A 57,294-nucleotide genomic window follows, 5' to 3' on the forward strand; every position below is an offset into this window, starting at 1 on the left:
GCGGCACCGCCCTGGGCTTCAGAAACCTCACCCACTACATCACCAGAGCACTGCTCGACACCGGCGGATTCCGAACCCAACTACACGCATTTTTACGATGAGCCACTTTAGGTAAACCACGTGCCTTGAACGGCAGGAAAACGCCCGCGAGCGCTCACGGGGTCAGCGGTGCGGCATCACCCGCACCGCTATCCTTTGCTTAGGCCACATTAGGTGGACCCTTGGGGCCCCAGTCCACGTCGTCGTGCGCGTCCTCAGGTAACGGCCTAGTGCGACGGAATTTAACTTGAAATGCCTCCGCCCGGCACCAGCCGTACGTATGCGCGGGATCCCGATAGCGGTCTTGCCACAGCGCGTAGTAGCGGCCCTTCTGCCGTCGCATAACATCGAGCAGCTCCTCGTAGAGACCGGCCTCGGCCAAGCCAAATGCAAAGCGATCCCAGAGGCGCAACGCTCGAATGCCATCATCATAGGCGCTGCTGAACTTGGCAAAGGCGTGTGCGACGGTATAGGCCGACTCTGCATTGCGCCAGGCGGCGGCTGTCGCGTCCTCGGATGAGAACTCTCCGAACGAGCGAAGAGTGAACCAGTGCTGATTGAGCATTGAAACAACCTCAGCCAGCACCGGGTGCCCGTCAGGGGCTTGCTCTGCCACATATCTGGCCATCAATGGCAGCGCCTGCCAATCACCACTCCAGCGAGCGTCCTGCTGGCGCAACAGTTCAGCCCAGCCCATTGGGTTCCACGGATCGATTGCCTGCCACTTCTTGGCATGCGCAAGTCCACAGTCATCGTCAGTGATGCTGGCACCGTGACCAACGATGTATGCGAAAGGATCGCTGTGGTCGCTGAGTTCTGCGGCACGCTCCATCAGTTCGCGGCCGCCGACATTCCACTCGTAGAAGCCGAATCCGCCCTCGATGGTCACAGAGTCTGATGTGCCTTCTCCGCGTGCCTCGAAGCCGAACAGCACGGCCAAGTTCGACGCCAACATGAGACTTACTGCCGAATCATGCCGCAGCGCGCCCTCAAACAGTGCCTGCCTGCGGCCCCCACTATACTCTGGCAGAGCATTGCGGAGCGCATGCCACCATACGACGCGGTGTTCGCTATCTGGTTGCGCCGCGTAAAGTTCGTCGAGCTTGCCGAAATCGGCATTCTCCAAGGCCTGAATCGCGGGGTTGAAGACATGCCCCCACATCTCCTGCTCCGTGACCTCCCTCGGGGCAGGCTCAGCTGCGATCATCCGCTCGATTTCAGCCTGACGTGCGTGATAAGCCTCAGATTTTTGCTGCTGCGGCTTTTTCCGACGCCTAAAGAAGACCATTTCGTCTCAACTCTCATTTTATTCAATACGCTAAATTGATCGGCTCGTTACCTTCGCCAAGATCACCATAGGTGAGCCTTCAGCTCGATCCCACCATGGTCATCGAAAGTTCTCCGATTGTTCGGTCAAACGACATTGAATATCACTGAGGGCGTCAAACGCTGGACCACTCGGTCACCTGCAGTTCACTTCAATGCTTGGCCCCGCCAAGTTCCACTGTCTGTTATTAGCGAATCAGCCAATTTGAGTGGGTCATCGCGGTCTACGGCGTATGCACCGCGGAACTGATCACGCCAATAGATGCCACCCCAACAAGAGGATGTGCCCACGGCAGCGAATTTCGTATTGAAAAGATAGAATGAGATCAACCGAGTAATCCGCTATGTGCTCACAGTTTCAGCGCAGCCACGGGCCGCCAATGTCACTCGTGGCACCGGGCAGCCGCACTTCGCTGTAATCGGGGAACCGTTACACGGCTCCAGCACGGAGATTAATCATGTCTATCTCAGCTCCAAGGAGGACTCCCCATAGGAAGCGGGGACTTCTCATCTCTGCAGCAATTCTGACTGTGATGCTCATCGTCGGCGCATGGTACATATCCGGGGGATTTGGAAACACCGAGTCCAGCATTCTGAGGGACACGTTGGCGAATAACGGTTCGCTTGACCCGCAAGAAAACACCAACGAGTTGTGTTCCGATATCCTTTGCGTTGAAGGTTGGTCTACGTCAAGTGGGAACTTCCTCCGTTTTGATTCGCAGGGAGCCGCCGAGCAGCACGCCACCTACCTAGGAGATGAAGGCCGACGGTGGAAGAACATCGTCCTTGACATGAGTGGCAAGAACCTAAGCTTCGATCAGAAAGTCATCGACATCCTCTTTTCCCAGCATGACTGGTCATGATTGGCATCCATCCGTAAGTTCGGGTCAGCAAAGTTTCATGATTGCTAGCTAGGACGGTCTTCCTGTCTGAATGTTTGGAATGATTGATGCGGCTAGACTCAGGCACTTTCAGCAGTCTCACCGATGAGGCTTTTTGGGCAATGCTGCGGCCTAGCTGATAACTCTCAAGAAGATGTTTGTTCGCGCCACGAATTACTACTTCAGATGCGGCGCTAGATATATTCATTCCAGTGCCTAACTAAGTAGAATTTCGGACAAAGTTCGGGATGTCAGTGGGCGACCAAGGACACGCAACCACCATGCCTAAGGAGCCGAAATTTCCAAAAATAGGATTGCACCTATTGCCGTAGCGTTGTTACTGATGGCCGGGTGCTCGCAACCGGCTGCTACGGAACACGAGAGCCACAAACCTGAACCACTGCCTTCGGAGACTCTTCAGTCGGAAACGCCTCGAGCAAGCTTGACGCCAACACCAGACGCTCAACCCACGGAGAGTACAACCTCTGCAGATGTCGAGGAAAACAGTGGGAAGATTGATCTAACGAAACGTCTTGCCTATGTTTCACAGGAAAAATCTATTGGTGTAATTGAGGCTATGGAAGAACCAGCCGATATCGCCGCTCTTCGGGAACGCGTTCAAGACACAACTGAGATGAAGTTCTTACGGGTATCTGTTGACAATCGACGAGGCGGCGAAGCCGCAGAAATTGGAATCGTCACTGGTATTGACGAGAACGGCAAGAAATATACATTCGGCCCGCTGCAGAACTACATTTTAGAAGTGATGATGGATCCCAGTCTTTCTGACTACGAAGATGCGCAGGGAACCCTGCAGGAACAACTCAGTCAACTGGGCGACAAATACGAGAAAATTGTTTGGTATCCAGACAGCGCAGATGTAGTGCTCGTAACTACCGATCTCCCTCTTCCGGAATATTTCGAAAGCATGGAAATCAGCCCCCACTACCTGACGCTTGAAGAGGTCGTGCCCTTGGAAGATGTTGCGGATCAAGCTCCGTTGGATTTTGAGGTTCCTGAAGAGAATCGTCGATAGTCGTCTCGAGTGAAGAAGAAGGCGAAGGTGGGACCGGCGGCTCCACTATAGTGGGGCGGCAGGAAACTTTTCCTCTTCTATCAACTGCAATCAGAACAAATCCATGTAACGAAGATCACTATTCCGTCTCTGCCTTGTGATAGACATCTATATAACAACGCCGGGGTAACTCGCACATTATTTGCCGCATGTTGAAGAGATGGGGTCACTCAATGAGTCACGTTAAGGATCAGCTACAGCTCTTATCGCGAAAGCTCAAGCGCGCCAAGGAAAGCATAGCTACTGAGGAAGCAACAAAAACTGCTCTAATCATGCCATTCATCCAGGACGTGCTGGGATTCGATGTTTTCAACGTGGATGAAGTGATACCTGAATTCGTCGCTGATGTGGGGCTCAAAAAAGGCGAAAAAATTGACTTTGCCATCGTCAATGACGATAAAGTCGCCATCCTCATCGAATGTAAAAAGATCAGTGAACCACTCAGTCTAGAAAACGCTTCGCAGCTCTACAGATACTTTAATGTCACTGATGCTAGGATCGCGGTCCTAACCAACGGAAACGAATATCGTTTTTACACGGATTTGGACGAACCGAATCGGATGGATTCAAAGCCATTCCTCGAGCTACACATCGACGAGATTGATTCCTCGTTGGTTCCCGAAATCGAAAAACTGAGCAAGCCCCATTTTGATCTTGACTCGGTGCTCACGGCTGCCGAAGAGCTGAAGTACGTTTCTGCAGCCAAACGAATCTTTGCCCAAGAGTCAAAGGAAATCTCCTTCGAGATGGCCACCCTAGTTCTGAATAGAATTTACGTCGGTCGAATCACTCAGCGAGTTCGAGACGAATTGACTCCTCTCGTCTCAAAAGGCCTGAATCAATTCATTAGCGACCAAGTGAATAACCGTCTTAAGGCAGCTTTGGGTGACGAGAATTCAGACACCAATGAGACAGACCTAGCAGAACCGTCGTCTGTGGCATAAGAGCAAGTGGAGCTCATCGACGAAAGTGGTATCGAAACCACAGACGAAGAGGTCCAAGGTTTCATGATCATTCAAGCCATAGCTTCAAAGCTCACTGACCCGCTCCGTGTTCACATGAGGGATGCAAAATCCTACTGCGCCATACTTTTCGATGACAACAACCGAAAGGCAATTTGCCGTCTACGTTTCAACAATCTAGATCGTTTGAGATTGGGCGTCTTCGTTGATGGAGCAGAAATCGTTCACGATATCGACGCAGTCGAAGGCATCTATGCATTTGCTGATGAAATTGAAGCTCGGGTACAAGAACTTTTAGCTGAATAGCCGAGCTAACAAAACAAGTTCCCTAGAACGTTCAACTACAAAAAGCTCCCGAGGCAATCAATACATTTGATACGCCTCGGGAGCTTCTTGTTATTCGTGGAGATGGCGGGAATTGAACCCGCGTCCGATGTAGCTTTGTCAGGTCTTCTCCGGGTGCAGTTTGCTACCGGGTTTTCTTGGCTCTAGTCTTCTTGCAAACAATTGACTAACCCGAGCCCAGTCGGATAAAAGTCTCCGCCACCCCTCCGACAAGGGTGGACGAACAGTGGCTATCTAGCTGACGCCAGGAACCGGAGCGATAGCAACTCCGGGCTGACGGATTGGCGCTCGCTTAGTTAGGCAGCGAGGGCGAAATCAGTGCGTTTAGATTCGGCACTTATTGGTTTACAGAGGGCGTTTACGAGATAACTCTGCGTTCTCGACCCGCTTCTCCTCACGCGACTTACATCGTCGAAACCGATCATCCCCATGGGAACTATTGAGTTTTCAAATAGCTGTGTAAGAAGCTTAGCCCTGAACGCCGCGATTCTTCAAACGCATTTCGCGCTGGGCTTCACGGGCGTCCTGCTGCTCACGTAGTGTGTGCCGCTTGTCGTATTCCTTCTTACCTCGGGCGGTTGCGATCTCCAGCTTCACGCGACCGTCCTCGTTAAAGTACAACCGCAAAGGCACGATTGTTGTTCCCGCTTCTTGCATCTTTCTTTGGATTTTTGCGATTTCATCCCGATGCAGCAACAATTTACGTTTCCGGCGGGCTGTGTGGTTGGTCCAGGAACCGCTGAGGTATTCCGGGATGTACAGGTTTTCCGCCCAGACTTCCCCGCGCCGGTCGACGCTGCAGAAGCCTTCGGCTAGTGAGGCCCGGCCTTCTCGGAGCGATTTGACCTCGGTGCCGGTGAGCACCATGCCGGCCTCGTATTCATCGAGGATGAGGTAATCGTGGCGGGCTTTCTTGTTGGAAGCAATCAACCGCGCCTTAGTTTGCGGTTTGTTGGCGGCCTTGTTTTGGCGCACCTGTTTCATTTTTGCCATGACAATTTCCTCTACAGACTCGTAAAGAGTCCAGTGTAGACGATCAGGCGTTAGCGCCCGTTAGACAACGCCACGCGGGTTGACCGCGGTACCGTTGACGATCGTTTCAAAGTGTAGGTGACACCCGGTGGAGTTACCGGTGGAGCCCACGTAGCCGATCACTTGGCCCTTTCTGACCTTTTGACCGGGGCTGACCACATACCGGGTCATGTGGTGATACTTGGTGGCTAGAGCCTTGCCGTTGACCACGCCGTGGCTGATGACGACGCGGTTGCCCGAGGTCCACACGGCCCAGTCGGCGTACCAGACTTCACCGGCTGCTGCGGCCCGGATGGGGGTACCGCAGGCAGACCCGAAGTCGATCCCGGTGTGCACGTAGCCGCCGCGTCCACCGTAGTCGAAGGTGCCTGCCGGTGTTGGCCGCCAGCCGAACTCACTGGTGACCGGGCCTGAGACCGGCCAGGACAGCCCGCCGCCGTAGCTGGATGGTTCAGCTGCAGGGGCTGGCGGTGGCACGAAAGCCTTTTTCTTAGGGGCCGGCCGGTTGGCACGCTTGGCGGCCTCGGCTGCACGGCGCTGTTCAGCTTCCCACTTGGCGCGGGCTTCGGCCTCTTTGCGCTTGCGCTCCGCCTCGGCCTTACGGCGACGCTCTTCAGCTTCGCGACGCAACCGTTCCTGCCGTTCGGCAATCTTCTGGTTGACCTCGTTTTGCGCTTGCTGGTTGGCACGCAGCTGCTTCTGGATCTCCGGGCGCTTGGCCTTGAGTTCCTTGGTCAGCGCCTCGGTCTTCTCGATCAGACCTTCGACGCTTTCCTTGTGGTCCGCGGCAACCTTCTTGGCGGCTTCTTCCCGTTTCAGCGCCTCTTCGGCGTCATTGCGCAGCTTGGTGATGCGTTTTTCAACGGCGTCCAAGCGTGCTTCGGCATTGCGGTCAGCCGCGTTGCGCTGGGAGTCGGTGGACAGGCGCTGGTCCTGAACGCGGATAGCCTGGTTGGCCATACCCAAGGAGTCCGGCAGTGAAGACTCGCTTATGCCCAAGATGAAGGACAAGTCTTCGGAGACACCACCTCGTTTGTAGGCCTCCGAGGCGATCTGTCCGATCAGCTTCTGGGACTTGTCCATCTTTTTCTCGTTGGACTTGATCTCTGCGGTGATGTCCGACTTTTGCTGCTCGGCTGTGGCGAGGCGCTGGTTCAGGGAGTCAACCTCGTCGGAGGCTGCCTTCACCTTGGTTTCAGCCTCGGCCAGAGCCTTTTGCGCTCCGGGCAACTGTGCCTGGTAGTTTTCCAAACGCTGGACCTTGGAGGCGATGTCCGAGTCCAAACCTTCAAGGTTAGATTTGAGGTTGTTCTGGCGCTGCTCGAGCTGCTTTTTCTGTTCGTCCAGCTCATCGGCGTGGGAGATCGAAGCGATTCCACCGGCGATGAAGGTGAGCCCGAACGTGGCGCTCAGTAGGTAACCGAGGGCACGCTGGGTGGGCGTCCGCCGCTGCGCAGCGCTCATAAACGGGCTCTCCTTGTGAAGGTTAAACATTAAGGTACTTCCTTAAGGTTAACATCGATGACACCGCAGTCAGCAATATGGCGATACCAAACAGCAACGGAATGACCTGTAATGCCTCGGTCCCGCCGATAAATCCGGTCGACGGATATTGCTCAGCCAACCACCCGGAAAGCCCGTAATGGGCCAGCGCCCACGTGCTGACGGAGGCCAGCAGGGCACCCAGCAGCGCCGCGATGAGTCCTTCCAGCACGAACGGGGTTTGGATCATCGCCTTGCTTGCACCCACCAGGCGCATGATGACGACCTCGCGGTGTCTAGTGAAGGCCGAGAGCCTGATCGTGGTGGCGATCAGCAGTGTGGCTGCCACTAGCATGATCACCGCGATGCTGACCGCAACCAGCGAGGCCATGTTCATCAGGGAGAAAACTTGTTCCAGTAGTTCACGCTGGTCGGAGACGACTTCTACACCGTTCATCGAGCCGAACAACTCGTTGATCGCCTCATACTGTTCCGGGTCCTTCAGCGCGACGCGGAAGGAGGCCGGCAGCTGTTCGGCGGTTACGGAGTCGGAGATGGAGGAGTTAGCGAACTGTTCTTGGAAGAGCTCGAGGGCTTCTTCTTGGGATTCGTATTCGTAGCTTTTGACGTAGGGTTCGGCCTCGTCGGAGGTGAGCTTGTCTTCAATGGCTTGCCGGTCTGCCTCGGTCACGGCGCCGGCGGCACAGGTAGACGAGGGTGAGGTCTCGGTACACAGGAAGATGGCGACCTCGACCCGGTCGTACCAGTAGCCCTTCATCTGGTTGATCTGCAGCTGCAGCAACCCGGCCGCGCCCACAAACCCGAGGGAAATAAAGGTCACCAGGACCACGGAGACGACGATGGAGAGGTTCTGCCGGATGCCGGAGAAGGCTTCGCCTAACAGGAAGAAGAAACGCATTACTGTCCCTCCTCGATCCGTTCGGCTGGTGGCACGTTGCGGTCCGCGATGACGGGGATCATCCCGGTGGTGTATTCACCGCGGTGCTCGTCACGAATGATGGTGCCTTCATGCAGCTCGATGACGCGCCGGCGCATCTGGTCCACGACGTCGTGGTCGTGGGTGGCCATGACGACGGTGGTGCCGTTTTGGTTGATCCGGTCCAGAATCGACATGATGCCCACCGAGGTGGAGGGGTCAAGGTTACCGGTGGGCTCATCGGCGAGCAGGATGGATGGGCGGTTCACGACGGCGCGGGCGATTGCCACACGCTGTTGCTCACCACCGGAGAGTTCACCGGGGAGGCGTTTCTCTTTGCCCTGCAGTCCGACGGTCTCCAGCACCTCCGGGACCTGAGTCTTGATTAGCGCGCGGGACTTACCGAGGACCTGCATGGCGAAGGCCACGTTCTGGTAGACGGTTTTGTTCGGCAGTAGGCGGAAGTCCTGGAAAACCACGCCGATGGAGCGACGCAGTGCGGGCACCCGCCACGACGGGATTTTGGCCACGTTCTGGCCGACGACATGAACCTCACCGGAGGAGGCGCGTTCTTCGCGCATGACCAATCGGATGAAGGTGGATTTTCCTGAGCCGGACGCACCGACGAGGAAGGCGAACTCACCTCGGTCAATTTCGACGTTGAGGTGATCTAAGGCTGGTTTGCCCTTACGCCCGTAGATTTTAGTAACGTCTTGAAAACGAATCATGTCTCCGCTGCCCCGGTGCCAACCGTCCGGTGTCACGGCATAAGTGGGAAGTGGTAGACACCGGTACCACGACTATATGTCACAAATGTGTAACATCCGTGGAAGCGGGCCCCGTTGCGTCAAAAAAATCTGGCCGATGCCGTAGTGAACAGGATGCTAGGCGTTGTCGGCAGCCCGCCAGCGAATACCGGCCTCGACGAACCCGTCTAGGTCGCCATCGAGCACGGCCTTAGTGTTACCGGACTCGTAGTTGGTACGCAGGTCCTTGACCATTTGGTACGGGTTCAACACGTAGGAACGCATCTGATCCCCCCAGCTGGCCTTGATGTCACCGGCTAGGGCCTTCTTTTCGGCCTCTTCCTGCTCTTTCTTCAGCAGCAGCAGGCGGGACTGCAGCACGCGCAAGGCGGCGGCACGGTTTTGGATCTGCGATTTTTCGTTCTGCATCGAGACCACGATGCCGGTTGGGATGTGTGTCATGCGCACCGCGGAGTCCGTGGTGTTCACGGACTGGCCACCGGGTCCGGAGGAGCGGAACACGTCCACCTTGATCTCGTTCTCCGGGATCTCGATGTGGTCGGTCTCCTCGATCAACGGGACCACTTCGACTGCGGCGAAGGAGGTGTGGCGTCGACCCGCGTTATCAAACGGCGAGATGCGCACCAGGCGGTGGGTGCCTGCCTCGACCGACAAAGTGCCGTAGGCGTACGGCGCGTTGACCTCGAAGGTGACGGACTTCAGGCCGGCTTCTTCGGCGTAGTGAGTATCCAACACCTTGGTGGCGTAGCCGCGTGACTCGGCCCAGCGCAGGTACATGCGCATCAGCATTTCGGTGAAGTCAGCGGCCTCGACGCCGCCGGCTCCGGAGCGGATAGTGACGACGGCGTCACGCTCGTCGTAGTCGCCGGAAAGGAGCGTGAAGACTTCTAGGTCGTCCATGGTCTTGGCGATGGCCTCGAGCTCGGTCCCGACCTCGGACAACAGCTCCGGCGCACCCTCCTCTTCAGCGAGCTCGATCATGGCTTCAACATCATCAAGGCGAGCCTCAAGACTGGTGATGCGCTCCAGATCGGATTGCCGGTGCGAGAGCGCCGAGGTGATTTTTTGGGCCTGTTCCGGATCGTCCCACAGGTTTGGTTGGCCGGCTTGTTCGCTGAGTTCGGCAATGTCTGCCTTGATTTGGTCGACATCGCTAACGGCGGCGATGGAAGCGAGAGTTTTGCGCAGCTGGGCAATGTGGGCGGGAAATTCGTGTTCGGCCATGATGATTCAAGCCTACCCTAACGGGTGCGCGCACCTGCCCCGCGCGATCCCCTCCGCTTTGATTATCAACAGGCCTGTTGTAAGCTGATATCGAAAAGTAGTTCAATTTTGAACTATCTCTAGTGGTAAACGTGAGGAGAACTTCATGGTCAAGATTGCAGTTATTACCGGTTCCACCCGTCCGGGCCGCGTCAACCGTCAGGTTGCCGACTGGGTCCTAGCCCAGGCGCAGAAGCGCAACGATGCCGAGTACGAACTCGTCGACATTGCCGACTACGATCTGCCAGTTCTGGATGAGGCCCTGCCTGCAGCCATGGGCCAGTACTCGCAGGATCACACCAAGGCGTGGGCCGCAAAGATCAGCGAGTTCGATGGCTTCATCTTCGTCACCGGTGAATACAACCACTCGGTGACTCCCGCTCTGGCCAACGCCCTGTCCTACCTGAACGCTGAGTGGGCTGACAAGGCTGCCGGCATCGTCGGATACGGTTCAGCCATGGGTGTGCGCGCCGTTGAGCACCTGCGCGGCATTCTCTCCGAACTGCAGGTTGCGCACGTTCAGAAGCAGGGTATGTTCTCCCTGTTTAACGACTTCGAGAATTTCTCGACCTTCACTCCGACGGATTTGCAGGCCGAGTCGGTCGAGCCGATGTTCGAACAGCTCGTCAAGTGGGCTACCGCCATGTCCTACGTTCGTAACGAAGAACTCGCTAACGCCTAAGGATCTGCTCCTAGCGCGTCAGCACTAACCGGGCCGAGGACTCGGTAGAAACCGGCACACCCGCAGGCAGCAGTGCGTGCAGGATGGGGCCGGCGGCCTCGGCACTCAACATCACCTCAACGGTTTGTTGGTGTTCGTCCAGTCGAACTGATTCGACCCGCAACCCGCGATGACGCTGGTAGGCACCGGAAAGGGCCAGGAATTCATCGACCCGCGAGCGCAGCTGCGCCGGGTCTACGGTGAGATCTTCCTGGCCCTTTGGCGTGTGCTGGACCTCAGATGCTTCAGGAGCGGTACCGCCGACATCTGCTGCGGCAAGGGCAGCCGAGTCAGTGGTGGCCCAGAGTTGGCGCGCCGCGATATTGACCTCGGTCACGAACACCACCACCGCGATCAAGAGCAGCAATAGGACGATATAGCCGATTCCTAAGACCGTATTGTTGCCGCGTTCTTCGGCATGGGCCGCGCGCAACGCTGTCACCAAACGCATCTAATCCACCTCGCTGATCGGCGCGGAGGCTTGTGAGGACACGGAGGCGATCTTCATGTCTTGGCCCAGCAACCCGTGAAACACCGGAACCGGGACGTCGATGGTGACCGAGTAGGTGACGATCTTGGCCCCGGCATCGCAACCGCCTGGCACGCAACTCATGCTGGCCTGCACGCGGGAACGGTCAATGGCGTAGTCCGACACGGTTTGCTCGATGCTGGCATGAGCCCGTGCTGTCCCCTCTGCCCCACCGAGTCCGCCGGAGATCTTGGCGCCATGATCGGCTGCTGCGGCGGCAGCATAGCTGGCCGTCTGCACGTGGTGGATCGCGATCATGAAGTAGATCAACGGAATCAGCAGCACCACGGAGAACAGGATGTATTCGACCGTTGCGGAGCCGCTTTCCTCCCTGTCCAACGATCGGAGTGTGTGCCGGAACCGTGCGCTCAGGGATGACGGCTTAGTCAAAGTAGGTGTAGGCATGTCCGGTGAAACTCACCTCCACCGGTGAAGGCAGCAGCCCCAACATGGGCACCTTGCCGGCAACGGTGACGCTGACTCGGTCAGCGCTTTGGGTTCCGACAACACTCGTGCCCAGATCAGCCGGCAGCGAAGAGGCTAGGAGAGACTCTGATCGGGAGATCCCGTCGGCGAGGGAACGGTCGATGAGGACCGCGTGCCGGGCTCCTGCCGAAGCCGCATCCATCATAATGGTGCGGGCGTACAAGATGATGCCTAGCTGCAAGACCGAGACCACGATCAGGGTCAGCAACGTACTGGTCATCACGAACTCAGCGGTGCTGGCCCCATCCTCGCGGTTGACGGCGTGGCGGAGCTTAGCGGCTAACTTGCTCAATGGCGCTATTGAACAAATCGGTCAAGGCAGGTAGCGCCAGCGCAAGAATGGCTGCCACGAGCACTGCGGTCATTAAGGTGATCATGACCCAGCCAGGTACATCGCCGCGTTCTTCTTCGTGCCCTGCGGCGAATACCGCTTTGAGGTAGCGCATCCAATTACCGGTGGTGTTCTTCATGGTTGGTCCTTCCTAAGGGGGCGTGAGGTGGGAAGTTTGGTGGCGGTTAGAGGTTCAGGCTCAGCAGTGCCAGACCCGGATAGACCGCAAAGATGACGGTGAGCGGTAAGACTCCGAACACGACGGGAACCAGCATGCCGATTTCTTTCTTGCCGGCGGTTTCCATGAGTTCGCGTTTGGCTAGGTCGCGGGCGTCTTGGGCTTGGGCACGCACCACATCGGCCAAGGGTGTGCCGCGTTCGACGGCGACTACGATGCCTTCGATGAATCGTTGCACCGGGGTCACGGTGACCCGGTCCGCCATCGCATTCAGCGCTTGTTGGAGTGATTTGCCGGCGTGTAAGTCTCTTTCGAGTAGTCCGAACTCGCTGGCGAGCAGGCCTTGTGCGTTGTGGTGAGCTCGAACGAGCGCCGCCGCTGCGGTGTCCCCTGCACTGACGGATAGTGCAATGAGCTCGGCCACGGCCGGGAATTCTGCCAGAATCGTACGCTGTCTCTTGGCGGTTGCGGCAGTGAGAAGGTTTCCGCGCAAGAGGAACCCGAACATGGCGGCCCCAAGGGTCGTGATCAGCCCGACCGCCACGTTGAGAAAGCCTGCCGAGGCGAGGAGCACATTGAGCAACACCCCGGCTGCTGCGCCGGCGATGGCCCCGAGGATTTGCTGATTCCGGAACTGTTCCACACTCAGCCTCGAGCCTGCTTGGGCCAGTTTCTGTTCAAGATCATGCCCGTAACCGCCGAAGCGGGCTGCGAACGCGTGCAACGGGTCGAGCACCGGGCGCAACAGTTGACGCCAACCGCCGGGGCGGGCATCATCGTCGAGTCCCAGACCGGCACCGGTGGTGACGTAGGGCGCGATGCGTTTGGCGAAGTCGGTCGGCGCCGTGGGCGGGGCGAACCAAAGGATCAGGTTCAGCCCGAGTCCGAGCGCTAGGGCGCACAGCAGGCCGGTGGCCAGTTCTGCGAGCGGAAGGTGGGCAAGCATCATTGTTGTAGCACCCGCTCTTCCTCCGGGAGCGTCCCGATGCGGATCATGATGCGGTAGCACACCACGCACACGATGACGCCAGCTGCCACGACCAGTGCGCCCTGCGCCGACTGGTAGCTGGCAGCAGCCGCCGGCTGCAGGCAGACCAAGAAGAGGACGATCCACGGCGCGGACACGGCAAGGCGGGCACCGTTGACGGTCCAGGATTGGCGGGCGGCCAACTCGTGCCGCGTCCGCGCATCATCACGCAGGAACCTCGCCAAGGTGGCGAGCAGACGGCCCAGTTCAGTGCCGCCGACCTCGCGGGTTAGACGCAACGCCGCGCAGAGTCGGTCCGCGATGGGGTCGGCGAAACGGTGCTGAAGCCGGGCGAGCGCCTCGTTGAAGGAGTAGCCGGAACGATAGTCTCTGGCGAACTCGGCGAAGGCTGGCTGTAATTCCTGTGGGCCGTGGGTGGCCAGCTGGATGAGCGCTTCCGGTAAGGACAATCCGGCCCGGGTTGCCGAACGGAGGTGGTCCACCGCATCGGGCCAGAGTCCGCGCATCACTTGGTGGCGCCGTTGGGCTTGCCAGCCAATGAGCGTTCGCGGCAACAACGCGGCGAACACACCGAAGCAGGCTGCCACCGGCAAGGCCCCGGTGAAAGCCAACACGATCAAGGCAGCCACCAATCCCAGAACGACGGAAGCAACATTGACGTGGGTGACCGTAACCCGGTCGAGACCGGCCTGAGCCAGTTGCTGCCGCAGTCTAGTTTGGCGCCGTCGGGCAGTTTTTTGTTTGGATTCCTCCGGCCAGCAAGACATATACACCAGGTACACGCCGGCCCCGAGCATCAATCCGTAGAGCAGGCCAAGCATCATGAGGAGACCGCCTGGGTGGACCGGTTACGGTGGGAGGCAGCCATGTCCCATGGTTCGATGTTCGCGCTATCAAACTTAGGGTTGTGCCAGAGCCCGTTTGGGTTAGCCACCAGCTGCCCGTCTCGGTGTTCAAAGAGCGTGGAGGTTTCAACCACGTGGCCCTCAACCCGATTCCCCACCGCCATGATCTCTTGGACGTGCCGGTGTCCGCGATGGTCTCGAACGCAGTGGATGACCAGATCGATGCTCGAGGCAACAGTGGGCACGATGAAGTTGGCGGTAATGTTCTCACCGGCAAGCATGGGCAGTGTGCAGATCTTCGCGATCGCATCCCGTGCCGAGTTCGCGTGGATACTGAAGCCGCCAGGAATGCCCGAGTTCAGTGCGATCAACAGGTCCAATGACTCGGCTTCACGGACCTCTCCCACGAAAATCCGTTCCGGTCGCATGCGTAGCGCTTCTTTGACCAGACGTCGCAACGGAATCTCGCCCTGACCTTCTAGGTTTGCTTGCCGGCATTGCATCGCCACCACGTCCCGGTGCGGCACCTGTAGTTCGAAAATTTCTTCAACCGTGATGATGCGTTCGCGGGAGTCGACGGCGGCCGATAGGCAGTTCAGCATGGTCGTCTTCCCCGCTTGGGTGGCACCGGAAACCATGATGTTCAATCCCGCACGCACCGCCTTGGTCAAGAAGTCGGCGGCTTCAGCACTGAGGGATCCAACCGCGACAAGATCCGTTAGTTTGCGCGCGCGGGCAATGAATTTTCGGATGTTCACGGCCCAGTGCTGGGAGGTGATGTCCGGGATCACCACGTGTAGTCGAGACCCATCGGGAAGCTGCGCGTCGACGAATGGTGAGGAGTAGTCGATCCGGCGTCCGCTTGATTTCAGCATGCGTTCCACCAAGTAGGTCACCTGTTCGGCGGTCAGCCGGATGCCGGTGAGTTCGGTTCCTTGCGATCGGGCTACAAAGACTTTGTCCGGTTGGTTGATCCAGATCTCCTCCACGTCTGGGTCATCCAAGAGGGGCTGGAGCGGCCCGAAACCGACCACTAGATCGAAGAGTGTCTTGCAGGCCTGCTGCGGATCAGTGAGTGCCGGTAACGAACGCACCCTACTGCGTGCGTCGTATTGGTCAACGGCGTGGGCGATCAGTTCTTTAGCTCGATGCGGTTCGGCCACCGGGTCAAAACTGTGGTCGCGAATCATGTCGCGGACCTCAGTTTCAAGGATCGCAATCGCCTGTGCCATGTGGTTTCCGTCTCAGTTGCTGGTAGGTCCCCTCACTGTAGGAAGCGCGCAACAACAAATTCAAGATCCATGAAGTGATGTGGATAAGTATGACGTTTATCGAACTTCCACAATGTGATAGCCGTCTTCTTCCGTCCACGAAAGCAGGCATTTACAGGTGCAAACGCTACGGAGAAGTAGCCATCCTAGAAGCGCGAAAAACAGCGATTCAGGAGGTTCGATTGCGAAGCAGTCTGCCGCTGGCCGTCCTCATCCGGGGTGGTCGGGAACGTCATTATTGGCTCGACAATATGACGAAACTCGATCCTGACTCGTTCCGGCGTGTACTGGACTCTCTCCCCTACCCGGATCAGCTGTGCTTGAAAGGCCAGGTGCCGCAGCAGTGGGATGCAGAGTTCTTGTCCCAGTACCGGACAGGGATTCTGCTTCGACAGTCCGGATCTGAACCAACCCTGAACTGGCATCAAGACCTCAGCGTCGTAGTACTTGCCGGACCGGCTACGGGAACTGTGATGCGGCTTGAGCACATGGTCGAGTTGTCTGACCACCTGAACGATGAACACATCAGCCCCGGCACCACTCTGATTCAGAAAAATGGTCGGCTTTTTCTCGTCGCAAGTGGCCGCTCAAAACCTCGCCCATTGGTTTTGAACGAACCCTTCGTCCTCGGCGGCAGTATTCTTCTCGTACAGGTCCCCCACCAATTACGGCATCTCTCCCCTGCTACCCGCCCCCTTCAGCTGCCAACTGAGAAGGCGGTGCCTAACCGGCACTACCTGCTGTATCTGGTCTTGGCGCTGGCACCGCTGGCCATCGGCATCGTGCTGATTGTGGCATTCGATATGTGGTTCTTCATGATCTTCGGGGTGCTGGGCCTTCTCGGTGGCGCTATCCCCTATCTTCAAGGTCGCCGAGAATGGCGCAGCTTCCGACAGGTGCTCAACGAACACTGGCTCGCCGCTGAAGAAATACACGCAAGATGCTTCGCTCCCCAACAGCAGATAGCGCCAATCTCCAAAGTGCAACGGCCACTGCACATCACGCTCGGTTATGGAATGCAGCCGCCACCGCTGGTCCTACCCGAACTCCCCCGTAAACTTCAGCCCACACTTCCCGATCTGGTCCCAGTGGGCTTGACGCTCCACCACGTCACCAACCCAGACACGGCAGCCGCAGCGCAACAGCGCACTGCGAGCGCACATGCGCTCCAACCGGCCCCGTTGCTCTTCATCGATGCCAGCATCCAGCAGCAGAATGTCATCTTGCTGCACGTGCTCACTCAGCTGATTCCCCAATTGGGGACCCGCTCATGCTGGGTCACCGGCGACGAGGCCTGCGATGAGCTGATGCCTCTGGCTTCTTGGCTCCGGTTCTTTCCCCAGATCAAGAATTTCAGGTCGGCAGACGAAGCGGAGCAACGCATCAACACCGGTGATGTGCTCATCAGCCTTCGCACGTCGACGCAGCTGCGCGAGGACCTAGACCTCATCAGAATCGTCATCGATGAGTCGTACACACCTTGCCTCAGAACTCACTGGCGCTACCACCACGGCACAGGCTCACTCAGTTTTCGTCCATCCGCTGAGGAGACCACGCTATCGCCCAGCCCTGCCCGCGTGAACTATCCGGCTACGTCCACACACGCCAGCGCCATAAGACGAATGCAGGGCTTGATCGAGGCCGGCCACCCCGCTGCGGATGAGGACACCGGACTTTACGATCTACCCATCGGAGACGAAAACTGTGCCACGCGTTTGCACGCTGTCCTGGGTTTCGAAGGGCACGACCGACCAACGCAACCGGCAGAACTAGATCTGGTCGCCGACGGACCGCACATGCTTCTGGTTGGAACAACCGGTTCGGGCAAGTCCGTTTTACTGCGTCGGCTCGTCACCGAATGGGTCAGCCGACACACCGCAGAAGAACTAAACATGGTGCTGGTCGATTTCAAAGGTGGCGCAACCTTCGTGCCGTTCAAGGGGCTAGCCCACTGCTCGGCGCATCTGACGGATCTGGATGCAGAAAACACGGCACGTTTGCTGGTGTCAATTCGCGCGGAATTGCGTCGACGTGAGGAGCTCTTCAGCGCACACCAGGTCAGTGACTACGGCGCGTTTCGCGCTCACTCACCCGAACCATTGCCGCGAATGGTCGTGATGATTGATGAGTTCGCAGTATTTGCGACCGAGCAACCTGACGCGCTGGATGAGCTCATGCATTTGGCCACCATTGGCAGGTCTCTGGGCTTTCACTTGATCTTGGCGACACAACGAACCGGAGGTCATCTCTCACTGGGGTTGCGGAGCAATCTCAGCATCAAGATCTGCCTACGGGTACTGAACGAGAATGAGTCACACGAATTGATTGGCAGCAGCGCTGCTGCGCACCTGCGCCCGGACCAACCCGGTTATGCCTTCCTGCACACCAGTGGCAGCACGGCACTGCCATTTCGTGTTATCGCCCACAGTACGGCACGCTCGCCGCGTCTACGGGAATTAGGAGAACCTTTTCATCGCACGCAACAACATGAAACGGCTGAACTGATGTCGTTACTCGAGCACCTTCCCGATGATCGAAAAACGTTCTCCGCTCCACCCGACGGGGCGGCCAAGAACACACTGCTATTGCCCTCGTTGCCGCTGCTGATTCATGCGTCACAACCGCAGGTGTTGGCGCATCTAGATATCCCACAGCAACGTGCTCAGCCCCGTCTCATCTTGGGCAGCACAGATGATTACACCGACGTTTCCAGCCGTTGTCTCGCCGTCATTGGCCAAAGACCGACGAGCGACATCAGACAGCGGTTCCTCAGCGGTCCTGAAGCCTCCCGACGCATCATCTTGCTCTCCGGAGACGAGGTCACAACCAGACTTCCGCTCGCCGGTTACGCAGCCAGTTCCGACCCACTGACCGGATACCAGATCCTTGAACATCTCCGCGACGAACTCAGTCACAGCGCAAGCCAACCCAGTACCTTAATCTTGGAGGACCTGCGTCGATGGCTGAGCGGATGCGAACAACACGGCCTGTATGACTTCGAACCTCTCGTCCACGACTTGTTGCGTCTGACCCGCAACCCAGATTCGCGCTTCACCCTCGTGCTCGGCGTAGACCCCACAGCCGCGCACCACCAATTAGTCAACGCCTGTGAGCACCGGATCTATCTACCCCACGGCGTCTCCGAACAACACCGCATGTTGTGGCCTCAAGCCAAGACCCTCTCAGATGTTCCAAACCGTGGGTACATCATAGGCACAGGATTCGACGATACCGGCGTCTTGTGTCAGCTCGCCTCAGCGCAGCCAACTGAGCTGACGACGTTGAACGAGGACAGCTCCCTGACGCCGCAGCACAGGTGGATGGCCCTACCTGATCTGGATGTCTTCGACTCCACTTTGAGCGACTCTACGCAGTTTTATCTAGGCCGTACCGGTTTAGAACGCGAGCCGCTCTACCGAAATCTGACGGGGCTAGTGACCATCATCGGCCCCTCGAAAAGTGGCAAATCCGCCATGTGTCGGCTCATCTGCCAACAACAGCCGAAAGCTGTGACCGTCGACGGGATAGAAACACTGTCGCAACAAGAGCTAGCGGAACTGCAAAGTCGTATCCGGCAAGACAGCCGCGAACTGATCATTGTCACCACGACCCCCGAACAGCTGCGCCGGCCCACACTCAGTTTTCTACATGCCCACTTGCAATCGGGAACTCACATTCTGCTCCGTCCCAGCAACAACTCCCACTTTGACCCCTATCTCATCCCTCCGGTCGCCCTCTCCTCTCGGCCAGCTGGGCGCGGGATTCTGATAGAGGACGGTCAGACATGCGTCTTTCAAGCGGGATTCGTTAGTGAAAATACTGCTGTGTGACGTATTCGGCTATCGCCAAGGCAGAGGTGGCAGCCGGAGACGGGGCATTTCGGATCAAGGTCACCGGCCCAACCGAGTCGATGGCAAAGTCATCTAACAAACTGCCATCTTTGGACCAAGCTTGAGCGCGGACCCCGGCAGGTCCTTTCGCCTGCAAGTCCCCCATTGTCAGACTTGGTATATACGCTCTGGCAGCACGAAGATACAACGGTTTGAGCACGGAGGCGGCGATCTCGGTGGCGCCTGTTCGCCAATACTTTTTGACCAGCGGTGCAACTCCTGGCCAGCGCAATGACTCCCATGTATCGGCCACAGAAATCTTTGACCAGCTGTACCCTTCTCGAGCCAGCGCCGGAACGGCGTTCGGACCGACGTGAACGTCCCCGTACACACCTTTGGTGAAGTGAACTCCCAAGAACGGGAATGCCGGATCCGGGACCGGGTAAATCATGCTCTTGACCAGCTGTTGTCGCTGCGGGGCTAGGGTCCAGTATTCTCCACGGAATGGCAGGATGCGCGGGTCTGGACTGGCACCGACCATGGCAGCCACTTTGTCGGAGAAGAGACCTGCACAGACGATCAACCGGTCGAAGTGGTACTGGCCCACTGTCGTTTCCAGTTGTACCCGACCAAGATGTTGCCTGATGTTCGTGACTTCGGCATTCAGCAGCACGGCCGAGCCAGCCCTTCGCAGCTCTGCTGCAAGGTGTTCACAGATCGCCGAAAAGTCGGTCACTGCTGTCGCCGGAGAGTGAACGCCAGCCACCGCCCTGACATGAGGCTCAATCTGATGCACCTGATCGGCGTTCAGCCGGCGAAGCCCGGTACCTGATTGGCTTGGGCGCGGGCATGAATCTGGTCTAGCGCCCCTAGCTCATCGGAACTCTTGGCAACTACAACCTTGCCACCTTCTAGGTAGGGCAGGCCATGTTCCTGACAGTACTCGGCCATCATTTTCCGGCCCCGCGTGCACAGCTGGGCTTTTAGTGAGCCAGCGCGATAGTACAGTCCGGCGTGAAGCACCCCGGAATTGTGTCCGCTTTGGTGGGCCGCGACACGTGTTTCCTTCTCCAGTACCGTCACTTGGGCTCCGCGTTGGGCGATCGCCGATGCGATTGCCAGCCCGACGATACCGCCGCCAATGATGCCAACGTGTTCTGTCATGACATGTCTTTCTAGTGGCCTTACTCGGAGACGGTGTTCTGTTGGGCCCGTCGACGCCGCCACGCGCCCAACAGTCCCACGGTCGCTAGCGCAATGGAGAAAGCTGCCACCGCCACAAATCCTGAACTCGGGCTCACCGCGTCGATAGCGATTCCCGCCCATGGCGCACCGAGCGCCGCACCGGCGGTCAACGCGGAACCGTAATAGCCCATTGCTTCGCCACGACTTCGCTCCGGTACTGCTTCAGTCAGCCATTCTGAGGCGGCCGCCAGGGTAGGCGCCGTCAACAGACCAGCTCCGAGGGAGAGCAGGGCCAGCGTCCACACATCGGTGACCAGAGCCAGCGGCATCACTAGGATCGCAAGACCGAGCATCAGCATGGCAGGGTTCAGCTGTCTGTTTTGCGCACCGTAGATCAAACCGCCCACCACGGAGGCGCCCGACCAGAATAGATAGACAATGCCCAACTTGCCGGCCTCACCTTGGGCCTCAAGCACCGCCACGATGCTGACATCGGAGCCGGAGAAAATCAGGCCGCAACCGAAAGCAGAAATGAACACGGCCAGAACCACACCGTTGAACCAGGAGAATCTGCTTTGCAACCGGCGCGAGAACCCGGTGACTTTACTGAGCTGTTCTTGGCGTACCGCGCCGGTGGTGGGATCGATCATCGGGATTGATCCGGTAGCCTCTTCGAACGCCTCACGTTCGGCAGCGGTTGGGACGGACCTCACCGGTGGATTGGACCACATAAGTGCCAAGCCGGCCAGCGATGTCCACAAGCCGATGCACGTCAAAGTCCAAACACTAGACCACATGGTTGCCAAGACGGCACCGGCTGCGGGACCCACCATGAAGACCGTCTCGGTGATGATGGCATCCAAGGCGAAGGCGCTGCGTCGTTGATCCCCTGTGGTCAGGGCACCGAGGGATTGCCGAACAATGGTGAAAATCGGCAGCGCCAACAGCCCGCCAACAAAGGCGGCAACTAAAAGCCATTCGTAACTGAGATGGGGTGCGATCGCCCAAATGAGTGATTCGGCGATGACGGAGGGAATCAGGGCTTTGCGCAATCCTACGAGATCGACACGACGACCACGCCACGGCGATCCGACCGCGATACCGACGGTGAGGATAGCGGCGGCCGCACCGGCTTGCGTGTAGCTCAGACCGAGGTGCAAGACCACGTGCAGTGTCAACACGATGCCCAGCGCCGTGTGGGGAAAGCGCGCCAAGAAACCCAGCACCATCAGGCTTCGGATTTGTGGCTTCTGCAGCAACACACCGTAAGACCTAAAGCTCACTGCGCGCTCCTCTCATCGCCTCGACACCTTGTCTTTCTCCACCGGCACCTGCAGAGCAAAAGTGCCCGCAACGCGGTTCGCATCACGGACACCATGGGTCACAAGGATTGAAGTTTTCCCGTGCTTCTAGGCTAACCGCCCACACTCAGATGCAACGAATCAACCAGCTCCAAGAACTCCGGATCGTGGCTGAGAACCTGCTGCAGATAGTCCAGTTCGCGCTGTCGCTCTGCCTCTGAAACCTCTGCACCGAAGGTGACTTCTAGATGCAGTTCAGGGCCAGATCCACCACCTAGCAATTTGGCGCCATCGGCTCGTTCGGTCGCGATTCCGGCGGCAGGCATGATGCGCACCTGTTCGACATGCTTGAGCAGTTCGACGACCTGGCTGACTTGTGCCGCGACTTCTTGATTCCGATAGCTCGGTATCCACTCGCGCTGTTTCGCCAACGACCACACGGCCGGACGCCGGATCACGAAGGGCGTGTCGGTACCGGGGTCCAAGACCATCAGCTCAGCTTTTTCTGATACCGCCGCTAGAGCCGCACGCGGGGCGTACACCACCACCGGTCGGGCATCCGGGTGCCATGAGGTCAACCGTTCCACGGAGGAGAAAATAGGCAGCGTTTGCCGGCCATCGTTGGCGGAGAGGGTAATGAGCGCTACATCGGCTTCCTTATCCCCTACCAGACCGTGGGCACCTTCGACCGGTGCTACCACGGTCGGGGTCACCGCCGCGTAGACCTTCGCCTGAGCAAGGCCGGCGACCACCGCTGCTTCATCACCAGTGCGATGGAACTCGTCGACGCCGGCGACAAGGTCCGGATCCGCCAGCCCGTCATCGTTGTCGAACTTGTGCATGGGGTTGCCTGGACCGCTGAGGTCCCGGCCTTCCCAAGGGATGCCGGCCGAGTCGACGGCTCCGCCAGGGGTCAGTTTCAACCTGTCGAGGCGAGCCTGGATATGCCCGGGCAGCGCTTTGCTCCCCGGTGCCGCTAGCCCTTCGGAAAAACCGCTGTTTCGTTCGTTCGCGTTAGGTTTTTGGGATTCAGACATCGTCACCGTTGGCAATGGTCAGTGCCTGCGGGAGGGTGAATTTGTTCTCGTACAATGCTTTGCCGATGATGGCGCCTTCGATACCAGCGGGCACAAGCGCGTGCAGGGCACGGATGTCCTCCAGACTGGAAATCCCGCCGGAGGCCACGACTGGTTTGTCCGTGTGCTGGGTAACTTTGGTCAGCAGGTCAATGTTGGGGCCCTGCAGGGTGCCGTCCTGAATGACATCGGTGACCACGTAGCGCGCGCAGCCGGCATCCTCGAGTCGTTTGATGGTCTCCCAAATGTCGCCGCCTTCACTCGTCCAGCCTCTGCCGGAGAGTTTCTCACCCCGCACATCGAGGCTGATCGCGATCTTGTCACCGAACTTTTTGATGATGGTCGCGGTCCATTCTGGATTTTCCAAGGCAGCGGTGCCGATGTTCACTCGGGTCACCCCAAGATCTAAGGCTTGCTCCAGAGAGGCGTCGTCGCGCAGTCCACCGGAGAGTTCCACTTTGATGTTGAGCTCATCGACGATCCGTGCGATCGCCTCCCGGTTGGCACCACGTCCGAAGGCCGCGTCAAGGTCGACCAAGTGCAACCATTCAGCCCCCTGCTCCTGCCACTGGACGGCCGCGTCAACAGGATTTCCGTAGATCGTTTCAGACCCAGCTTCCCCCTGATGCAGCATGACCACTTGGCCATCCACAATGTCAACGGCCGGAAGAAGTTCGAGTTTGGTGTGTAGGGTCATGGTTCTCCCAATGTGTGGTGGTGGTGTGTGCGGCGTGAACTTACTGGGCGACAGCCCATGCGGCAACCAAGGATAAGACTGCGCAAACTCCGAAGCCAATGGACACCCAGCGGGGGAAGTCCTGCTTCCAGAACGAATACGCCCCGCCGATGAGCAGGCCGCCCAGAGCCATCAAGAGGCTGGAGGCGAGGGGAAAGTCTGTCACAGCGTTTCTACCCAGTTTCGCAGTAGCTGCAGACCGGCCCGGCCGGATTTTTCTGGGTGGAATTGAGTTGACCACAGTGGACCGTTTTCGATGGCCGCGATGAAGTCGACGCCGTGGTGGGCCCATGTCACCTGTGGTGGTTTGATCTTTGGGTTGCCCACCTCGAAGTCCCATTTCTGCACCGCGTAGCTATGGACGAAGTAGAACCGCTCATTGGCGACCCCTTCGAACATGTCTGACTCGGCCGGTGGGCATACGAAATCCCAGCCAATGTGTGGCAGCATCGGGGCATCCAGCTGCTCAACGACGCCAGGCCATTCACCGAGTCCTTCGGCTTGCACACCGTGTTCGACGCCGCGCTCGAAGAAGACTTGGTGTCCGACGCAGATACCCATCACTGGACGATTTCCGGCGATGCGCTGACCGATCCAACGTGGTGCACCGGAGGCCCGCAAGTCTTCCATTACGGTGCCGAAAGCTCCCACGCCAGGGACCAACAGGCCGTCCGCGTTCAAGATGGCCTTGGAGTCACGTGATAGTTCTACATTGGCTCCGACATGACGCAGTGCGTTCATGGCGGAGTGAATGTTGCCCGCCCCGTAGTCGAGGACGACTACTTCAGGACGGCCCATTTAGAGCGCACCCTTGGTCGAAGGGATGCCGGTCATTCGGGGGTCATCTTCCACGGCAGCTCGCAGTGCGCGGGCCAAGGCCTTGAACTGGGCTTCCACGATGTGGTGTGGATCCCGGCCGCGAATCAGGTGGGCGTGCAAGCAAATCTGCGCGTGGTAGGCGAAGGACTCGAACACGTGGCGGGTCATGGAACCAGTGAAGTGACCGCCGATGAGGTGGTACTGCTGGCCTTCTGGTTCGCCTTCGTGCACCACGTAGGGACGACCCGAGATGTCGACAACGACATTAGCGAGGGCTTCATCCAACGGCACTGTCGCTTCGCCGAAGCGGCGGATGCCTTTTTTGTCGCCTAGTGCTGCGAGGAAAACTTCACCCAGCGTGATGGCCACATCTTCAACCGTGTGGTGCACGTCGATTTCGACGTCTCCGGTGGCCTGAACAGTCAGGTCCATCTGGGAGTGCTTGGCAAGCGAGGTCAGCATGTGGTCGTAAAAAGGGACCCCAGTGCTGATGTCTGCTTGGCCCGTGCCATCCAGATCCAATTCAACAAAGACCTGTGATTCACTGGTGTTTCGCTGCATCTTGGCGCGACGACCAGCAAGTTTTTCTGCGCTCATCTCTTCTTTCACATCACAACGGCTAGCTAAAGACTGCTTCTATTCTAGTCTCTGACTGCGCTAGCCAACGATTTCTGCTAAGGCCTCAAGGAAACGGGTTGTCTCCGCCTCGGTTCCTGCCGTGACGCGCATGAAGCCTTCGATGCCGACATCTCGAATCAGCACGCCCTTGGCCAGCAGGCTCTCAAAGAGCTGCTTGTTGTCTTCAACACCACCAAAAAACACGAAGTTGGAGTCGGATACCGCAGGAGTGAAGCCAAGGCTGGACAAGCCCGTGACAATGCGATCGCGCTGCCGCTTGATGTCCTCGACGTTAGCCAGCAAGGATCCGCTGTGTCGCAGGGCCGCAAGGGCCGTTGCCTGAGTCATAACTGATAAGTGGTACGGCAAACGTACCAAACGCAGAGCCGCTGTCACCTCGGTGGCGGCCGCCAAATAGCCAAGACGTACCCCCGCCATCGCGAAGGCCTTTGACATCGTCCGTGTCACAATGAGCCGCGGCCGACCTTGAAGCATGTTCAACGCAGATTCTGTACCTGCTAGCGCGAACTCTGCATAGGCCTCATCCACGACCACAATGGAGTTGGATGATTCGGTTGCCTCGTACACAGCCTCCACAACATCTAGGCCCAGCGCAGTTCCGGTGGGGTTATTAGGCGAGCACAACAGAACAATGTGGGGTTGGTGTAGCCGCACTTGTTCGGCAGCGTGTTCGGGGCTGAGACTGAAATCTTCGGCTCGTGGAGCAGCAATGTACTCGTTGTTTGTCCCGCTAGCCAGGATGGGGTACATCGAGTATGTGGGAGCGAAGCTCAGCACTTTGCGCCCTGGCCCGCCGAAGGCCTGCATGATCTGCTGGAGAACTTCATTGGAACCGTTTGCGGCCCAAATCTGCTCTTTGGTCAGGTCGTGTCCCAGGTAGAGCGCAAGTGCTTCGCGCAATTCTACAAATTCACGGTCCGGGTAGCGGTTCATCGTCGCGGCAGCAGCCGCGGCGTATTTCACCACAGCGTCCTGAACATCTTGCGGGACCGGGTGCGTGTTCTCATTCGTGTTCAGTTGCACCGGAACATCGATTTGTGGTGCACCGTAAGCACTCTTGCCGCGAAGATCATCACGTAGCGGCAATAGATCCAATAGCTCCTGCAGCGCAGCTGCTTCTTCTGGAGTTTCGGGGGTGGGATTGATTTGCTGACTCACACATACAAGGGTAGATCAGTTTCATGGCACTACCCATTCGGAGAAGTTATGGAGTCGGAACCTCGATGCTCTGGCCCGGCTGAAGTGGGTTCTTGTCCAGACCGTTCAGCTCCTCAATTTGCATCATGGTGACAGCCACGTCTTGATCTGGGCGCTCAGCAGATGCAATATCCCACAGGGTGTCTCCGGCGTATACCGTGACCTGCTTCGTCGGGACGCCTTCAACGGAGCCGACAGCTTGGGCTTGGTTCGTTTGGGCCGCAAACAGGTACATCATCACGATCAAGGCGGCGATGATGGCTGCCAGTAACGGCATGCCCCGGAAGAGGAAGCGGCCGCGGCGGGTCAATGTCAATGCGGTAGTAGCGGTTGCCATTGTAACGATCCTTTCTGCGTCAGCTGGAGTTCTTACTCCTCCAACCAACACCGACTTCGAACATATCTTCGATGTCTTGTTCTATAAAAGTTCTAGCACAAAGTTTCGAACAATGTCGAGTGTCGTTCGAAGATACCTTTCATATCCGTACGATTTTCGGTAGCCTTGTGCTAGGCATATTTCAAGGAAATCAAGGCCCACCGACAGGATAAGAACCTCGCGCAAGGAGATACTCAATGGCTGGTCGCCCACGCGGAGCACGCGGAGACAAGAACAAGCTCAGTGATCGTCAGCGCACCATCTTGACCTATATCGCGACGGAGATTGCTGATCGGGGCTATCCGCCATCCATGCGTGAAATCGGGGATGCCGCAGGGTTGGCCTCCCTCTCCTCCGTGACTCACCAGCTCAAACAGCTGGAAAAGATGGGGTACATTCGTCGCGATCCGAACCGGCCCCGCGCTCTCGAACTGATCAATGATGCTCTACAGCCCATTCCGCTCCAAGCAGTTGCCGACCGGGATCACCTAGTTTCGAATGTGGATATGCCTCGTGGCTGGCTGGGCGATGGCGGCTATGTACCAACGACCGACACACTCGCGACCGAAGCCGAACAGGTCCAGGTACCCGTCGTGGGCCGCATCGCCGCAGGTGGACCGATCTTGGCTGATCAGCAAGTCGAAGATGTCATGACGCTACCCAAACAGATCACCGGTGACGGCGAGCTCTTCATGCTCCGGGTCTCAGGAGACTCCATGATCGACGCGGCCATTTGTGACGGAGATTGGGTCGTCGTTCGCAAACAACAGGATGCCCACAATGGCGACATTGTCGCGGCCTTGCTCGACGACGAAGCAACTGTGAAGACGTTCCGCCAGCGTGATGGCCACACTTGGCTCTTGCCGCAGAACACCAACTACGAGCCCATTCTTGGTGATCACGCAACCATCATGGGCAAAGTCGTCTCCGTATTGCGTTCAGTCTGAGAACCCGGAGTAAGGGCAACCGCTAGCTGCTCAGGCGTTTGAGCACCTGTAAGATCTTGTCGCGGTCTGTTGTGGACCAGAAATCCGGTAGCGCCGACTTGATGAACCCGCCGTATGACTTCTTGACGATCCGTGAATCAATGATGGCTACGACGCCACGGTCGTCGCTGCTTCGAATGAGCCGCCCAACCCCTTGAGCGAGCCGCATGGCCGCATGCGTTGCAGACACCGTCAGGAAGCCATTTCCCCCGGCACGGGCAACTTTCAGCGAGCGCGCCTTAGACATCGGATCATCCGGTCGTGGGAACGGAATCCGGTCAATGATCACCAGCCGCAATGCGTCCCCGGGAACATCGACACCTTGCCACAGGCTCATGGTGCCGAACAGGGACAGGTCCTTGTCCTCGGAAAAACGACGGATCAGGTCTGCCATGCTGGACTCGCCTTGGCACAAGATCGGCATGTCCAGTTCATCGCGGATATAGGCCGTCACCTCTTTTGCCGCGGCGATCGAGGAGAACAATCCTAAGGCACCTCCCCCGCTGGCTTCCATGAGGTCTCTGATTTCGCTCAGGCTTTCCGGGGAACGCTGTTGTGTTGGTTCCGGCAGGTGCTGGGCGGCATACAGAATTCCCTGTCTCGGGTAGTCGAAGGGGGATCCCACGTCCAGCCCACGCCAGCGTGAGCTTTCCTCCCGGCTCAACCCGATGCTGCCCGCCACCGAGGCGAAGTCGCCCCCAATCGCCAACGTAGCGCTGGTCAAGATGACAGTACGATCCTCCAACAGACCCTGTTTCAAAGGCCCTGCAACGGAAATCGGAGCGACCCACAACTGTGGCGGCGTCATTGGATCTGGATCTTGGTAGCCCTTGCCTGGCACATGCGTCCGGGGCCGAGTCAGCCAGAGGGCCTCATGGGCAGGACCTGCCGCGCGCGCAGCGCTGCCAGTGATTCCTTGGGCCGAGTTCATGACCCGGTCGGCCGCATCGTACACAGCTTGGAGTCGAGACCGAGCCACCTGCCGGCCGGCATCTTGGTCTTTCCCTGAATCTTTCGTATCCGAGAGCAGGGTGCGCGTCGCACTGAGCACGGCAGCCAAAGCAGCCTCTTGGGCCTGATTCAGCCCCATCTCGAGCAACCCGTCACTAGTTGCGTTGAAGGCGTTCTCGAAGTCTTTGATGGCCTCTTCTAACAAGGCTGGAGAGACCGAGGTGTGCTTGCGGGTACTCGTGGCGGCGGCCTTCATTGCCGCCGCGGAAAGCTCGGTAGACACCGAGGTGGTGATCCGGTCTTGGAGTTCGTGGGCCTCATCGATGATGACAACATCGTGTTCGGGAAGGACCCCGTATCCTTCAATGGCGCTGAATGCTAGGAGCGCGTGGTTCGTCACCACGATGTCAGCGGTTGCCGCATGTGCGCGTGACTGTTCGACGAAGCACTCGTCGTAGAACTGGCATTTGCTGCCCAAGCATTCCCGAGCACTGACGGAAACCTGCCGCCAAGCACGATCCGAAACTCCGGGAGAGAGATCATCGCGGTCGCCGGTCTCGGTTTCCGCTGCCCACGCACGCAGGCGTTGGATCTGCTCGCCTAGCTCACTCAATCCGGAGCCAAAGGACGTGGCTGCCTGCGGAGTCTGCTCCGTCAACGGAACGGCGGCACCATCATCGAGCATACCGATCAGGGCTTCTTGCCCCTCGTCTTCAGGAAAGCCGCCGGCGAGCTTGTTGCGGCAAACATAGTTTGACCGCCCTTTAACGAGCGCGGTTACTGCCTCCCGTGGCAGCTTGTCTTCAAGCGAATCTAACAACCGGGGAAGGTCACGACTCATCACCTGAGACTGCAACGCCAATGTAGCGGTGGAGATCACCACGGGCTTGTCGCTGTTCATGGCGTGATGCAGCGCCGGTACTAGATAGGCCAGAGACTTACCGGTACCGGTCCCGGCTTGTACGAGCAAGTGCCGGTTTTTCTCAATAGCTTCGACGACCTCGGCGGCCATGGTGACCTGACCGGGTCGTTCTTGTCCGCCTAACCCGTCGACAGCTTCCTGCAGCCACTCCAAGGCCACTTTCTGCGACGGTGAATACGTGGCCGTGGCGGGTTGGGAGTCAGCAGCAGATTGAGGCATTGCTCCAGTCTACGTGGCCACACCGACGGTCTAGGGTTGTCCACACCAGATTAGGCATCCTGATATTGGCTCAACTCTCCGGCCAGCTCGGCCCGCACCTTCACCCGCATCGCGGTCCCTTCGGCACGGTGCTCGGTCGTCAGGATTTCAACGTCCGCCGCATGGAGCCGAGAGACCACGTCCCCGTCGGTGTAAGGCACCAAGAGGTCCATCTCAAGATCTGGCCGCGGGATCAGATCAGAGATAATTTCCTGCAGGTGGTCGATGCCGGCGCCGGTTCGTGCGGAGACCACCACAGCGTGGGTTTCCTGGTTCAGGACGCGCTGGACCACCATCGGGTCTGCCACGTCAGCCTTATTCAGGACGATGATTTCCGGGATGTTGTGGGCATCGATGTCACGGAAGACGGAGCGAACCGCTTCGATCTGGCCCTCTGGGTCGGGATGCGATGCGTCGACCACGTGAAGGATGAGGTCAGCATCGGCGACTTCTTCCAGCGTTGAGCGGAAGGCCTCCACCAGCTGCGTCGGCAACAGGCGCACAAACCCGACCGTGTCGGTGAGCGTGTAGCCAATGCCATCCGGGGTCTGGCTCTTACGGACGGTCGGATCCAAGGTCGCGAACAGAGCGTTCTCAACCAAGACTTCCGCATCGGTCAACCGGTTCAACAGCGAGGACTTACCAGCGTTGGTGTAACCGGCAATCGCCACCGACGGTACCGCGTGGCGGCGCCGGCTCGCACGTTTGGTTTCACGCACCGGTTCCATGGCGGCGATCTCTTTTTTGAGTTTCGACATGCGGGCACGAATCCGGCGCCGGTCCAACTCGATCTTGGTTTCACCAGGACCACGGCCACCGATACCGCCGCCGAGGGCACCAACACGGCCACCAGCCTGACGGGACAGGGACTCACCCCAACCACGCAGACGCGGCAGAAGGTATTCCAGCTGGGCCAGTTCTACCTGGGCCTTACCTTCACGGGATTGGGCATGCTGGGCAAAAATGTCCAAAATCAGAGCTGTACGATCAATGACCTTCACTTTGACGATGTCTTCTAGACCGCGGCGTTGCGATGGCGCCAACTCGGTGTCGACAATGACCGTGTCGGCGCCGGTTGCTTGCACCATGGCTTTGAGTTCCTGGGCTTTGCCGGAGCCGAGGTAGGTAGCGGGGTCTGGTTTGAGGCGGCGTTGCAAAACGCCATCGAGAACGACCGACCCAGCGGTCTCCGCCAAGGCGGCAAGTTCACGCAAGGAATTTTCGGCGTCTTTGAGCGTGCCAGCTTCTGGGGAGTAGAGTCCCGCCAGAACCACCCGTTCTAGACGCAGTTCCCGGTATTCAACGTCGGTGACGTCTTCAAGTTCTGTCGATAGGCCCTGGACGCGGCGCAACGACTGACGTTCTTGACGTTGCCATTGCTCCCCATCAAAGACGCTATCTTCTGCTTCTGAATCTAACGCTGCAGCACGGGAGTCCAAGAGGTCTTCATCGTGATCGGCCCGGGTCACATGCTTCGACGCTGAAGCGGACTCTACGGAAAGGATGCGATCGATAACATCTTGAATGTCGTTGGTCTCACGTTGCTTTTCGTTATTCGTGGTAATAATTTCCCCTTGGATAAGCGATAGGTTGTGCTTCTATAACCATCGGCAACCCCGTTTTGTTCCCGAGGCCGTTGATGATTAGGCTACGCTGAATTGCATGGCCAGTTCCACTAATCCCGGCGATTCTGCCGCGCGCTCTGCACCGAGCGGACACTACTTCCAAGCCTCTTCAACAGCGTCTTTCCAACCTATGACAGTGGAGTTGTTGGGGGAACAGCGAAATCTTGTCGCAGCCAAAGGGATTTTTTCACCCAAGGAAATCGACAAGGGTACAGCCATCCTGCTCCGGCACGTTAAAGCTCCCTCGGCCGCTGGGACGTTTCTTGATCTTGGCTGCGGTTGGGGCCCATTGGCACTCACCATGGGATTAGCCCAGCCAGAGGCTGAGGTCTGGGCTCTAGACGTCAATGAAAACGCGTTAGCCTCGACCGCAGAAAATGCCCGCAGGCTGGGGCTAACAAATATTCGGCCGATCACGGCAGAACAGATTCCCGGTGAGGTTGGTTTCGACCAAATTTGGTCCAACCCGCCCATTCGGGTGGGCAAGAAAGTCCTGCACCAGCTGCTATTGGCGTGGTTGCCACGACTCAACCCAGGTGGACAAGCCTGGCTGGTGGTGCAGAAACACTTGGGCTCGGACTCGTTACTGAAATGGTTGCAACAAGAGTTGCCTGCTGGGTTCGTTTCTTCGCGTGCAGCCTCGGACAAGGGCTTCCGTATCTTGCTGGTCGAGCGAGAGCAGCAGCGCTAGAGACGGCCAGGTTGGCTTAGACCGTCTCGATCAGGGCTACGGCGTGATCGACGAGTTCGGGAGCGTCCCAGGCAAGCCAATGGACGCGCGAATCGGCACGGAACCAAGTCTCTTGGCGCCGTGCGAACTGGCGAGTGGCCGTCGCAATGAGTTCCTGCCACTGCCCTGCCGTGATCTTGCCGGCCAAGAATTGTTGTGTTTGCGGATAGCCGATGGCGCGCGACGCGGTGGGTGCCTCGGCCAGGCCACGTGACAGTAGTTCTTGAGTTTCTTCCGCCAGCCCATCGGCAATCATGCGCGAGACGCGTACGTCGATGCGCTCGTGCAGGAGGGACCGTTCCATCTGCAACCCGATTTGTATCGTGCGGGGATCCCGATACCTCCGTTGCGGCATATAGGAGGTAAAGGTGCGACCCGAAATCTCGTGGACTTCAAGGGCCCGAATGATACGCCGGTCATCGTGCAGCCGTTGGGCGGACTCGGGGTCAATGCGCGCTAAACGCTCAGCCAGCACTGACATGCCGTGTTGTTGTGCTTGCTCCTCTAGCCTGCGGCGTACGTCCGGGTCAGTGGGCGGAAACTCGATCTCATCTAGGGCCGCACGGACGTACAAACCGGAACCGCCCACCAGAATCGGTGTACGGCCACGGTCACGAATGTCCTCGAATTTTTCGCGGGCCTGTTGCTGGAAGGTGGCTACCGAGGCTTCCTCGGATAAGTCCATGGTGTCGATCAGATGATGCGGGATACCTGCCTGTTCCTCGGCAGTCGCTTTGGCTGTCCCGATGTCTAGCCCACGATAGAACTGCATGGCATCAGCATTGACCACTTCCCCGTCCAGACGCCGGGCAAGTTCAATGGCCAAGGCTGTCTTGCCGGTGGCAGTGGCCCCAACAATGGCGACAATAGGCGTGTGGGACGCTGCCGTGCCTGTTGCGTTGCTTGCGCTGCCGGTCGACATTGAGACGGCTTAGCTGCCCACGCGTAGGGTCGGCAGACCCAAAGAAACGGCCTTGGGTTTTCCTCCCGGTGTGGGGACACCGCAGCTATCAGCCTGTTCACGCTCCCACGCATCTCCGGAGCGTGAGCGGCGCAGACTGTATTGATCGGCGGTGGGATCTGAGATGAGGAAGAACGGTTTGGCTTCGGTGATCGGTACTTCCACGAAGTCACCGGGCCGGGGTGCTGGTTGTCCTTCCGGAACGGAGAAGTGAACGAGGCGGTTGTCCCGAGCACGACCAGAGAGCCGTCCGGTCTGGTCCGATTTGCTGCCGGCAGCCGCTGTAACCAAAAGTTCCTGTGTGGTGCCCAAGAGTTTTAGGTTTTCGGCCGCCGCGATTTCGTCTTGGAGCGCGACGAGTCGTTCGTAGCGTTCCTGAACCACGTCTTTGGGGACCTGATTTTCCATGGTGGCGGCGGGGGTTCCGGGGCGAATCGAGTATTGGAAGGTGAAGGCTGCGGCGAACCGTGATTCGCGCACGACGTCCATGGTGGCTTGGAAGTCCTCTTCGGTTTCGCCGGGGAAGCCGACGATGATGTCCGTGGTGATGGCAGCGTCTGGCATGCGTTGACGTACTTTGTCCAAGATGCCCAAGAATTTCTTGGAACGGTAGGAGCGCCGCATCGACTTCAGGATGCGGTCCGATCCGGATTGCAGTGGCATGTGAAGTTGCGGCATCACGTTCGGGGTCTCGGCCATGGCATCGATGACATCATCGGTGAACATTGCCGGGTGCGGGCTGGTGAAACGGACCCGTTCCAGTCCTTCGATGTCACCGCAGGCACGCAGCAACTTCGCGAAGGCACCGCGGTCGCCGAACTCAACTCCGTAACTGTTGACGTTTTGTCCTAGCAGTGTCACCTCGGTGGCGCCTGCATCCACGAGGGCCTGCACTTCCGCAAGTACTTCGCCAGGCCGGCGGTCTTTTTCTTTACCGCGCAGGGACGGCACGATGCAGAATGTGCAGGTGTTGTTACAGCCAACGGAAATCGATACCCACCCGGAGTAGGCGTTCTCGCGTTTCGTCGGCAGGGTCGAGGGGAAGACTTCCAGTGCTTCGAGAATCTCGATTTCGGCCTGCTGATTGTGCCGGGCGCGCTCGAGCAGTGTTGGAAGGGAGCCAATGTTGTGGGTACCGAATACGACATCGACCCACGGGGCACGTTTGAGGACAGTGTCTTGGTCCTTTTGTGCCATGCAGCCGCCGACGGCGATTTGCATGCCTTCGTGATCAGCTTTGACACTGCGCAAGTTGCCAAGGTGTCCGTATAACCGGTTGTCGGCGTTTTCACGCACGGCACAGGTGTTGAAGACGACGAGGTCAGGGTTCTCGTCCTGGACTGGGACATAGCCGGCTTCTTCCAACAGCCCGGAGATGCGCTCGGAGTCGTGCACATTCATCTGGCAGCCGAAGGTGCGTACCTCGTAGGTTCGGGCAGGAGTGGTCGCAGTGCTGGTCATGGGGGCAGATTTTCCTTAGCTGAAAAGTCGTACCTACTAATTGTAGTGCCCGCGTCAAATTTGGTGAGCGTCGAGTGCTTCGTTCACTAGGGCGAAGGACAATGAGGGGTCGTAGCCTTTGCGCTGTAAATGGCCAACGAGTCTGCGCACGTATTTTTCCCGGGTTTTGCGGTATTCCGGGGTCCGAGGTTCCAGCAGTGGCAGGGTGCGCAAGCGTTTTTCCAGCAGCTCGTGAGCGCGGGCACGCTCATCGTCGCGATCAAGATTCGTTAGAGCATCCTCGATGACGTCTTGTTCGATGCCTTTGTCTTGGAGCTCGCGTCGCAGCGCTCCGCGTGCCAGGCCGCGGATCTCGTGGCGCTGCTCGACCCAGTCACGGGCGAACTGGGCGTCGTTGATCAGCCCGAGTTCCGTGTAGCGGTCCAGTAGGTCAGAGGCGAGGTCCGGGTCGATCTCGGCTTCGGCGAGTTTTTGCGCCAGCTGGTGCCTGGTGCGCGGGCCCGCGTTGAGTTGGCGCAGAATAATGCCCCGGGCTTTGGAGCTCTCTTCGTTATCGGCGACTTCGGTGAGCTCTTCGCTGGTACCGGAAGGCCCGGACTCGATTTCCTCGATCCGGGCCTGCAGGTCGGCGATGAGCTGGGCAGCTCGATCAGCACTCATGTTTACTCAGCGACGGCTTTCAGGTCGGGACCTTCTTCGCCTTCGGCTGGTTTATCGATGCCCAGCTTCTCGCGAATACGACGTTCAAGTTCGTCGGCGAGGTCCGGGTTGTCTTTCAGGAAGCGGCGGGCGTTCTCTTTACCCTGGCCAAGCTGGTCGCCATCGTAGGTGAACCAGGCGCCGGATTTGCGCACGAGGCCGTGCTCCACACCCATGTCGATGAGACCGCCTTCGCGGGAGATCCCTTCACCGTAGAGAATGTCGAATTCGGCTTGTTTGAACGGTGGGGCCACCTTGTTCTTGACGATCTTGGCGCGGGTGCGGTTACCAACCGGGTTGGTACCTTCCTTCAACGTTTCGATCCGGCGAACGTCGATGCGCACCGAGGAGTAGAACTTCAGGGCCTTACCACCGGTGGTGGTTTCCGGGCTGCCGAAGAACACACCGATCTTTTCACGCAGCTGGTTGATGAAGATGGCGGTGGTCTTGGTTTGTGCCAGTCGACCGGTGATCTTACGCAGGGCTTGGGACATCAGGCGGGCCTGCAGACCGACGTGGCTGTCACCCATCTCGCCTTCGATTTCGGCGCGTGGCACTAGGGCTGCGACAGAGTCGATGACGATGATGTCCAGCGAGCCGGAGCCCACCAGCATGTCCATGATTTCCAGCGCCTGTTCACCGGTGTCTGGCTGTGAGACTAACAGCGCGTCCGTATCGACACCGAGCTTTTCGGCATACACGGGATCGAGTGCGTGTTCGGCGTCAATGAAGGCGGCCAAACCGCCGTTCTTCTGGGCGTTGGCTACGGCGTGCAAGGCAACTGTGGTTTTACCGGAGGATTCTGGACCGTATACCTCAACGACGCGGCCGCGTGGCAGCCCACCAATACCCAGTGCCACATCGAGCGCGATGGAGCTGGTAGAGATGGTCTCGATAGGCGCCCGGGTTTCGTCCCCCAGACGCATGACCGAGCCCTTACCGAATTGTTTATCGATCTGGGCAAGTGCTGCCTGAAGAGCTTTATCCCGGTCTGTTACCGCAGCCATGGTTCACCTTCTTGTTGTTGCGCTACTCGCTGCGCATGCGGCAGCGGTTTCTAACAATCTCCAATATATTTTCTCTCGCCGACACTTTAGGTTCGACGCACGCCGATGTGGAAAATTTATCGTCGTGACGCTCGGTGTGGAAGCCACCGGCGTGAATACTGCTTCAAGCCTAACCTATCCGAACATACATTCGAACACTTGGGGTGCGTGTCGCTAGTTCTTCGGCGGTTTCTGCACCCCGAACCAGCGTTCTTCGGGAACTTCTTGGATGATGCAGATCTCCCGCCACACATGTTTGGGGTCCACGCCTTCATTCAGGGCGGCTTGGGCGGTGCCATCGTAGTTCTGCAGAACCAGCGAGTCGGCCAGGACGTGTGCGTATCCTGCCCCAAACTCGTCTTCCATCAGTTCCCAGAATCGTGACATGCGCATAGCCACCATCCTACGTGTTCACTCTTGCCCTCAACGTACGAAAAAGCCGCCACCTGCATTAGGTAGCGGCTTTTTCGTGGTTAAGATTGACGGTTATTGCTTAGCCGGCGGATACACCGTGGGCTAGATCGTCTGGAAGTTCATCGGGAATGACGGCGCCGAAGACGCTAGAGAACTCGCTTGGCACGGTGTCTGGGATGGAGACGCCTTCAGCAAGTGCGATGCGCTCGGAGACTTCACGCAGCATCAGTGACAGTGGCACGTCCAACGCAACACAGATGGCGGAGAGTAGTTCGGAGGAAGCTTCTTTCTGACCGCGCTCTACTTCGGACAGGTAGCCCAGCGATACACGGGCACTATGCGAAACTTCACGAAGTGTCCGGCCTTGGCGCTGACGGATGTCACGCAGGACATCACCGATTTCTTGTCGAAGAATCACCATAGTGGGCTCCTTGGCCTCGTTGCTGTCGGTGTTTTCAGCTTCCAGCTTCTTCCAATGTACAACGCCATTGATGGAAACCGGTTGTCTTACCATGTGGATAATCTGCTCCTATATGGTGTGGCTGGAAATGGACTCTGTCTGATACAGCGCCGGGCGGCCCTGATTTATTCCATTTCTGTCAAACACTTGCTTCTTAGCTTATGCAGTCCGCATCGTGAGTTGGTAGCTCAAAGCCGTAAAAGCCGCGGATTCACATAGTTTTCTCAGTTAGAGACGAGCTTGGCTTGAGGAGCCGGTCAGCTCTCTGACGAGCAAGGCCAGTGCACTGACGACCGTGGCCTGGCGGATCTGGTCGCGATTACCGGTGAAGTTGTATTCCTCGGCCCAGCTGCCTTCCGGCGTGTGGATGCCGATGAAGACGGTTCCGACCGCCTTACCTTGATGGGGTTCGGGTCCGGCCACCCCGGTGGTGGACAGCGCGTAGTCCACGTTGAACTGGGCCGCAGCGCCCTCGGCCATTTGCCGGGCGACGTCGGCACAGACCGCACCGTGGGTGCTTAACAGTGCGTCATCTACGTTCAGTAGCCGATGTTTGATGTCGTTGTTGTAGCTGACAAGGCCTCCGGCCAAGGTTGCGGAGGCGCCGGGCACGTTGGCGATGGTGGCGGCCAGTTGGCCGGCGGTGAGTGATTCGGCGGTGGCGATCCTCGCTCCTCGGCGAACCAGCTCGGCCACTAGGAACTCTTCGGCCTCGTTCATTTCCGGACCTCGGAGGTCTCATCATGCTGTGCATGCTTGGCACTGTTGCGCAACCGGATTGCTTGGACGATGTATTCCAGTCCGGTCAGCACGGTCACGATGGCGGCGGCGATCATGACCCAGAAGCCGATGGTGCCCAACCAGGGTGCGATGGTGCCCAGCGGGAGCAGCATGAGGATCAGGCCGGCTGCCTGCAGGGTGGTCTTGATCTTGCCGCCCTTCGACGCTGGCATCACACCGTATTTGATGACCACGAAGCGCATCAGGGTGATGCCGATCTCCCGGACCAAGATCACGATGGTGACCCACCACGGCAAGTCCCCGGACCAGGACAGCAGGATCAGACCGGCGCCGATGAGCAGCTTGTCCGCGATGGGGTCGGCGATCTTGCCGAAGTTGGTGATCAGCCCGCGGGCACGAGCAATATCGCCGTCCAGTTTGTCGGTGATGATCGCGGCGATGAAGACCCCGGCTGCGGCCCAGCGGTAGCCGATGACCTGTTCGGTCTCAGCGGTGATGAACAGCCACGCGAAGACCGGTACCAGCAGGATCCGCAACCCAGTAAGGATATTGGGCAGGTTCCAGTTGGACACAGGTTGTTGGGCAGTCATCGTTGCGGGTTGCTCCTTAGCGACCGGTCAGGTTCCAGGCGTCTTCGCTGCCATCGGATTCCGGGTAGTAGTCGATGGCCTCGGTCCGTTGTGGTTCGATGCCGATCATGGTTTCTGCCACGATAGCGCGGTCTTCGGAGTCGCTGAAGTCGTCGGCGAAGTCGGTGCTGTACTCCGTGGTGAAGGCGTCCTCGTCGGCTCCCTCAGCTGGGGTGGCCATGGGTTCGGTCATTGGGGCGCCTTGGTCCAAGGCGGGTTCAGCGACCGGCTCGGGTTCAAGCTCGGCAGCTGGTTCCGGCTCTGGCGGGGTTTCGCCGCGCAGGTTGGCCAGCACCTGGTCGAGTTCTTCGGGTTGGACAAGTACTTCGCGGGCCTTCGAGCCTTCGGAGGGGCCGACGATCTCGCGGGATTCCAGCAGGTCCATCATGCGGCCGGCCTTGGCGAAACCGATGCGCAGTTTGCGCTGCAGCATCGAGGTCGAACCCAGCTGGGAGTTGATGACCAGCTCTGCGGCCTGCAGCAGGGTGTCCAGATCTTCGCCGATGTCCTCGTCGATCTTCTTGGATTCGGCGGCCGGGATGACGTCGTCGCGGTACTGGGCCTTGAGCTGGCCCTTGACGTGTTCGACGACCTTGTGGATCTCTGATTCGTTGACCCAGGCACCCTGGACACGCATCGGTTTGGAGACGCCCATCGGCAGGAAGAGCGAGTCACCTTGGCCGAGCAGTTTCTCCGCTCCGGCCATGTCCAACACCACGCGGGAGTCGGTGACTGAGGAGGTGGCGAAGGAGAGTCGGGACGGGATGTTGGCCTTGATCAGACCGGTGACCACGTCCACGGAGGGGCGCTGGGTGGCCAGCACCAGGTGGATGCCGGAGGCGCGGGCCAGCTGGGTGATTCGGGAGATGGAGTGTTCCACATCGCGCGGGGCGACCATCATCAGGTCCGCCAGCTCGTCCACAATCACCAGCAGGTACGGGTACGGTTTGAGCACCCGTTTGGAGTCCGGCGGCAGTTTCACCTCGCCGTTGCGGACGGCCTTGTTGAAGTCATCGACGTGTTTGAACCCGAACCGGGACAGATCGTCGTAGCGGGTGTCCATCTCCTTGACGACCCATTCCAAGGCTTCGGCGGCCTTCTTCGGGTCGGTGATGATCGGGGTGACCAAGTGCGGGATGCCCTCGTAGGCGGAGAGCTCGACGCGTTTGGGGTCCACCATGACCATCCGGACCTCGTCCGGGGTGGCGCGCATCAGCACGGAGACGATCATCGAGTTGATGAAGGAGGACTTACCCGCGCCGGTGGCACCGGCGACGAGCATGTGCGGCATCTTGGCCAGGTTGGCGACGACGAAGCCGCCTTCCACGTCCTTGCCGACACCGGTGATCATCGGGTGGGAGGATTTGCGGGCCGCGTTGGAGCGCAGCACATCGCCGAGTGCGACGACTTCCTTGTCCGTGTTCGGGATTTCCACGCCGATGGCGGACTTGCCCGGGATGGGGGAAATGATGCGCACATCGGAGGAGGCCACGGCGTAGGAAATGTTCCGCTCCAGTGCGGTGACCTTCTCTACTTTGGTCCCGGGAGCCAACTCGATTTCGTAGCGGGTGACGGTTGGGCCGCGGGAGAAGCCGGTGACTTCGGCGTCCACCTTGAACTGTTTCAGGGTTTCGGTCAGGGCCGCCTTGACGGTCTCGTTGGCTTCCGAGGCCACCTTCATCGGTGGGCCCGGTGGCAGCAGTTCGTTCGGCGGCAGCGTGTAGGTCACATCCCCGGACAGTTGCAGCTGCTCGGAGCGTTGCGGCAGTGGCGGCAAAGCTACGGTCGGCGCGGCAGCCGGTTCCGCCTTCTTCGGTGGCAGACCCGCGGTGGTTGGCTTCTGCGGGGCCTGTTCGGCCGCGTCGATGCGAGAGATCGCCTCGGTCACCGGTTCAGCGGAGTCGGCGCTGGATGCGTCGAGGTTCTTGTTCGCCTCGATGGCGTCGTGGTCGTAAATCTGGGTGGCCGGTTCAGCATCTGCGGAGGCCTTTCCGGCGCGCGGGCGTCGCGGCTTCTTCTTCCCTACCGGTTCAATTGGGGCTGCAGCCTCGGCGTCAAGTTCCTGATCGGCAATGACGGCCTTGTCGTAGGCCTGCACCCGGTCCTCACCGGCATCGGCGACAGCCGGTTGGGTGCTGCGGGTACCACCAAAGAGCTTGGCGAACAGGCCCGGGCGTTTACCGCTCCCCTGCTCAGCGTTCTTGCCGTACAGGTAGGACTGGTCGTGATCGGTGGCCGAGAACGCTTCGGTGGCGTCGTCGTCGGCGGCACTGCCCTTTGCTGCGGTGTAGGCGTTCGGGTCCTGCCCCATGACCCACTCGTAGCCGGCACGCATCCGGTCTCCGATATGCCGCACCGGGGTTGCGGTGAGGATCAGCAAGCCGAGCACGCCGAGCAGAATGTAGCCGACGAGGACCGGCCACGGGGTGACCAAGCTACCCAGCGGCACGGTCAGCAAAAAGCCGATCACCCCGCCGGAGTTCAACAGGTCTTCGAACGCGGCGGCCAGCACCGGCATGCCGGTGACGATGTGGGCGATCGCGGCGAAGGCGAACACCATGACCCAGGCGCCGATGGCGATGCGGCTGTTGTCCCGGTGTGCCTGCGGGTGTCTGAAGTAGCGGACCGCCCCTAGGAAGAACGGGAACGGCAACGCGAGTGCGGCCAGCCCGAACGGTCCGGCGGCGGCGTAGTGGATCCCGTCGGTGAACCAGTTGTGCAGTTCGCGGGCGCCCCACCATTCCACGAAGGCGATGAGGAGTCCGACCAGCAGCAGCAACAGGCCCGCGCCGTCGCGTTTGTCCTGATTGGGGACCTCAACGTTACGGCCTAGGGCTCGGAAGAGTGCACCGACAGGCCGGGCAAACACCAACCACACACTGTACGCGAAGCGGCTCAGCCAGTGTTGCTGAGGGACCGTCTCGACGTTCTTGGTGCTCGTGGATGAAGTTTTGGACCGTGGGCGCGCGGGGGAAGTTCGTGTCGCCATAGGCCTTAGGGTACCGTTTTTACGGTCCAAATAACAGCTAATCCGCGCTGAGCCTTCGCAGTTTAGACCTCAATCACAACGGGGACGATCATCGGTTTGCGGCGCAATTTGCGGCCCACCCAGCTGCCAATGGTCCGCCGGACCACCTGCTGCAACTGGTGTAGGGAGGCCTCCGAGTTCTTCGCCAACGCGGCCTCGAGGGCGTCTTCGATTTGTGGCACGATGCTGGCGAGCACCTGATCGGATTCGGCCAGACCGCGGGCGTGTATGTCCGGTCCGGAGACCACGCTGCCGCGTTGCCGGGAAATCACGGTGACGATGGAGATGAAACCTTCTTCACCGAGGGTGCGCCGGTCCTTCAAGTCATCCGGGGTGATTTCANCAGATCGACCACGGTGCCGTTGGTGGTCTGCATGACGTTCTCGGCCGGCACACCGGTGTCAATGGCCAGTTGTCCGTTGGCCTGCAGGTGGCGGATTTCGCCGTGCACCGGCATCGCGTTCTTCGGCTGGACCAAGTTGTACAGCACCAGCAGCTCCCCCGAGGATGCGTGCCCGGAGACGTGGACGTGTTCGTTACCGCGGTGCACGATGTCGGCACCGAGTTCGGACAAGCCGTTGATGACGCGGAAGACCTGGTTCTCGTTACCCGGGATCAGGGAGGCGGCCAGAATGACCTTGTCGTGTTCACCGAGGCTGATCTTGTGTTCGCCGTTGGCCATCCGGGACAGGGCCGCCATTGGCTCGCCTTGGGAGCCGGTGACGATCAGCACCAGCTGGTTGTCCTTGTACTGGTGGATGTCCTTCTGGTCGATCTCGTAGCCTTCGGGAACGTGCAAAAAGCCCAGCTCTTGGGCGATGCGCATGTTCCGGACCATGGACCGGCCCATGAAGGCGATCCGGCGGTTGTTCGCGACGGCGGCGTTGACCGCCAGCTGGATGCGGTCCACGTGGGAGGCGAAGGAGGCCAGCACGATCTTGCCGGGAACGTTGGCGAAGTGGCGCTCCAGAATTGGGCCGATTTCCCGTTCCGGGCGGGTGAAGCCGGGCACGTCCGCGTTGGTGGAGTCCGCCATGAACAGGTCCACGCCCTCGGCACCGATGCGGCCGATGGTGCGTAGGTCGGTGAGTCGGCCATCCAGCGGGGTCTGGTCCAGTTTGAAGTCACCGGTGTGCAGCACGGTGCCGGCGGTGGAGCGCAGGCATACGGCCAGCGAGTCCGGGATGGAGTGGTTCACGGCGATGAACTCGACCTCGAACGGGCCAAGCTGTTCCTTCTGCCCGGCATCGACCGTCATGGTGAAAGGTTTGATCCGGTGTTCTTCACACTTGGCTTCCACCAGCGCGAGGGTGAAGGTTGAGCCAACCAGCGGGATGTCCGGTTTGAGCTTGAGCAGGTACGGGATGGCGCCGATGTGGTCTTCGTGGCCGTGGGTGATGACCAGCGCCACCACATCATCGAGCCGGTCCCGGATGTAGCTCAGGTCAGGCAGGATCAGGTCCACGCCCGGTTCGGTCTCTTCCGGGAAGAGCACCCCGCAGTCGAGGATGAGCAGTTTGCCGTTGAGCTCGAAGACCGTCATGTTCCGGCCGATTTGGCCGATGCCGCCGAGGGCGACGATGCGGAGGGTATCTTTGGCCAGAGCTGGTGGGTCAATGAGCTTTTTGGCGAGGGTCATCGGGTGCGTCGATCCTTTTCACAGGGTTGTCCCAATTGTGCTGCTCCCGCCTGCGGTATCTGGTGGCCGATCTGGTTTAGATCTGCCAGCGGGTGCCTTTCAGGTCCCCGGCGATGGCGGCGTGTTCGGCCTGGCTGGTTTGTACCAGCGGGAGGCGGACAACTGGGGTGGGAATGACGTTGTGGGCGGCCAGCACCGTCTTGGCTGCGACGGCGCCTTGGGCCCGGGTCATGATCCCGCGGATTACTGGTTCTAATTCAAAGTGTACTTGCCGGGCCGCGTCGAGGTCACTGGCGACCATCGCGTCGATGAGAGTTCGGAACTGTGGCGCGGCCACATGGGCGGTCACGGAGACGACGCCGACTCCGCCGGCAGCCATCCAAGCAAGCGTGTTCAGGTCGTCGCCGGAGTAGACATCCAGATCGGTGCTACCGAGCACTTCCGTCAGCGCCGTGAAGTCGCCCTTGGCGTCCTTCAAGGCCACAATGTTGCTGTGCTGGGCCAGCTTCTGGTGGCTCTCGGTCGTGATCGGAACACCCGACCGGCCCGGGATGTCGTACACCATCACCGGCAGATCGGCGGCCTCGGCGATGGCCTCAACGTGAGCGATGATGCCCTCTTGGGAAGGCTTGTTGTAGTACGGGGTGACCACCAACTGGCCGTGCGCGCCGGCCTTGGCCGCACGCTTGGCCATTTCCACCGAGTGGGAGGTGTGGTTAGTGCCGGTACCTGCGATGATCTTGGCCCGGTCTCCCACCGCCTCGACGGCGGCACGGAAGAGGTCTTCTTTTTCTTGGTCTTCCAGCGTGGAGGTCTCCCCGGTGGTCCCGGAAATCACGAGGGCGTCGTTACCCTCGTCAACCAACTTGTTCGCAAGTGCCGCAAATGCATCAAAGTCGATGCTTTGGTCGTCCTTGAACGGGGTGACCATGGCGGTGATAAGGCGACCAAAGTGTGGTGAAGTTCCAGCTGTAATACCCATGTTTTCAAGCATACCTACACCCCTGCTAGGCCTCCGGCCAGCAGAGCAACAGATTTGCTTAGCCTTCCCGCGGTCCATCACCGCCTGGCTGCGGCGTAGCGCGCGGCCATCGTCGGCGCGTCGCCACCCTCTGGTGGGCGCTTCACTCGAAGCTAGACTCGAAGCATGGATTCAGCATCCCCGACGCACACTGCGGCCACCCCGGCGCCCAACTCGGCCCGGTTGTGGGGACTCGATCTTGCCCGCACGCTGGCCCTGTTGGCCATGACGGCCACGCATACGTTGCCGCTGTATACCTCCGAAACGGTGGCTGGTGTGCTCTCGGCTCAACCGACCTTGGTGGGCATGGTCTTCGCCGGTCGTGCGGCCGTGCTGTTTGCCGTGTTGGCGGGGGCGGCGCTGGTGCTCATGCGGAATAAGTCTCTGGTGTACGTGTGGACCCGGTCGGCGTTGTTGGTGCTGTTTGGTGTGGGGCTGGAGCTGCTGGACACCGGGGTCTATGTCATCTTGGTGCCGTTGGCCACGGCCATGGCTGTCACCGCGTTGGTGCGGCGCTGCTCCGGCCCAGTCCTTGGCCTCTTAGCCGTGGTGTGGTTGGGGCTCACACCGTGGCTCCAGCAGTGGGTAAACGTCCAAGCGGCCGCGCCCAGTGGGTCATGGTGGCGCCAGTACGCACATTTTAAAGACCTGAGCCCGGAATCGTGGTTCGCCTATCCGGTGCTGATCTGGATCGGTTACACCCTTTTGGGTGCAGCCCTCATGGCGTGGCTGCGTCCGGCTGGCTCCAACCCCGTCACTGGGACGCAAGCGACCCCAACACGGCCGGCAGCGGCGACCCCGATGCTCGTGTGGGCGCTCGTCGTGCTCGCAACGGGAGTGGCGGTGCTGCTGTGGGTGCTCGGGGCGCGCACCATCGCTGAGCTGGCTTCCAACTCGGTCGTGGCCACCGGTTTGTGGACCGGCAACTACGTGCCGGGCTTACCCGGGGTCACCGCCTTGTGGCAGCTGCCCGAGTTCCATTTACTTCCGACGCCCCACTCGGCAGCTGCCGCTGCCGTCTGGCAGCATGCGGCCATCGCCGTCGTGGTGGTTGTTCTCGCAGCCCGGCTACCGGCCTTGGCTACCTTAGGTTCTTGGGCCCGCTACCCGTTGGAGTGGTTGAGCGGGATCGGCCGCTGGTCCTTATCCACCTATGTGTGGCATCTGGTGGTTTTGGCAGCCGTACGCCCCTATGGGTTCGCTGATGCACTTGTAGCCGTCATCGTGTTCGGCGCCGTGGCCCTCCTGGGGCTGGTGGCGATGGTCTCCGGCGGCCGTGGTCCACTGGAGTGGTTGATCGCGACCATCGGCACCTAGGTCGCCTCGCTGTTCAACCGGAAGTCGCCAGCTCGGGCGGTGAAGACTTAGCGGTTGCTGGCCCGGAATTTGTGCAGTGCTGCACGCATGGTTTTGCGTGCCCGCCCGCGGTCTCCTGCCGCGTCGTAGCTGAGTGCGACCCGGTAGAGATCTTGCCAGCGGTTCGGGTCTGCGCTGGCAATGACCCGGTCGAACTCGGCGTCGGCGTCTTCCCGGATGTAGCGTCCGGCCGGGGTCTTGGGCAGGTCATCTAGGAGCAAACCGCCTTCGGACTCGAGTTGCCGGGCCATGGACTGCATGCCGAAACCGAAGCGAAGTTCGGTCACAATAAACCACAGCCCAACCCCGCACAGGGCCAGAACGGCGACGCCGATGAGGACGGGAATGAGTTGTCCGGTGCTGATGAACTGGATGGCGCTGATAACCCCCACCCCCAGAAATAACAGCATCATGGCGGTCACGGCGATGACGCCGAGTTTGGTGCGGGTGGTTGAGGTCATGGTCGCTTTCAGTCTGCGGTGGGTGCGTCGGGCGGTCTTGTTTAGAGGTCGAGGTACTCGTCGAGCCCGTAGGCCAGGCCGGGGCGGTCCGCCACGGTGCGTAGGGCCAGCAGGATCCCGTGCATGAAGGAGTCGTGGCCGAAGGAGTCGTGACGCAGGGTGAGTGTTTCTCCGGCGCCGCCGAAGAGGACCTCTTGGTGTGCGGTGAGTCCGCGCAGCCGGACAGAGTGCACCGGGATGGATTCCACATCGGCTCCGCGGGCACCATCTAAGGCGGTTTCGGTCGCGTCTGGGGCAGCTGGTGTGCCGGCTTCGACCCGTGCTTGGCTGATCATTTCGGCGGTGCGAATCGCGGTGCCGGAGGGGGCATCCACCTTGTTCGGGTGGTGTAATTCGATGATCTCGACGGATTCGAAGTACTGTGCGGCGGCGGCCGCGAAACGTGAGGCCAAGACTGACCCGATCGCGAAGTTGGGGGCGATCATGACCCCTACCTCGGGCTGATCTTTCAACAAGTCTTGGAGGCGTTGCCGCTTTTGCTCATCCCAACCGGTGGTTCCGACCACGGTGTGCTTGCCGGCGGCCACGGCATGGCGGACGTTTGCCTCGGACTGATCCGGCACGGTCAAGTCCAAGACGTGGGTGGCGCCGGAGGATTCGATCAGGCTCAGGTCGTCGCCGCGGCCCAAGGTGGCGACCACTGCCATGTCGTCGGCCGCTTCGATGGCCTTTACTGCTGCGGAACCGAGTCGTCCGCGAGCGCCCAATACTGCCACGTTGATGGTGGAGGTCACGTTGAGATCTATCCTCTTCTAGTTATGTGCGTGCGTTTGGCTGTTTTAGCCCTGTTTGGTGTCGTCGTCGCCGATGCCGACCCATTCGACGTTGCCGTCGGAGAAGAATTGTTCTTTCCAGATGGGCAGCTGGTACTTGATGGTTTCGACTAGGTCTTGGCAGGCGGCGAATGCCTCGGCTCGGTGAGCCGAGGCTGCGGAGGCTACGAGGGCGTAGTCGCCAATGGCTAGCTGGCCTACGCGGTGGCTCACCCACAGCCGGGTGCCAGGATGGCGTTCGCCGACTTGTTGGGCCAGCGCTGAGACGAGCTCGGTGGCGCTGGGGTGATGGCTGTAAGAGAGTTTCTGGACATCTTTGCCCCCGTCGTGGTTGCGCACCACGCCGCTGAAGCTCACCACGGCACCGTAATATTCTGATGCTACTTCCGCCTCGGCTCGGGCCGGGTCGATGGCCGTCTCACTCACGCTGGCGTGGACGACCGTTCCGGGTTCATCCGCGTAGGCGATGGCGGCGTTTTTTTCGGTGTGTTCGACGTCGGCCTCGCGCACCGAGGTTGTGGGTTCTTTCCCGTCTGCGTGCGGTGCCGGGTGGCCGGAGCGCTTCCCGGCCACTTGGTCGCATAAGTGTGGCAGCAAGGTGGCCAAGACTTCCATCCCGTCTTGAACCGCTTTGGGGCTGCCGGGCAGGTTGACTACGACGGTCGTGCCGGCGACGCCGGCCACGCCACGGGACAGTGCGGCGAACGGGGTCTTGCTGCGACCGTGTTCTCGGATGGCCTCCATGATGCCGGGGATTTCTTTCTCCAGCAGAGGCGCCGTGAATTCCGGGGTCATGTCGTCCAGGCTGAGCCCGGTGCCGCCGCTGGTGATGATGACGGCCGGTTCGATTTGAGTCAGCAGTTCGGTGAGGACGGCGAGGACGGCTTCCCCATCGGGGATGATGACGGGTGGGCGGACGACGAAGCCTGCGTCGGTGCCATATTGCTTGATGACCTTCGCCGAAGCGTCCTCATAGATCCCTTGAGCCGCGCGCGTGGAGACGATCACCGGCGCTAAAACGCGGGCTTGCGGGTCCCGGATATCCTCGTCAGCGGGTTGGTATTCGTGTGCGGCTTCAGGCATGCTTCAGACCTCCCAATCGCCGGACTTGCCACCGGACTTGGCCAGAACCTTGATGTCCGTGAGCACGGCGTGTTTGTCGACTGCTTTGATCATGTCATACAGGGTTAGCCCCGCGCCTGCCGCACCGGTCAAAGCTTCCATTTCCACCCCGGTTTTGCCGCTGGTTTTGACTTCCACCAGGATGCGGACCTGGCCGGGTTCTCCGGTTTCTAGCTCAAAGTCGACGCTGACTTTGGTGACCGGCAACGGGTGACATAGCGGAATCAGCTCTGATGTTTTCTTTGTGGCCATGATGCCCGCTACCCGAGCGACCGCGAGGGCATCACCTTTGGGCAGGCCGCCCTCAGCCAGAAGCGCGGTGACCTGTTCGGTGGTCTGGAGAATGGCTTGGGCCCGGGCAGTTCGATCGGTGACCGTCTTGGCGGAGATATCGACCATGTGGGCGGTGCCGTCGGTCCTGACGTGCGTCAGCTGATCGGCGTGTTCTTGGCTGCTGCCTGGGTTCGTGGATGATTCGTGCTGAGGTTGCGATTGCAGCGTTTCTATCCGTTCTCTAGATGCCAACCGTCGATCTGTTGGCCGTTGCTGAGGTGGTCTACACCAACTGGTACGGGCACGATCGCATTGGCGTGGGCTAGTGCCGTCAACAGGTGAGAGCTGGGGCCTGCAACTAATTCTACGTGCCCGGCCTCATCAACGTGGGCTCGGCGCAGCTGCAGCAAGGCTTTCGGTGAAGGTTCGCTGGCGGTCTCAAGGCGCAGCTCTGCCGTGAAGGTGCGACGGGGTGACAGGTGCTCACTTGTTGCACGACGTAGTCCGGCTTCCACGAGGACGGGACGGACGAACGCTTCCACCGAAATCCAGCAGCTGACCGGATTGCCGGGTAGGGCCAGCAGCGGGAGAGGGTCATGTCCGGGAAGTTGCAGGAGCCCGCTGCCTTGGGGGCCGCCAGGTTGCATTGCCACCTTGGAGAAGCTGACTCCGTGGGTTTGCAGAGCGAGTTTGACGACCTCGAAGGCACCGGCGGAAACGCCACCACTGCTGAGAATGAAGTCCGGTTTCAGCGTGGCCACCAGTTCGGTCAGTGTGGCGACGAACTGTTCTGGGTTGTCGTCACTGGGGCGTCTGACCACGGCCTCACACCCGTAGTCAGTCAGCGTGGTCGCTAGCAACGTGGTGTTCGCATCGAAGATCTTCCCGGAACCGGCCAGCTGGGTTGCCGGCACGGTGCCCGGTGCCACGACCTCATCGCCGGTAGAAATCACCAACACTGTCGGCCGAGGATGTGTCGCCTCTAAGGAAGTGACTGACTCGACGGCCACGTCTGTCTCGCCCAGTCCTAGGGCGGCGCACACGCCTAGAAGCCGTGGGGTCAGTCGCTGGCCTGCGGTGGCGATGACCGTTCCGGCTTGCAAGTCGCTGCCTGCGGATCGGATGAAAGTTCCGGGTTGCACCGGGCGGGTGAATCGCACCGAGTCAGGAATACCGTCAGCAAAAGTACTGGGCAGGGCATCCTCGACCGGCACGACGGCGGTGGCACCTTCGGGGACCTGCGCCCCGGTCATGATCGCCGCTGTGGTGCCAGGCTGCAGTGGCTCTGGCCTCAAACCGGCAGCAATAGTTGCGACCACCGGCATTTCGCGGCCGTCTGCACCAGGGACAAGCTCAGCCAAGTCGGCCGCATTGACCGCGTAACCGTCCATCTGGCTGTTATCAAAAAACGGCAGCGAGACCCTCGCGACCACATCTTCGCTCAGCTGCGCCCCGAGCAAGTGCTGCAACGGGGCACGGTGCCCCTGCCTCGAGGCGAGAGTCTTTCCCGTGCCCGATGAATCGAAGGCACGCCGAAGCGCGGGCGCCAACAGGTGGCGGACACGGTTTCGGTATGCATCTACGTCGAGGCGTTCAGTGCTCATGGTCTTCTCTCTGCCTGCGGCTCGTGGCTAGCGCACCAGCGATTTTCCGAGGCTGGCAGCAAGGCGGGTACCCAGCAGAACCACTAGATACAGACTAATCAAGATCAGACTCAAACCGACAGCCAACTGCGGGGTGGAAGAGTTCAGGCTGAGCTCAATCTGCAACGGCAAGGTCCGGGTTACATCGGCTACCGAGCCAGCAAAGGTGATCGTGGCGCCGTACTCCCCCAGGGACCGGGCGAATGCCAGCATTGTCCCGGAGATGATGCCGGGTGCTGCCAGCGGCAATGTAATGTGCCGCAGAATCTGCCAATTACTGGCCCCGGCGTTGGCCGCCGCAAGTTGCAGTTCTTCGTCGACCGAACCCAAGGAGTCCATCGCGGAGACCACAAAGAACGGCATCGCCACGAAACATTGCACTAAGATCACCGCCACCGTGGTGAAGGCGATCTGGATATCGTATTCGGCCAAGAACATACCCACCAGACCGTTTCTGCCCCAAAAGTACAGCAGGCAGATACCGGAGACCACGGGGGAAAGCACCAAGGGGATCATGATGATTCCCCGGGACAATCGGGCCCAGCGCGCTTGAGAACGCACCAGGATGATGGACAGCGGCAGCCCGAACAGGAAACAGATCACGGTCGTGATACCGGAGGTCATCAACGACAATCTCAGCGCCGAGAGCGCCTCGTCGGTGGCGATCAAAGTGGGGATCTCCGGCCATGGGGCACGCACGAACAGTGCGACCAGTGGACCGGCAATCGCGATCAACGTGATGATAGCGGGTACCCACAGCCAGACCGGAAACAAACGGAGGGAGGTCGACTTCGACTTCACCCGTACCATCGGAACGTCCTCCAAAGACTTTTTCATCGCTGGGCCCTACCCCTGACTCGCACCATGATGGCCGAGCCGGTTCCGGTCACGTGGTGTCGTACCAGGTGACCGGAACCGAAACGGCGGTACTGCGTTTTCAGCGGGGGCTTTTGAAGGTGCGGTGAATTAGTTGGCGTCCGGGGAGCCGAAGCCAGCGTCTTCAAAGATGGACTGAGCGGTATCTTCCTTCAGCCATGCTGCGAAGTCCTTGGCCTGTTGGCTGGCATCCGGGGACACCATCAACGGGTAGCCTTGGACCTCCGCACCGGGCAGGGTCACCGCAGTCGTGGTGTCCCTAGCGGTGGCTTGGTCGGTGGCGTACACGAACGCGGCATCGACTTCACCGGCAACAACCTTAGACAGCGTGTTACGGACGTTGTCTTCCTCCGTGGTCGCTTGGAACCCTTCTGGTTTGTTCTTATCCAACCATTTGGCGGTGTTACGTCCGCACGGAACATCGGGGGCGCAAATGGCGACCTTGGCGTTTTCCAGCACGTAGTGCGGATCGGAAGTTGCCTGATCGGAGTCTTGTTTCTCGGCCCAATCGTTACTGACGGCTAGGACAAGGGTGTTGGTAACCACGCGGCCGTCATTTTCGTAGTTGAGGGACTCATCCAGAGTCTTGATGGCGTCCTCATCGGCGGTGATCAGCAGCTGGGCATCTTGGCCTTCATTGATCTGCTGCACCAACTTGGAGGAAGCACCCAAGTTGGTTTTGAGCGCGAAATCTTCGTGCTCTTTCTGGTACTCGGTTTCCAGTTCTTCAATCACATCAGTCAACGATGCGGCAGCGGAAACCGTGATGGCACCTGCCCCATCAGAGCCTGCACCATCTTGGCCGTCGTTTTGACCCGATGGTGATCCGCAGGCGGTCAGTGCCAGCAGCCCGGCAGCACTGAGTGCTGCAAGCCGCGCTAACAGAGTCGTGCGTTGTTGCATTTTCTTATTCCTTTGTAGCCAACCGGGGAAATACGTCCATGTTTAGATCGCCCTCTGTCCGGCGAAATGAGCGGTTGGAAGCCAGCACGCGTTCGCGTCTGGCTCAAGCGCAACACTACCTGTACCAAATCTGGCTCAGCAAGATTACGAACCGGCTAGACTTGGTAGACCTATGGTTACATCTCTCGGTATGCCGTCATTCCGACCACGCTTGGACGTCGACGGCGTTGACCTGACAGCCGGGCTCGTTGATCGGTTTGGACGAGTCGCTACCGACTTGCGCCTATCCCTGATCGATAAATGCAATTTGCGCTGTACCTACTGCATGCCCGCCGAAGGCATGGACTGGCTGCCGAAAAACGAGTTGCTAACCAAGGAAGAAATACTTCGACTCGTCCGCATTGGAGTGGACCAGCTCGGCATCGAAGAACTGCGGCTTACCGGTGGCGAACCCTTGGTCCGCGCCGACTTGGTAGAGATCATCGCCGCGCTACGTGCCGCACACCCCGAGTTACCGATCTCCTTGACGACCAACGGGATCGGTCTCGACGCCAAAGCCGCTCAACTGGCCGCCGCCGGGCTGAGCAGAATCAACATCTCGTTGGACACGCTTCACGAGGAAACGTTCGCCCAATTGACCCGCCGCGACCACCTTCCCCGCGTGTTGGAAGGCATCAAGGCCGCCTACGCCGCCGGGCTGCAGCCGGTCAAGATCAATTCGGTGCTGATGCGTCACATCAATGATGACCACGTAGTTGATCTGGTTTCTTGGGCGCTGGAACACAATTATCAGCTGCGCTTCATCGAACAAATGCCGTTGGACGCCGACCGCGGGTGGACCAAAGAAGGCACCGTCACCGCCGAAGAGATCCGCCAGCAGATTCGTGGCAGCTACACCTTGGTACCGGAGCCGGCCCCACGTGCCGGTGCCCCCGCCGAACGGTATTTGGTTTTCCCGGCGACCGTGACCGAAGAAGAAGCCCTTTGTTGCCCGGAGAAGGCGCTCGGGGTGGTCGGGATTATCGCTTCAGTCACCGAACCGTTCTGTGGCGACTGTAAGCGCACCCGCATCACGGCCGAGGGGCACGTGATGAGTTGCTTGTTCTCCACCACCGAGGTTGATCTGCGTTCGCTGCTCCGCTCCGAGGCCGATGATGAGACCATCGCCAAGACGTGGGCCGCAGCCATGTACGCAAAGCCTCGTGCCCACGGCATGGACCGTACCGGTTTGGGCGAGAAAGATTTTGTTCAACCCGATCGGTCGATGAGCGCCATCGGAGGCTAAAGGAATTCATGACTGAGACCGTAATGCCAGCCGGTGTGCTGGTCCGCTTCTTTGCTGCTGCACAGGCCTCCGCCGGACGCGAGCAGGAACTCATTGCGTGGGAGCAGCTCTCCCCCACCGCAGCCGTGGCCACCCTCGGCGCACTGCAACGGGTGCTCCAGGAACGGTTCCCCGTCTCTGCCAGTGAGCACACCCCCGACTTGGCTTCAGTGTTGACCCACTGCAGCTTTTTGATCAACGGACGCTCCACCAAGGACCCGGCCCAGACCATCACCCCGGGCGTCCAGGTCGATGTGCTGCCACCCTTCGCCGGCGGCTAGGAACCAGCCACAACACATTAACGTCAATGGCCCCCAAACCGCCGGGATCCCGGCTGGCTTGGGGGCCATCAACGTTAGCTTTTGGTCAGCTGTGCTGACCGTGTTTGAGCACTAGTGGTCTTGGTGGATGTGGGCGCGGGAGGAACCGACAATGTCGCCGGCTTTCCACTCGTCCCAGCCCGGCTGGTCGGCCATGAAGGCTTCCACCTCTTCCTTGGTAGCCCGCAGCTTCGGATCGTGCTTCAGGTACCAACGGGTCTCACGGGCAATCAGGCCAGAGAGCACCAGCAGACCGATGAGGTTCGGCAGCGCCATCAGACCGTTCATGATGTCGGAGAAGTTCCAGACCACAGCCAGCGGGGTGGTAGCACCGACGAACACGACCAGCGAGAACAGGACGCGGAACGGCATAACCATCTTCCGGCCGAACAGACGCTCGACGTTGCGCTCACCGTAGTAGGACCAGCCCAGCAGGGTGGAGAACGCGAACAGAACCAAGCCGACGGTCACGATCCACTGACCCCACTCGCCCGGCAACCCGTGCGAGAAGGCCTCGGCGGTCATGGTGCCGGCGAACTCTTCGCCCTTCTCCCAAACACCGGTGGTGATGATGACCAAACCGGTGCAGGTCACCACGATAATGGTGTCGATGAAGGTCTGGGTCATGGAAACCAGACCCTGGCGAACCGGGTGGCTGGTCTGCGCGGCAGCGGCAGCGATAGCGGCCGAACCCATACCGGACTCGTTGGAGAAAATACCGCGAGCCACACCGTACTGGACGGCAATCATGATGACGGAACCGGCGAAACCACCCACGGCCGAGGTACCGGTAAACGCATCAGTGAAGATCTGCGCGAACGCGGCCGGAATACCGTCCAAGTTGATGGCCAGAATCAGCAGGGCGCCGATGACGTAGAAGACGACCATGAACGGCACGAGAGCCGCTGTCACGCGACCAATCGACTTAATACCGCCGACCAGCACTACGAAAGCGCCGACCGTCAGGACCAGACCGGTCACCCATGGGGCGATGCCCATGGTGTTCTCCACGTTGGCGGAGATGGAGTTGGCCTGGGTCATGTTGCCGATACCGAAGCAGGCCAAGAACGCGAAGATCGCGAAGGACACAGCCAGAATCTTACCGATCGGGCCCTTGATGCCCTTTTCGAGGTACAGCTGTGGACCACCGGACTTCTCCCCCGCCTCATCGGTGGCGCGGTAGCGAACACCCAAGAAAGCTTCGGAGTATTTGGATGCCATGCCTAGCAGGCCAGTGACCCACATCCAGAACAGGGCGCCCGGACCACCGATAGCCAACGCGGTGGCGACACCGACGATGTTACCGGTGCCCACGGTGGCGGCCAACGCTGTGGTGAGCGCCTGGAACTGGGAAATGTCACCTTCGGAACCAGCGTCTTTGCGTTTGATGATGCCCAAGGTGAGAGCGGGAAAGAGTTTTGTGAATTGTAGGCCGCCAAGACGAATCGTCAGGTACAACCCTGTACCAAGCAGCAATGGGATGAGGAACCAAGGGCCCCACACAATGGTGCCAATATCACCCAATATAGTTTCAAGTTGTTCCACGGAACGTGTCCTATCCCCTCAGATAAGGAAAGTTGTGATGAATGGGATAAACATATCCGTCAAATGTGACGTAGATCAAGCAGCTACACGCCAGTAACCGGATTAAGACGTCGAAACGTCTAGTTCAGAGTTTTTGTGGAGACTTTTTTGTCCGCACTGCTGGGCACCGACTCCGTGCGTCTGAAAACACACCGGCTGGCTTGCGCCCGCAGCCGGCATCGACAACGTGGCTTGTAGGGGGCTTAAATGCAGCTGTCCCGGGCACCGCATCCATGCAGGGATGCAGGGCCCGGGACAGGCTAACCGACCGTGCTCACGACTGAGGTGAGCAATCGATCAGTGTCAGGACTTAGTTCTCGTCCTCATCGGACTCGTCGTCGCTGTCGTTGTCGACAATGACAGGGACCAGGGAGAGCTTGCCACGGTCATCGATCTTGGAGATTTCGACCTGGATCTTCTGACCCACGTTGACGACGTCTTCGACATCTTCCACGCGCTTGCCGTTGTTGATCTTGCGCAGTTCGGAGATGTGCAGCAGACCGTCCTTGCCCGGGGTCAGGGAGATGAACGCGCCGAAGGTGGTGGTCTTGACCACGGTACCTAGGTAGCGTTCGCCCACTTCTGGGACCTGCGGGTTGGCGATCGCGTTGATGGCGTCGCGTGCAGCTTCTGCGGCGGAGCCTTCGGTTGCGCCGATCAGCACGGTGCCGTCGTCCTCGATGGAGATGTCCGCACCGGTGTCTTCTTGGATCTGGTTGATCATCTTGCCCTTAGGGCCGATGACTTCACCGATCTTGTCCACTGGGATCTTCACGGAGATGATCCGTGGCGCGGTCGGGGCCATCTCATCCGGGGCGTCAATGGCCTCGTTCATGACCGAGAGGATGTGCAGGCGGGCTTCACGAGCCTGCTGCAGTGCGGCTGCCAACACGGCGGCTGGGATGCCGTCGAGTTTGGTATCGAGCTGGATGGCGGTGATGAATTCGGAGGTACCGGCCACCTTGAAGTCCATGTCACCGAAGGCGTCTTCGGCACCGAGGATGTCGGTCAGGGCCGCGTAGCTGGTTTCACCGTTGACTTCGTCGGAGACCAAGCCCATGGCGATACCGGCAACCGAGGCGCGCAGTGGCACACCGGCTTGCAGCAGGGACAGGGTGGAGGCACAGACCGAGCCCATGGAGGTGGAGCCGTTGGAGCCCAGCGCCTCAGAGACCTGGCGGATGGCGTACGGGAACTCTTCACGGGATGGCAGTACCGGCACGATGGCGCGCTCGGCGAGGGCACCGTGGCCGATCTCGCGGCGCTTCGGCGAACCGACACGGCCGGTTTCACCGGTGGAGTACGGCGGGAAGTTGTAGTTGTGCATGTACCGCTTCGTGGTCTCCGGGGAGAGCGAATCGATCTGCTGTTCCATCTTGAGCATGTTCAAGGTGGTTACACCCAGGATCTGGGTTTCACCGCGTTCGAACAAGGCCGAACCGTGGACCCGTGGCAGCACATCCACTTCGGCGGAAAGCTTGCGGATGTCGGCCAGACCGCGACCGTCGATGCGGAACTGGTCGGTGAGGATCCGGCGGCGGATGGTGGACTTGGTCAGAGCCTGGATGGCCTTGGCTACCTCAGAGTCACGCTCCTCGAACTGGGCACCTTCGGCACACAGTTCGTCGAGGACCTCGTTGGCGTAAGCGTTGGCAGCGTCTTCGCGCTCCTGCTTGCCTGCGATGGAGTAGATCTCTTCGATCTTGGCGCCGGCCTTAGCGGAGACAGCCTCGTAGACGTCGTCCTCGAAGTCCTTGAACACTGGGTATTCTTGGACTTCCTTGCCGGCAGCGTCGGCCAGATCAGCCTGCGCTTCGCACAGGGTGCGGATGAACGGTTTGGCAGCTTCCAGGCCTTCGGCGACAACCTCTTCGGTTGGTGCGACGGCGCCCTGTTCCTTGATCAGGGTCCAGGCGTCATCGGTGGCTTCAGCTTCAACCATCATGATGGCGATATCGTCTTCGACGATGCGGCCGGCAACGACCATGTTGAACACGGCGTTCTGCAGCTGGGAGTGGGTTGGGAAGGCCACCCACTGGGACTTGCCGTTCTCGACCATCAGGGCCATGCGGACACCGCCGATGGGGCCGGAGAATGGCAGGCCGGACATCTGGGTGGACAGCGAGGCGGCGTTGATGGCCACCACGTCGTACAGCTCATCCGGGGCCATCGACATGATGGTGACGATGACCTGAACTTCGTTGCGCAGACCGGAGATGAAGGCTGGGCGCAGCGGGCGGTCGATCAGGCGGCAGGCCAGGATGGCGTCGGTGGTTGGACGGCCTTCGCGGCGGAAGAACGAGCCTGGGATGCGGCCGGCTGCGTACATGCGCTCTTCAACATCGACCGTCAGTGGGAAGAAGTCGAAACCTTCGCGTGGCTTGGAGCCTGCGGCGGTGGTGGAGAGCATT

The 57,294-nt window shown here is 59.6% G+C and carries 55 protein-coding genes, 1 other RNA gene and 1 pseudogene (1 of these 57 only partly in view); 11 read left to right on the plus strand and 46 right to left on the minus strand.

Features of this window, described 5'->3' with window-relative positions; genetic code table 11:
* Window positions 1-199: 199 nt before the first annotated feature.
* Window positions 200-1,327 (minus strand): hypothetical protein, encoded by a 1,128-nt coding sequence (locus tag ACFFFR_RS03360; protein ID WP_377458122.1) that lies wholly within the window; start codon window positions 1,325-1,327, stop codon window positions 200-202.
* 496 nt (window positions 1,328-1,823) lie between these two features.
* On the opposite strand from ACFFFR_RS03360, the gene ACFFFR_RS03365 reads away from it, so the two are divergent.
* From ACFFFR_RS03365 to ACFFFR_RS03380, 4 genes are all read left to right on the plus strand, one after another.
* Window positions 1,824-2,228 carry a hypothetical protein gene (locus ACFFFR_RS03365; protein ID WP_377458123.1) on the plus strand — a complete coding sequence of 135 codons (405 nt, stop codon included), beginning with the start codon at window positions 1,824-1,826 and terminating at the stop codon, window positions 2,226-2,228.
* Between the two features lie 460 nt (window positions 2,229-2,688).
* Entirely contained in the window at window positions 2,689-3,282 is a 594-nt protein-coding gene (locus ACFFFR_RS03370; RefSeq protein WP_377458124.1) for a hypothetical protein, read from the plus strand.
* Window positions 3,283-3,494: 212 nt separating this feature from the next.
* Entirely contained in the window at window positions 3,495-4,265 is a 771-nt protein-coding gene (locus ACFFFR_RS03375) for a type I restriction endonuclease (protein ID WP_377458125.1), read from the plus strand.
* A gap of 6 nt (window positions 4,266-4,271) precedes the next feature.
* Window positions 4,272-4,589 (plus strand): hypothetical protein, encoded by a 318-nt coding sequence (locus ACFFFR_RS03380; RefSeq protein WP_377458126.1) that lies wholly within the window; start codon window positions 4,272-4,274, stop codon window positions 4,587-4,589.
* Between the two features lie 94 nt (window positions 4,590-4,683).
* On the opposite strand, the gene ssrA is transcribed toward ACFFFR_RS03380, so the two are convergent.
* From ssrA to prfB, 6 genes are all read right to left on the minus strand, one after another.
* Window positions 4,684-5,057: a transfer-messenger RNA gene (gene ssrA / locus ACFFFR_RS03385) on the minus strand.
* Between the two features lie 39 nt (window positions 5,058-5,096).
* Window positions 5,097-5,621: an SsrA-binding protein SmpB gene (gene smpB, locus ACFFFR_RS03390; RefSeq protein WP_377458127.1), complete on the minus strand. Its 525-nt coding sequence runs from the start codon at window positions 5,619-5,621 to the stop codon at window positions 5,097-5,099.
* A 60-nt stretch (window positions 5,622-5,681) separates the two neighbouring features.
* A complete protein-coding gene (locus tag ACFFFR_RS03395; RefSeq protein ID WP_377458128.1) occupies window positions 5,682-7,124 on the minus strand; it encodes a M23 family metallopeptidase in 1,443 nt (480 codons plus the stop codon).
* A 22-nt stretch (window positions 7,125-7,146) separates the two neighbouring features.
* Window positions 7,147-8,061: a permease-like cell division protein FtsX gene (gene ftsX / locus ACFFFR_RS03400; protein WP_377458129.1), complete on the minus strand. Its 915-nt coding sequence runs from the start codon at window positions 8,059-8,061 to the stop codon at window positions 7,147-7,149.
* Window positions 8,061-8,807 (minus strand): cell division ATP-binding protein FtsE, encoded by a 747-nt coding sequence (ftsE, locus tag ACFFFR_RS03405; protein ID WP_377458130.1) that lies wholly within the window; start codon window positions 8,805-8,807, stop codon window positions 8,061-8,063. Before ftsE ends, ftsX begins: the two co-directional genes overlap by 1 nt.
* Window positions 8,808-8,963: 156 nt before the next feature.
* Window positions 8,964-10,070, minus strand: coding sequence for a peptide chain release factor 2 (prfB, locus tag ACFFFR_RS03410; RefSeq protein ID WP_377458131.1), 1,107 nt, complete (start codon window positions 10,068-10,070; stop codon window positions 8,964-8,966).
* A 145-nt stretch (window positions 10,071-10,215) separates the two neighbouring features.
* On the opposite strand from prfB, the gene ACFFFR_RS03415 reads away from it, so the two are divergent.
* Entirely contained in the window at window positions 10,216-10,791 is a 576-nt protein-coding gene (locus ACFFFR_RS03415) for an NADPH-dependent FMN reductase (protein ID WP_377458132.1), read from the plus strand.
* A gap of 10 nt (window positions 10,792-10,801) precedes the next feature.
* On the opposite strand, the gene ACFFFR_RS03420 is transcribed toward ACFFFR_RS03415, so the two are convergent.
* The 7 genes from ACFFFR_RS03420 to ACFFFR_RS03450 are packed head-to-tail and all read right to left on the minus strand — an operon-like array spanning window position 10,802 to window position 15,419.
* Window positions 10,802-11,281, minus strand: coding sequence for a pilus assembly protein TadG-related protein (locus tag ACFFFR_RS03420; RefSeq protein ID WP_377458133.1), 480 nt, complete (start codon window positions 11,279-11,281; stop codon window positions 10,802-10,804).
* Entirely contained in the window at window positions 11,282-11,764 is a 483-nt protein-coding gene (locus ACFFFR_RS03425; RefSeq protein ID WP_377458134.1) for a hypothetical protein, read from the minus strand.
* Entirely contained in the window at window positions 11,742-12,137 is a 396-nt protein-coding gene (locus ACFFFR_RS03430; protein WP_377458135.1) for a TadE family protein, read from the minus strand. The genes ACFFFR_RS03425 and ACFFFR_RS03430 overlap by 23 nt, the downstream gene beginning before the upstream one ends.
* Window positions 12,118-12,315 carry a hypothetical protein gene (locus ACFFFR_RS03435; RefSeq protein WP_377458214.1) on the minus strand — a complete coding sequence of 66 codons (198 nt, stop codon included), beginning with the start codon at window positions 12,313-12,315 and terminating at the stop codon, window positions 12,118-12,120. Before ACFFFR_RS03435 ends, ACFFFR_RS03430 begins: the two co-directional genes overlap by 20 nt.
* A gap of 46 nt (window positions 12,316-12,361) precedes the next feature.
* A complete protein-coding gene (locus ACFFFR_RS03440; protein ID WP_377458136.1) occupies window positions 12,362-13,303 on the minus strand; it encodes a type II secretion system F family protein in 942 nt (313 codons plus the stop codon).
* Complete coding sequence (locus ACFFFR_RS03445; RefSeq protein WP_377458137.1) at window positions 13,300-14,166, minus strand: type II secretion system F family protein; 867 nt, start codon at window positions 14,164-14,166, stop codon at window positions 13,300-13,302. Before ACFFFR_RS03445 ends, ACFFFR_RS03440 begins: the two co-directional genes overlap by 4 nt.
* Window positions 14,163-15,419, minus strand: a complete 1,257-nt coding sequence (locus ACFFFR_RS03450) for a TadA family conjugal transfer-associated ATPase (RefSeq protein ID WP_377458138.1) — start codon at window positions 15,417-15,419, stop codon at window positions 14,163-14,165. Before ACFFFR_RS03450 ends, ACFFFR_RS03445 begins: the two co-directional genes overlap by 4 nt.
* Window positions 15,420-15,640: 221 nt before the next feature.
* On the opposite strand from ACFFFR_RS03450, the gene ACFFFR_RS03455 reads away from it, so the two are divergent.
* Window positions 15,641-19,288 (plus strand): FtsK/SpoIIIE domain-containing protein, encoded by a 3,648-nt coding sequence (locus ACFFFR_RS03455; RefSeq protein ID WP_377458139.1) that lies wholly within the window; start codon window positions 15,641-15,643, stop codon window positions 19,286-19,288.
* On the opposite strand, the gene lhgD is transcribed toward ACFFFR_RS03455, so the two are convergent.
* The 10 genes from lhgD to ACFFFR_RS03505 form a co-directional block, all read right to left on the minus strand.
* Complete coding sequence (gene lhgD, locus ACFFFR_RS03460) at window positions 19,266-20,084, minus strand: L-2-hydroxyglutarate dehydrogenase (RefSeq protein WP_377458140.1); 819 nt, start codon at window positions 20,082-20,084, stop codon at window positions 19,266-19,268. The genes ACFFFR_RS03455 and lhgD overlap by 23 nt on opposite strands.
* Before the next feature lie 11 nt (window positions 20,085-20,095).
* Window positions 20,096-20,452: an FAD-dependent oxidoreductase gene (locus tag ACFFFR_RS03465; RefSeq protein ID WP_377458141.1), complete on the minus strand. Its 357-nt coding sequence runs from the start codon at window positions 20,450-20,452 to the stop codon at window positions 20,096-20,098.
* Window positions 20,453-20,472: 20 nt separating this feature from the next.
* Window positions 20,473-21,756 (minus strand): MFS transporter, encoded by a 1,284-nt coding sequence (locus ACFFFR_RS03470; RefSeq protein ID WP_377458142.1) that lies wholly within the window; start codon window positions 21,754-21,756, stop codon window positions 20,473-20,475.
* Between the two features lie 131 nt (window positions 21,757-21,887).
* Complete coding sequence (locus ACFFFR_RS03475; protein ID WP_377458143.1) at window positions 21,888-22,811, minus strand: SseB family protein; 924 nt, start codon at window positions 22,809-22,811, stop codon at window positions 21,888-21,890.
* Entirely contained in the window at window positions 22,804-23,547 is a 744-nt protein-coding gene (priA, locus tag ACFFFR_RS03480) for a bifunctional 1-(5-phosphoribosyl)-5-((5-phosphoribosylamino)methylideneamino)imidazole-4-carboxamide isomerase/phosphoribosylanthranilate isomerase PriA (protein ID WP_377458144.1), read from the minus strand. The genes ACFFFR_RS03475 and priA overlap by 8 nt, the downstream gene beginning before the upstream one ends.
* A gap of 40 nt (window positions 23,548-23,587) precedes the next feature.
* A complete protein-coding gene (locus tag ACFFFR_RS03485) occupies window positions 23,588-23,752 on the minus strand; it encodes a CG2302 family histidine operon protein (protein ID WP_377458145.1) in 165 nt (54 codons plus the stop codon).
* Window positions 23,749-24,384 (minus strand): imidazole glycerol phosphate synthase subunit HisH, encoded by a 636-nt coding sequence (gene hisH / locus ACFFFR_RS03490; RefSeq protein WP_377458146.1) that lies wholly within the window; start codon window positions 24,382-24,384, stop codon window positions 23,749-23,751. The genes ACFFFR_RS03485 and hisH overlap by 4 nt, the downstream gene beginning before the upstream one ends.
* Window positions 24,385-25,002, minus strand: a complete 618-nt coding sequence (hisB, locus tag ACFFFR_RS03495) for an imidazoleglycerol-phosphate dehydratase HisB (RefSeq protein WP_377458147.1) — start codon at window positions 25,000-25,002, stop codon at window positions 24,385-24,387. It abuts the gene before it with no gap.
* A gap of 60 nt (window positions 25,003-25,062) precedes the next feature.
* Window positions 25,063-26,151 (minus strand): histidinol-phosphate transaminase, encoded by a 1,089-nt coding sequence (locus ACFFFR_RS03500; protein ID WP_377458207.1) that lies wholly within the window; start codon window positions 26,149-26,151, stop codon window positions 25,063-25,065.
* A 97-nt stretch (window positions 26,152-26,248) separates the two neighbouring features.
* Window positions 26,249-26,578 (minus strand): LysM peptidoglycan-binding domain-containing protein, encoded by a 330-nt coding sequence (locus ACFFFR_RS03505; protein ID WP_377458148.1) that lies wholly within the window; start codon window positions 26,576-26,578, stop codon window positions 26,249-26,251.
* 236 nt (window positions 26,579-26,814) lie between these two features.
* On the opposite strand from ACFFFR_RS03505, the gene lexA reads away from it, so the two are divergent.
* Entirely contained in the window at window positions 26,815-27,564 is a 750-nt protein-coding gene (gene lexA / locus ACFFFR_RS03510) for a transcriptional repressor LexA (RefSeq protein WP_377458149.1), read from the plus strand.
* Between the two features lie 22 nt (window positions 27,565-27,586).
* On the opposite strand, the gene ACFFFR_RS03515 is transcribed toward lexA, so the two are convergent.
* Window positions 27,587-29,695, minus strand: a complete 2,109-nt coding sequence (locus tag ACFFFR_RS03515) for an ATP-dependent DNA helicase (protein ID WP_377458150.1) — start codon at window positions 29,693-29,695, stop codon at window positions 27,587-27,589.
* A 50-nt stretch (window positions 29,696-29,745) separates the two neighbouring features.
* On the minus strand, window positions 29,746-31,314 hold the full coding sequence (gene hflX, locus ACFFFR_RS03520) for a GTPase HflX (protein WP_377458208.1): 1,569 nt from the start codon (window positions 31,312-31,314) through the stop codon (window positions 29,746-29,748).
* 82 nt (window positions 31,315-31,396) lie between these two features.
* Here hflX and ACFFFR_RS03525 point away from each other — a divergent pair, with 82 nt between their 5' ends.
* Entirely contained in the window at window positions 31,397-32,050 is a 654-nt protein-coding gene (locus ACFFFR_RS03525; RefSeq protein ID WP_377458151.1) for a class I SAM-dependent methyltransferase, read from the plus strand.
* A gap of 16 nt (window positions 32,051-32,066) precedes the next feature.
* Here the strand turns inward: ACFFFR_RS03525 and miaA are convergent, their stop codons facing one another.
* From miaA to dapA, 11 genes and pseudogenes are all read right to left on the minus strand, one after another.
* Complete coding sequence (gene miaA, locus ACFFFR_RS03530) at window positions 32,067-33,011, minus strand: tRNA (adenosine(37)-N6)-dimethylallyltransferase MiaA (RefSeq protein ID WP_377458152.1); 945 nt, start codon at window positions 33,009-33,011, stop codon at window positions 32,067-32,069.
* A gap of 9 nt (window positions 33,012-33,020) precedes the next feature.
* The gene (gene miaB, locus ACFFFR_RS03535; RefSeq protein WP_377458153.1) at window positions 33,021-34,511 is read right to left on the minus strand and encodes a tRNA (N6-isopentenyl adenosine(37)-C2)-methylthiotransferase MiaB; all 1,491 of its coding nucleotides are present in this window, start codon (window positions 34,509-34,511) and stop codon (window positions 33,021-33,023) included.
* Window positions 34,512-34,565: 54 nt separating this feature from the next.
* Window positions 34,566-35,171, minus strand: a complete 606-nt coding sequence (locus tag ACFFFR_RS03540; RefSeq protein ID WP_377458154.1) for a regulatory protein RecX — start codon at window positions 35,169-35,171, stop codon at window positions 34,566-34,568.
* Window positions 35,172-35,173: 2 nt separating this feature from the next.
* Window positions 35,174-36,217 (minus strand): recombinase RecA, encoded by a 1,044-nt coding sequence (gene recA, locus ACFFFR_RS03545; protein ID WP_377458155.1) that lies wholly within the window; start codon window positions 36,215-36,217, stop codon window positions 35,174-35,176.
* Window positions 36,218-36,430: 213 nt separating this feature from the next.
* Window positions 36,431-36,649: a DUF3046 domain-containing protein gene (locus ACFFFR_RS03550; RefSeq protein ID WP_446686093.1), complete on the minus strand. Its 219-nt coding sequence runs from the start codon at window positions 36,647-36,649 to the stop codon at window positions 36,431-36,433.
* 100 nt (window positions 36,650-36,749) lie between these two features.
* Window positions 36,750-37,184 (minus strand): helix-turn-helix domain-containing protein, encoded by a 435-nt coding sequence (locus ACFFFR_RS03555; RefSeq protein WP_377458157.1) that lies wholly within the window; start codon window positions 37,182-37,184, stop codon window positions 36,750-36,752.
* A 174-nt stretch (window positions 37,185-37,358) separates the two neighbouring features.
* Entirely contained in the window at window positions 37,359-37,850 is a 492-nt protein-coding gene (locus tag ACFFFR_RS03560) for a CinA family protein (RefSeq protein WP_377458158.1), read from the minus strand.
* A complete protein-coding gene (gene pgsA / locus ACFFFR_RS03565; protein WP_377458159.1) occupies window positions 37,847-38,461 on the minus strand; it encodes a CDP-diacylglycerol--glycerol-3-phosphate 3-phosphatidyltransferase in 615 nt (204 codons plus the stop codon). The genes ACFFFR_RS03560 and pgsA overlap by 4 nt, the downstream gene beginning before the upstream one ends.
* Window positions 38,462-38,477: 16 nt before the next feature.
* Window positions 38,478-41,489: a DNA translocase FtsK gene (locus ACFFFR_RS03570; protein ID WP_377458160.1), complete on the minus strand. Its 3,012-nt coding sequence runs from the start codon at window positions 41,487-41,489 to the stop codon at window positions 38,478-38,480.
* Window positions 41,490-41,551: 62 nt separating this feature from the next.
* A pseudogene (locus ACFFFR_RS03575) lies at window positions 41,552-43,167 on the minus strand (ribonuclease J).
* A 76-nt stretch (window positions 43,168-43,243) separates the two neighbouring features.
* Complete coding sequence (dapA, locus tag ACFFFR_RS03580; protein ID WP_377458161.1) at window positions 43,244-44,149, minus strand: 4-hydroxy-tetrahydrodipicolinate synthase; 906 nt, start codon at window positions 44,147-44,149, stop codon at window positions 43,244-43,246.
* A 165-nt stretch (window positions 44,150-44,314) separates the two neighbouring features.
* On the opposite strand from dapA, the gene ACFFFR_RS03585 reads away from it, so the two are divergent.
* On the plus strand, window positions 44,315-45,505 hold the full coding sequence (locus ACFFFR_RS03585; RefSeq protein WP_377458162.1) for a heparan-alpha-glucosaminide N-acetyltransferase domain-containing protein: 1,191 nt from the start codon (window positions 44,315-44,317) through the stop codon (window positions 45,503-45,505).
* Window positions 45,506-45,552: 47 nt separating this feature from the next.
* Here ACFFFR_RS03585 and ACFFFR_RS03590 read toward each other — a convergent pair whose 3' ends face one another.
* From ACFFFR_RS03590 to modA, 7 genes are all read right to left on the minus strand, one after another.
* Window positions 45,553-46,005: a cupin domain-containing protein gene (locus tag ACFFFR_RS03590; protein ID WP_377458163.1), complete on the minus strand. Its 453-nt coding sequence runs from the start codon at window positions 46,003-46,005 to the stop codon at window positions 45,553-45,555.
* Between the two features lie 41 nt (window positions 46,006-46,046).
* Window positions 46,047-46,799 (minus strand): 4-hydroxy-tetrahydrodipicolinate reductase, encoded by a 753-nt coding sequence (dapB, locus tag ACFFFR_RS03595; RefSeq protein WP_377458164.1) that lies wholly within the window; start codon window positions 46,797-46,799, stop codon window positions 46,047-46,049.
* Between the two features lie 45 nt (window positions 46,800-46,844).
* The gene (locus tag ACFFFR_RS03600; protein ID WP_377458165.1) at window positions 46,845-47,921 is read right to left on the minus strand and encodes a molybdenum cofactor biosynthesis protein MoaE; all 1,077 of its coding nucleotides are present in this window, start codon (window positions 47,919-47,921) and stop codon (window positions 46,845-46,847) included.
* A gap of 3 nt (window positions 47,922-47,924) precedes the next feature.
* Complete coding sequence (gene moaC / locus ACFFFR_RS03605) at window positions 47,925-48,392, minus strand: cyclic pyranopterin monophosphate synthase MoaC (RefSeq protein WP_377458209.1); 468 nt, start codon at window positions 48,390-48,392, stop codon at window positions 47,925-47,927.
* A gap of 71 nt (window positions 48,393-48,463) precedes the next feature.
* Window positions 48,464-49,837, minus strand: coding sequence for a molybdopterin molybdotransferase MoeA (locus ACFFFR_RS03610; RefSeq protein ID WP_377458166.1), 1,374 nt, complete (start codon window positions 49,835-49,837; stop codon window positions 48,464-48,466).
* Between the two features lie 27 nt (window positions 49,838-49,864).
* Window positions 49,865-50,686, minus strand: a complete 822-nt coding sequence (gene modB, locus ACFFFR_RS03615) for a molybdate ABC transporter permease subunit (RefSeq protein WP_377458167.1) — start codon at window positions 50,684-50,686, stop codon at window positions 49,865-49,867.
* A gap of 156 nt (window positions 50,687-50,842) precedes the next feature.
* A complete protein-coding gene (gene modA, locus ACFFFR_RS03620; RefSeq protein ID WP_377458168.1) occupies window positions 50,843-51,655 on the minus strand; it encodes a molybdate ABC transporter substrate-binding protein in 813 nt (270 codons plus the stop codon).
* Between the two features lie 190 nt (window positions 51,656-51,845).
* On the opposite strand from modA, the gene moaA reads away from it, so the two are divergent.
* Together moaA and ACFFFR_RS03630 are read left to right on the plus strand one after the other, a co-directional pair.
* Window positions 51,846-52,940, plus strand: coding sequence for a GTP 3',8-cyclase MoaA (gene moaA, locus ACFFFR_RS03625; protein ID WP_377458169.1), 1,095 nt, complete (start codon window positions 51,846-51,848; stop codon window positions 52,938-52,940).
* An 8-nt stretch (window positions 52,941-52,948) separates the two neighbouring features.
* Entirely contained in the window at window positions 52,949-53,260 is a 312-nt protein-coding gene (locus tag ACFFFR_RS03630) for a MoaD/ThiS family protein (RefSeq protein WP_377458170.1), read from the plus strand.
* A 111-nt stretch (window positions 53,261-53,371) separates the two neighbouring features.
* On the opposite strand, the gene ACFFFR_RS03635 is transcribed toward ACFFFR_RS03630, so the two are convergent.
* Both ACFFFR_RS03635 and ACFFFR_RS03640 read right to left on the minus strand, forming a co-directional pair.
* Window positions 53,372-54,844 carry an alanine/glycine:cation symporter family protein gene (locus ACFFFR_RS03635; protein ID WP_377458171.1) on the minus strand — a complete coding sequence of 491 codons (1,473 nt, stop codon included), beginning with the start codon at window positions 54,842-54,844 and terminating at the stop codon, window positions 53,372-53,374.
* Window positions 54,845-55,193: 349 nt separating this feature from the next.
* Window positions 55,194-57,294 carry the 3' portion of a polyribonucleotide nucleotidyltransferase gene (locus tag ACFFFR_RS03640; RefSeq protein ID WP_377458172.1) on the minus strand. 134 nt of this gene lie beyond the right edge of the window, so only the last 2,101 of its 2,235 coding nucleotides appear in the window; its start codon lies off the right edge, out of view; its stop codon occupies window positions 55,194-55,196.

The organism is Micrococcoides hystricis (genome assembly GCF_042434215.1).
GTDB classification, from domain to species: Bacteria; Actinomycetota; Actinomycetes; order Actinomycetales; family Micrococcaceae; genus Micrococcoides; species Micrococcoides hystricis.

Coding starts and splice junctions, on each gene's coding strand:
- ACFFFR_RS03360 (WP_377458122.1), bottom strand. CDS start 1,327: ATGGTCTTCTTTAGGCGTCGGAAAAAGCCGCAGCAGCAAAAATCTGAG.
- moaA (WP_377458169.1), top strand. CDS start 51,846: ATGCCGTCATTCCGACCACGCTTGGACGTCGACGGCGTTGACCTGACA.
- ACFFFR_RS03550 (WP_446686093.1), bottom strand. CDS start 36,649: ATGCGCATGTCACGATTCTGGGAACTGATGGAAGACGAGTTTGGGGCA.
- miaB (WP_377458153.1), bottom strand. CDS start 34,511: ATGACCAGCACTGCGACCACTCCTGCCCGAACCTACGAGGTACGCACC.
- ACFFFR_RS03445 (WP_377458137.1), bottom strand. CDS start 14,166: ATGATGCTTGGCCTGCTCTACGGATTGATGCTCGGGGCCGGCGTGTAC.
- smpB (WP_377458127.1), bottom strand. CDS start 5,621: ATGGCAAAAATGAAACAGGTGCGCCAAAACAAGGCCGCCAACAAACCG.
- ACFFFR_RS03570 (WP_377458160.1), bottom strand. CDS start 41,489: ATGGCGACACGAACTTCCCCCGCGCGCCCACGGTCCAAAACTTCATCC.
- ACFFFR_RS03425 (WP_377458134.1), bottom strand. CDS start 11,764: ATGCCTACACCTACTTTGACTAAGCCGTCATCCCTGAGCGCACGGTTC.
- ACFFFR_RS03590 (WP_377458163.1), bottom strand. CDS start 46,005: ATGACCTCAACCACCCGCACCAAACTCGGCGTCATCGCCGTGACCGCC.
- ACFFFR_RS03560 (WP_377458158.1), bottom strand. CDS start 37,850: ATGAACGAGGCCGAAGAGTTCCTAGTGGCCGAGCTGGTTCGCCGAGGA.
- ACFFFR_RS03375 (WP_377458125.1), top strand. CDS start 3,495: ATGAGTCACGTTAAGGATCAGCTACAGCTCTTATCGCGAAAGCTCAAG.
- ACFFFR_RS03365 (WP_377458123.1), top strand. CDS start 1,824: ATGTCTATCTCAGCTCCAAGGAGGACTCCCCATAGGAAGCGGGGACTT.
- miaA (WP_377458152.1), bottom strand. CDS start 33,011: ATGTCGACCGGCAGCGCAAGCAACGCAACAGGCACGGCAGCGTCCCAC.
- ACFFFR_RS03585 (WP_377458162.1), top strand. CDS start 44,315: ATGGATTCAGCATCCCCGACGCACACTGCGGCCACCCCGGCGCCCAAC.
- ACFFFR_RS03630 (WP_377458170.1), top strand. CDS start 52,949: ATGACTGAGACCGTAATGCCAGCCGGTGTGCTGGTCCGCTTCTTTGCT.
- ACFFFR_RS03540 (WP_377458154.1), bottom strand. CDS start 35,171: ATGAGTGCTGATCGAGCTGCCCAGCTCATCGCCGACCTGCAGGCCCGG.
- hisB (WP_377458147.1), bottom strand. CDS start 25,002: ATGAGCGCAGAAAAACTTGCTGGTCGTCGCGCCAAGATGCAGCGAAAC.
- ftsE (WP_377458130.1), bottom strand. CDS start 8,807: ATGATTCGTTTTCAAGACGTTACTAAAATCTACGGGCGTAAGGGCAAA.
- pgsA (WP_377458159.1), bottom strand. CDS start 38,461: ATGACTGCCCAACAACCTGTGTCCAACTGGAACCTGCCCAATATCCTT.
- prfB (WP_377458131.1), bottom strand. CDS start 10,070: ATGGCCGAACACGAATTTCCCGCCCACATTGCCCAGCTGCGCAAAACT.
- ACFFFR_RS03525 (WP_377458151.1), top strand. CDS start 31,397: ATGGCCAGTTCCACTAATCCCGGCGATTCTGCCGCGCGCTCTGCACCG.
- ACFFFR_RS03395 (WP_377458128.1), bottom strand. CDS start 7,124: ATGAGCGCTGCGCAGCGGCGGACGCCCACCCAGCGTGCCCTCGGTTAC.
- modB (WP_377458167.1), bottom strand. CDS start 50,686: ATGGTACGGGTGAAGTCGAAGTCGACCTCCCTCCGTTTGTTTCCGGTC.
- ACFFFR_RS03505 (WP_377458148.1), bottom strand. CDS start 26,578: ATGGCAACCGCTACTACCGCATTGACATTGACCCGCCGCGGCCGCTTC.
- recA (WP_377458155.1), bottom strand. CDS start 36,217: ATGGCTGCGGTAACAGACCGGGATAAAGCTCTTCAGGCAGCACTTGCC.
- ACFFFR_RS03435 (WP_377458214.1), bottom strand. CDS start 12,315: ATGAAGAACACCACCGGTAATTGGATGCGCTACCTCAAAGCGGTATTC.
- ACFFFR_RS03440 (WP_377458136.1), bottom strand. CDS start 13,303: ATGATGCTTGCCCACCTTCCGCTCGCAGAACTGGCCACCGGCCTGCTG.
- ACFFFR_RS03450 (WP_377458138.1), bottom strand. CDS start 15,419: ATGGCACAGGCGATTGCGATCCTTGAAACTGAGGTCCGCGACATGATT.
- ACFFFR_RS03610 (WP_377458166.1), bottom strand. CDS start 49,837: ATGAGCACTGAACGCCTCGACGTAGATGCATACCGAAACCGTGTCCGC.
- ACFFFR_RS03600 (WP_377458165.1), bottom strand. CDS start 47,921: ATGCCTGAAGCCGCACACGAATACCAACCCGCTGACGAGGATATCCGG.
- modA (WP_377458168.1), bottom strand. CDS start 51,655: ATGCAACAACGCACGACTCTGTTAGCGCGGCTTGCAGCACTCAGTGCT.
- priA (WP_377458144.1), bottom strand. CDS start 23,547: ATGACCCTACACACCAAACTCGAACTTCTTCCGGCCGTTGACATTGTG.
- ACFFFR_RS03475 (WP_377458143.1), bottom strand. CDS start 22,811: ATGTCTGAATCCCAAAAACCTAACGCGAACGAACGAAACAGCGGTTTT.
- lexA (WP_377458149.1), top strand. CDS start 26,815: ATGGCTGGTCGCCCACGCGGAGCACGCGGAGACAAGAACAAGCTCAGT.
- hisH (WP_377458146.1), bottom strand. CDS start 24,384: ATGGGCCGTCCTGAAGTAGTCGTCCTCGACTACGGGGCGGGCAACATT.
- ACFFFR_RS03515 (WP_377458150.1), bottom strand. CDS start 29,695: ATGCCTCAATCTGCTGCTGACTCCCAACCCGCCACGGCCACGTATTCA.
- ACFFFR_RS03415 (WP_377458132.1), top strand. CDS start 10,216: ATGGTCAAGATTGCAGTTATTACCGGTTCCACCCGTCCGGGCCGCGTC.
- ACFFFR_RS03420 (WP_377458133.1), bottom strand. CDS start 11,281: ATGCGTTTGGTGACAGCGTTGCGCGCGGCCCATGCCGAAGAACGCGGC.
- dapA (WP_377458161.1), bottom strand. CDS start 44,149: ATGGGTATTACAGCTGGAACTTCACCACACTTTGGTCGCCTTATCACC.
- ACFFFR_RS03555 (WP_377458157.1), bottom strand. CDS start 37,184: ATGGTAAGACAACCGGTTTCCATCAATGGCGTTGTACATTGGAAGAAG.
- ACFFFR_RS03465 (WP_377458141.1), bottom strand. CDS start 20,452: ATGACAGAACACGTTGGCATCATTGGCGGCGGTATCGTCGGGCTGGCA.
- ftsX (WP_377458129.1), bottom strand. CDS start 8,061: ATGCGTTTCTTCTTCCTGTTAGGCGAAGCCTTCTCCGGCATCCGGCAG.